The 57,671-nt window shown below is 69.2% G+C and carries 50 protein-coding genes and 1 pseudogene (1 of these 51 running past the window's edge); 32 read left to right on the forward strand and 19 right to left on the reverse strand.

Annotation, left to right across the window (positions count from 1 at the left end; genetic code table 11):
• Nucleotides 1–250: hypothetical protein (locus tag TR42_RS15280; RefSeq protein WP_236623356.1), on the reverse strand; the 250-nt coding region annotated here is incomplete at its 3' end.
• Nucleotides 251–285: 35 nt separating this feature from the next.
• Between TR42_RS15280 and TR42_RS04610 the strand changes: the two genes are divergently transcribed.
• On the forward strand, nucleotides 286–1,212 hold the full coding sequence (locus tag TR42_RS04610) for a hypothetical protein (RefSeq protein ID WP_143058949.1): 927 nt from the start codon (nucleotides 286–288) through the stop codon (nucleotides 1,210–1,212).
• 112 nt (nucleotides 1,213–1,324) lie between these two features.
• Nucleotides 1,325–2,509: a glycosyltransferase gene (locus tag TR42_RS04615; RefSeq protein ID WP_074789340.1), complete on the forward strand. Its 1,185-nt coding sequence runs from the start codon at nucleotides 1,325–1,327 to the stop codon at nucleotides 2,507–2,509.
• A gap of 13 nt (nucleotides 2,510–2,522) precedes the next feature.
• On the opposite strand, the gene TR42_RS14140 is transcribed toward TR42_RS04615, so the two are convergent.
• Entirely contained in the window at nucleotides 2,523–4,178 is a 1,656-nt protein-coding gene (locus TR42_RS14140; protein ID WP_052405595.1) for a DUF389 domain-containing protein, read from the reverse strand.
• Between the two features lie 150 nt (nucleotides 4,179–4,328).
• Here TR42_RS14140 and TR42_RS04625 point away from each other — a divergent pair, with 150 nt between their 5' ends.
• The 5 genes from TR42_RS04625 (at nucleotide 4,329) to TR42_RS04645 (ending at nucleotide 10,345) form a co-directional block, all read left to right on the forward strand.
• Nucleotides 4,329–5,360 (forward strand): glycoside hydrolase family 43 protein, encoded by a 1,032-nt coding sequence (locus TR42_RS04625; protein ID WP_042213522.1) that lies wholly within the window; start codon nucleotides 4,329–4,331, stop codon nucleotides 5,358–5,360.
• A 150-nt stretch (nucleotides 5,361–5,510) separates the two neighbouring features.
• Nucleotides 5,511–6,527: a glycoside hydrolase family 43 protein gene (locus TR42_RS04630; RefSeq protein WP_042213813.1), complete on the forward strand. Its 1,017-nt coding sequence runs from the start codon at nucleotides 5,511–5,513 to the stop codon at nucleotides 6,525–6,527.
• A 22-nt stretch (nucleotides 6,528–6,549) separates the two neighbouring features.
• Nucleotides 6,550–7,881 (forward strand): oligosaccharide MFS transporter, encoded by a 1,332-nt coding sequence (locus TR42_RS04635; RefSeq protein WP_236623357.1) that lies wholly within the window; start codon nucleotides 6,550–6,552, stop codon nucleotides 7,879–7,881.
• Between the two features lie 218 nt (nucleotides 7,882–8,099).
• Nucleotides 8,100–9,419 (forward strand): oligosaccharide MFS transporter, encoded by a 1,320-nt coding sequence (locus TR42_RS04640; RefSeq protein WP_052405596.1) that lies wholly within the window; start codon nucleotides 8,100–8,102, stop codon nucleotides 9,417–9,419.
• Nucleotides 9,420–9,538: 119 nt separating this feature from the next.
• Nucleotides 9,539–10,345 carry a L,D-transpeptidase gene (locus TR42_RS04645; RefSeq protein WP_042213525.1) on the forward strand — a complete coding sequence of 269 codons (807 nt, stop codon included), beginning with the start codon at nucleotides 9,539–9,541 and terminating at the stop codon, nucleotides 10,343–10,345.
• 91 nt (nucleotides 10,346–10,436) lie between these two features.
• On the opposite strand, the gene TR42_RS14145 is transcribed toward TR42_RS04645, so the two are convergent.
• Nucleotides 10,437–12,512 (reverse strand): hypothetical protein, encoded by a 2,076-nt coding sequence (locus TR42_RS14145; RefSeq protein ID WP_052405597.1) that lies wholly within the window; start codon nucleotides 12,510–12,512, stop codon nucleotides 10,437–10,439.
• Nucleotides 12,513–12,854: 342 nt separating this feature from the next.
• On the opposite strand from TR42_RS14145, the gene TR42_RS04655 reads away from it, so the two are divergent.
• From TR42_RS04655 to TR42_RS04715, 13 genes are all read left to right on the forward strand, one after another.
• Nucleotides 12,855–13,535, forward strand: a complete 681-nt coding sequence (locus tag TR42_RS04655; RefSeq protein WP_042213528.1) for an arsenate reductase/protein-tyrosine-phosphatase family protein — start codon at nucleotides 12,855–12,857, stop codon at nucleotides 13,533–13,535.
• Nucleotides 13,532–13,942, forward strand: a complete 411-nt coding sequence (locus TR42_RS04660; protein ID WP_042213530.1) for an arsenate reductase/protein-tyrosine-phosphatase family protein — start codon at nucleotides 13,532–13,534, stop codon at nucleotides 13,940–13,942. The genes TR42_RS04655 and TR42_RS04660 overlap by 4 nt, the downstream gene beginning before the upstream one ends.
• 70 nt (nucleotides 13,943–14,012) lie before the next feature.
• Nucleotides 14,013–16,880, forward strand: coding sequence for an FAD-binding and (Fe-S)-binding domain-containing protein (locus TR42_RS04665; RefSeq protein ID WP_042213533.1), 2,868 nt, complete (start codon nucleotides 14,013–14,015; stop codon nucleotides 16,878–16,880).
• 5 nt (nucleotides 16,881–16,885) lie between these two features.
• The gene (locus TR42_RS04670) at nucleotides 16,886–17,518 is read left to right on the forward strand and encodes an SGNH/GDSL hydrolase family protein (RefSeq protein ID WP_143058948.1); all 633 of its coding nucleotides are present in this window, start codon (nucleotides 16,886–16,888) and stop codon (nucleotides 17,516–17,518) included.
• Nucleotides 17,519–17,552: 34 nt separating this feature from the next.
• Nucleotides 17,553–18,089: a YdcF family protein gene (locus TR42_RS14980; RefSeq protein ID WP_042213537.1), complete on the forward strand. Its 537-nt coding sequence runs from the start codon at nucleotides 17,553–17,555 to the stop codon at nucleotides 18,087–18,089.
• On the forward strand, nucleotides 18,083–18,544 hold the full coding sequence (locus TR42_RS14985) for a CAP domain-containing protein (RefSeq protein ID WP_052405598.1): 462 nt from the start codon (nucleotides 18,083–18,085) through the stop codon (nucleotides 18,542–18,544). The genes TR42_RS14980 and TR42_RS14985 overlap by 7 nt, the downstream gene beginning before the upstream one ends.
• A 173-nt stretch (nucleotides 18,545–18,717) precedes the next feature.
• The gene (locus tag TR42_RS14150) at nucleotides 18,718–19,419 is read left to right on the forward strand and encodes a hypothetical protein (RefSeq protein ID WP_052405599.1); all 702 of its coding nucleotides are present in this window, start codon (nucleotides 18,718–18,720) and stop codon (nucleotides 19,417–19,419) included.
• 60 nt (nucleotides 19,420–19,479) lie between these two features.
• A complete protein-coding gene (locus TR42_RS04690) occupies nucleotides 19,480–20,943 on the forward strand; it encodes a sugar transferase (RefSeq protein ID WP_042213540.1) in 1,464 nt (487 codons plus the stop codon).
• A 121-nt stretch (nucleotides 20,944–21,064) separates the two neighbouring features.
• Nucleotides 21,065–22,033 (forward strand): UDP-glucuronic acid decarboxylase family protein, encoded by a 969-nt coding sequence (locus TR42_RS04695; RefSeq protein WP_174435457.1) that lies wholly within the window; start codon nucleotides 21,065–21,067, stop codon nucleotides 22,031–22,033.
• Entirely contained in the window at nucleotides 22,030–22,974 is a 945-nt protein-coding gene (locus TR42_RS04700) for a glycosyltransferase family 2 protein (RefSeq protein WP_236623359.1), read from the forward strand. Before TR42_RS04695 ends, TR42_RS04700 begins: the two co-directional genes overlap by 4 nt.
• Entirely contained in the window at nucleotides 22,971–24,131 is a 1,161-nt protein-coding gene (locus TR42_RS04705; protein WP_042213543.1) for a glycosyltransferase, read from the forward strand. The genes TR42_RS04700 and TR42_RS04705 overlap by 4 nt, the downstream gene beginning before the upstream one ends.
• Nucleotides 24,128–24,994: a hypothetical protein gene (locus tag TR42_RS04710; protein ID WP_042213545.1), complete on the forward strand. Its 867-nt coding sequence runs from the start codon at nucleotides 24,128–24,130 to the stop codon at nucleotides 24,992–24,994. Before TR42_RS04705 ends, TR42_RS04710 begins: the two co-directional genes overlap by 4 nt.
• 31 nt (nucleotides 24,995–25,025) lie before the next feature.
• A complete protein-coding gene (locus TR42_RS04715; protein ID WP_042213547.1) occupies nucleotides 25,026–25,949 on the forward strand; it encodes a glycosyltransferase family 2 protein in 924 nt (307 codons plus the stop codon).
• A gap of 67 nt (nucleotides 25,950–26,016) precedes the next feature.
• Here TR42_RS04715 and TR42_RS04720 read toward each other — a convergent pair whose 3' ends face one another.
• From TR42_RS04720 to TR42_RS04735, 4 genes are all read right to left on the reverse strand, one after another.
• Entirely contained in the window at nucleotides 26,017–27,342 is a 1,326-nt protein-coding gene (locus tag TR42_RS04720) for a lipopolysaccharide biosynthesis protein (RefSeq protein ID WP_042213550.1), read from the reverse strand.
• 39 nt (nucleotides 27,343–27,381) lie between these two features.
• Nucleotides 27,382–28,314: a hypothetical protein gene (locus TR42_RS04725; RefSeq protein WP_143058946.1), complete on the reverse strand. Its 933-nt coding sequence runs from the start codon at nucleotides 28,312–28,314 to the stop codon at nucleotides 27,382–27,384.
• A 130-nt stretch (nucleotides 28,315–28,444) separates the two neighbouring features.
• Entirely contained in the window at nucleotides 28,445–29,683 is a 1,239-nt protein-coding gene (locus TR42_RS04730) for a glycosyltransferase family 4 protein (protein WP_042213553.1), read from the reverse strand.
• The gene (locus TR42_RS04735; protein ID WP_143058945.1) at nucleotides 29,680–31,029 is read right to left on the reverse strand and encodes an O-antigen ligase family protein; all 1,350 of its coding nucleotides are present in this window, start codon (nucleotides 31,027–31,029) and stop codon (nucleotides 29,680–29,682) included. The genes TR42_RS04730 and TR42_RS04735 overlap by 4 nt, the downstream gene beginning before the upstream one ends.
• Nucleotides 31,030–31,332: 303 nt before the next feature.
• Between TR42_RS04735 and TR42_RS04740 the strand changes: the two genes are divergently transcribed.
• Nucleotides 31,333–33,015, forward strand: coding sequence for a tyrosine-protein kinase domain-containing protein (locus tag TR42_RS04740; RefSeq protein WP_074789334.1), 1,683 nt, complete (start codon nucleotides 31,333–31,335; stop codon nucleotides 33,013–33,015).
• Between the two features lie 10 nt (nucleotides 33,016–33,025).
• Here TR42_RS04740 and TR42_RS14555 read toward each other — a convergent pair whose 3' ends face one another.
• Nucleotides 33,026–33,571, reverse strand: a complete 546-nt coding sequence (locus TR42_RS14555; RefSeq protein WP_042213558.1) for an arsenate reductase/protein-tyrosine-phosphatase family protein — start codon at nucleotides 33,569–33,571, stop codon at nucleotides 33,026–33,028.
• A 184-nt stretch (nucleotides 33,572–33,755) separates the two neighbouring features.
• Between TR42_RS14555 and TR42_RS04750 the strand changes: the two genes are divergently transcribed.
• Together TR42_RS04750 and TR42_RS04755 are read left to right on the forward strand one after the other, a co-directional pair.
• Complete coding sequence (locus tag TR42_RS04750; RefSeq protein ID WP_081953181.1) at nucleotides 33,756–35,501, forward strand: DUF4012 domain-containing protein; 1,746 nt, start codon at nucleotides 33,756–33,758, stop codon at nucleotides 35,499–35,501.
• Nucleotides 35,502–35,635: 134 nt separating this feature from the next.
• A complete protein-coding gene (locus tag TR42_RS04755; RefSeq protein WP_074789331.1) occupies nucleotides 35,636–36,958 on the forward strand; it encodes a glycosyltransferase in 1,323 nt (440 codons plus the stop codon).
• A gap of 7 nt (nucleotides 36,959–36,965) precedes the next feature.
• On the opposite strand, the gene TR42_RS04760 is transcribed toward TR42_RS04755, so the two are convergent.
• The 9 genes and pseudogenes from TR42_RS04760 to TR42_RS04800 form a co-directional block, all read right to left on the reverse strand.
• Entirely contained in the window at nucleotides 36,966–37,241 is a 276-nt protein-coding gene (locus TR42_RS04760; RefSeq protein ID WP_074789328.1) for a hypothetical protein, read from the reverse strand.
• Between the two features lie 65 nt (nucleotides 37,242–37,306).
• A pseudogene (locus TR42_RS15420) lies at nucleotides 37,307–38,164 on the reverse strand (acyltransferase family protein); the annotation flags it as partial.
• Between the two features lie 32 nt (nucleotides 38,165–38,196).
• Complete coding sequence (locus TR42_RS04770; RefSeq protein WP_143058958.1) at nucleotides 38,197–39,183, reverse strand: GDP-L-fucose synthase family protein; 987 nt, start codon at nucleotides 39,181–39,183, stop codon at nucleotides 38,197–38,199.
• Between the two features lie 59 nt (nucleotides 39,184–39,242).
• Complete coding sequence (gene gmd, locus TR42_RS04775) at nucleotides 39,243–40,274, reverse strand: GDP-mannose 4,6-dehydratase (RefSeq protein WP_042213564.1); 1,032 nt, start codon at nucleotides 40,272–40,274, stop codon at nucleotides 39,243–39,245.
• Nucleotides 40,275–40,410: 136 nt separating this feature from the next.
• Complete coding sequence (cysC, locus tag TR42_RS04780; protein WP_052405603.1) at nucleotides 40,411–41,547, reverse strand: adenylyl-sulfate kinase; 1,137 nt, start codon at nucleotides 41,545–41,547, stop codon at nucleotides 40,411–40,413.
• Nucleotides 41,528–42,472, reverse strand: a complete 945-nt coding sequence (locus TR42_RS04785) for a sulfite exporter TauE/SafE family protein (protein WP_042213565.1) — start codon at nucleotides 42,470–42,472, stop codon at nucleotides 41,528–41,530. Before TR42_RS04785 ends, cysC begins: the two co-directional genes overlap by 20 nt.
• Nucleotides 42,472–43,719 carry a sulfate adenylyltransferase subunit 1 gene (locus tag TR42_RS04790; protein ID WP_042213567.1) on the reverse strand — a complete coding sequence of 416 codons (1,248 nt, stop codon included), beginning with the start codon at nucleotides 43,717–43,719 and terminating at the stop codon, nucleotides 42,472–42,474. The genes TR42_RS04785 and TR42_RS04790 overlap by 1 nt, the downstream gene beginning before the upstream one ends.
• Nucleotides 43,719–44,621, reverse strand: a complete 903-nt coding sequence (gene cysD, locus TR42_RS04795; RefSeq protein ID WP_042213570.1) for a sulfate adenylyltransferase subunit CysD — start codon at nucleotides 44,619–44,621, stop codon at nucleotides 43,719–43,721. The genes TR42_RS04790 and cysD overlap by 1 nt, the downstream gene beginning before the upstream one ends.
• Nucleotides 44,621–45,376: a 3'(2'),5'-bisphosphate nucleotidase CysQ gene (locus TR42_RS04800; protein WP_280513575.1), complete on the reverse strand. Its 756-nt coding sequence runs from the start codon at nucleotides 45,374–45,376 to the stop codon at nucleotides 44,621–44,623. Before TR42_RS04800 ends, cysD begins: the two co-directional genes overlap by 1 nt.
• A gap of 146 nt (nucleotides 45,377–45,522) precedes the next feature.
• Between TR42_RS04800 and TR42_RS04805 the strand changes: the two genes are divergently transcribed.
• The 4 genes from TR42_RS04805 (at nucleotide 45,523) to TR42_RS04820 (ending at nucleotide 50,215) form a co-directional block, all read left to right on the forward strand.
• Nucleotides 45,523–47,283 (forward strand): DUF4012 domain-containing protein, encoded by a 1,761-nt coding sequence (locus tag TR42_RS04805; RefSeq protein ID WP_042213574.1) that lies wholly within the window; start codon nucleotides 45,523–45,525, stop codon nucleotides 47,281–47,283.
• A 1-nt stretch (nucleotide 47,284) separates the two neighbouring features.
• Nucleotides 47,285–47,848, forward strand: a complete 564-nt coding sequence (locus TR42_RS04810; protein WP_143058944.1) for a hypothetical protein — start codon at nucleotides 47,285–47,287, stop codon at nucleotides 47,846–47,848.
• A 228-nt stretch (nucleotides 47,849–48,076) separates the two neighbouring features.
• Nucleotides 48,077–49,456, forward strand: coding sequence for a lipopolysaccharide biosynthesis protein (locus tag TR42_RS04815; protein ID WP_161786620.1), 1,380 nt, complete (start codon nucleotides 48,077–48,079; stop codon nucleotides 49,454–49,456).
• Between the two features lie 174 nt (nucleotides 49,457–49,630).
• Nucleotides 49,631–50,215 carry a hypothetical protein gene (locus tag TR42_RS04820; protein ID WP_042213577.1) on the forward strand — a complete coding sequence of 195 codons (585 nt, stop codon included), beginning with the start codon at nucleotides 49,631–49,633 and terminating at the stop codon, nucleotides 50,213–50,215.
• 9 nt (nucleotides 50,216–50,224) lie between these two features.
• Here TR42_RS04820 and TR42_RS04825 read toward each other — a convergent pair whose 3' ends face one another.
• Entirely contained in the window at nucleotides 50,225–51,052 is an 828-nt protein-coding gene (locus tag TR42_RS04825; RefSeq protein ID WP_052405604.1) for a sulfotransferase domain-containing protein, read from the reverse strand.
• Nucleotides 51,053–51,153: 101 nt separating this feature from the next.
• On the reverse strand, nucleotides 51,154–52,524 hold the full coding sequence (locus TR42_RS04830) for a tyrosine-protein kinase domain-containing protein (protein WP_042213578.1): 1,371 nt from the start codon (nucleotides 52,522–52,524) through the stop codon (nucleotides 51,154–51,156).
• Between the two features lie 127 nt (nucleotides 52,525–52,651).
• Between TR42_RS04830 and TR42_RS04835 the strand changes: the two genes are divergently transcribed.
• The 5 genes in view from TR42_RS04835 to TR42_RS04855 are tightly spaced (at most 50 nt apart) and all read left to right on the forward strand, a layout consistent with a single transcriptional unit that may run on beyond the window.
• Entirely contained in the window at nucleotides 52,652–54,127 is a 1,476-nt protein-coding gene (locus TR42_RS04835; RefSeq protein ID WP_161786621.1) for a sugar transferase, read from the forward strand.
• A gap of 10 nt (nucleotides 54,128–54,137) precedes the next feature.
• Nucleotides 54,138–55,241, forward strand: coding sequence for a glycosyltransferase (locus TR42_RS04840; protein ID WP_042213579.1), 1,104 nt, complete (start codon nucleotides 54,138–54,140; stop codon nucleotides 55,239–55,241).
• A 50-nt stretch (nucleotides 55,242–55,291) separates the two neighbouring features.
• The gene (locus TR42_RS04845; protein ID WP_042213581.1) at nucleotides 55,292–56,377 is read left to right on the forward strand and encodes a glycosyltransferase family 4 protein; all 1,086 of its coding nucleotides are present in this window, start codon (nucleotides 55,292–55,294) and stop codon (nucleotides 56,375–56,377) included.
• A gap of 8 nt (nucleotides 56,378–56,385) precedes the next feature.
• Nucleotides 56,386–57,444: a glycosyltransferase family 4 protein gene (locus tag TR42_RS04850; RefSeq protein WP_042213583.1), complete on the forward strand. Its 1,059-nt coding sequence runs from the start codon at nucleotides 56,386–56,388 to the stop codon at nucleotides 57,442–57,444.
• On the forward strand, nucleotides 57,441–57,671 hold the 5' end (the start) of the coding sequence (locus TR42_RS04855; protein ID WP_042213585.1) for a glycosyltransferase family 4 protein. Its footprint extends 834 nt past the window's final position; 231 of the gene's 1,065 nt are visible here — the first part of the coding sequence; its start codon is at nucleotides 57,441–57,443; its stop codon lies off the right edge, out of view. The genes TR42_RS04850 and TR42_RS04855 overlap by 4 nt, the downstream gene beginning before the upstream one ends.

The following is a 57,671-nucleotide window of genomic DNA, read 5'->3' on the forward strand; positions in this document are numbered from 1 at the left end:
GACCACATCGGGGGGTCTTTTGCATACCGCCAGGAAGATGTCCGACACCCGCCGCGGTGGTCGGCGAGCGGTCGCGCTCGCCAGGGGGCGCGTTCGTTGTGCTCACGCCGGAGGGATTGCCGTTCGTCGATCCGTCGAGCTCGGCTGTGCGCAGCGGTGCCGGATTCCTGCAGCCGGTCGACTTGTCTCGAAGGTCGGGCTTGACCCATATACGATCTGGCACGACGATGGTGACGGCGTCGGCGGCCATCGACTGAGGAGTCGTCGGCGGGCGGTGCGGTGTCCGTGCTGAGCGACAACGGGACGCCGGTTGATCGTTGTGTGGGGGGCGACGTGAGTCTGACGGTTTCGACCTTGCTTTGTCATCGTGATACGCGGATGGCGTTGGCGTGCCTTGGTTCGCTCGTGCGCCATAGTGATGTGCCGGTCCAGATCCAGATCCATGACGACGGCAGCCTGACCCAGGCGGATGTCGAGGCGCTGACGCAGGCGCTGCCCGTAGCGCGCGTGATCTCGCGCGCCGAGTCGGACGCGCGGATGGCTGAACTGCTCGCACCGTTCCCGCGCTGCCGCGAATTCCGGAAGGCCCAGGTCTACGGGCTGAAGTTGTTCGACGCTGCGCTCATGGCTCCGGGCGGTGTCCTGCGCTTCGTGGATTCGGACATCTACTTCCTTCGCGCGTTCACGGGCCTGTTCAGCGCGGACGCTGACGCGGCGTGCACGTTCATGGCGGATCGGCGGAATGCCTATGCCTTTCGTCCGTGGCACCTGATCGGGGGCAGGGTCGAGGTGCCCGTGCGCTTGAACTGCGGGCTCTTCGAGATCAGTTCTGAGCACTACAGTCTTGAGGCCATCGAGGGGCTCATGGACCGGTACGAGGCACTGTTCTCGTCGCGATATCACTGGGCCGAGCAGACGAGCTGGGCGGTGCTGGCGATGCGGGCTCGCGGCAACCTGTGGAGCGAGGATCAGGTGCGGGTGATCTCGGCCGACGATCGCAGCTTCGACGGTCTTGTGGCGGCTCATGTGGTGACTCCTGCGCGGGCACGGCTTGCCGATCTGTACGGCTACGACCAGGCGCAGACGGAGCCGGTCGTCGTCGAGGCACATCCGTTGGAGAGGCTCACCAGCGTCTCGCTCCTGCGCGAGCAGGGCATGCGGCGTGCGACCCGCATGCGCGAGCGGTGGCAGCTCGCAGGCGCCCCGGTTTGAGGGGCGCCATGCAGGTTCGACGCACTGACGCGGCGTGCTGTCCGGCGCTCGGGCGGGTCCGTCGAAGCTCGTCCGGGACGGGTTGCCTGGGCCGAGGGTGGTGAACCGTACGATGCATGTCGCCGTGGTGTTTCCCGACACGAAGGTCGAGTTCGATGGCATCGGCGACCATTCGAAGAGACTTGCGCGCGAACTCGTGGCACTCGGTCACGCGGTGACCTTCGTCGGGCGGGGGGCTTCCGAGTCCCCAGTTGCCGGCGCGCGCTACGTCGACGGTTGGCCGAGCGGCGCCGTCCGCGATCTGGCGGGCGTTGTGCGGGCCATCGAGGAGATTCGGCCCGACATCGTCCTGCTGCAGTACCAGCCGTTCGCTTACGGACGGCGGGGATTCAGCCCCGCTCTGCCCTGGCTCGGCCGTCGGATCGGACGCGTGTGTCCCGGTGCGAGCTTCGTCGTGTTCATGCACGAGACCTACGTAGGTCACACCAGCCCCGCCACGGCTGTCATGGCCGCGTACCAAGCAGTGCAGGTCAAGCTGCTGGCCCGTTCGGCGGATCTGGTCCTGGTCAACTGCGCGCTAGGAATGCGCCGACTGCGCCACCACAGCAGGAGAATTGAGTCCGTGCCCGTGCCGTCGAACATCGACCGCGTATCGGCGAGTCGCCGAACGGCACGGCTCGAGCTGGGTCTCGATGCGCGAGCGAGGATCATGGTGCTGTTCGGTCGTGTCGACGCGACGCGTGTGAGGCTGCTGCGTGCCACCCTCCTTCGGGCTTCGGGAATGGACGGCACCGAGCTCGTTTACATTGGCAAGGACCGCGCGAACGTGGCTGCGCTGGTGGATCCGCTGCCTCTGCCCGCGCACTTGTACATCGGTGCCGACGACCGCACCGTCTCCCTCGCGATGACGGCGGCAGATCTCGCGCTCGCGCCGTTCGCCGACGGCGCCACGGGGCGGCGCGGCAGTCTCGCGGCGCACCTCGAGCATGGGGTCACGACTCTGTCGACCGTCGCGGCTGGTACCGACGACTTCCTCAAGGACATCGCGCTCAGCGGTGGGCTATGCCTCGTCGCCCCCGATGCCGACGAAGTGGCCGATGCGGCGGAGACTCTTCTCGGCGATCCTCAGCGCCGTGCACGCGGCGAGGAGTCGCTGGCGGCGCTGGCCGGAGAGCTCCCGAGCTGGCGGCGTACCGCCGAGGCGGTGCTGCATGCAAGGCCCGGTGGGACGGAGGAGGGGGCGCGCCCCCGGGCGTCGCGACGAGTCGCCGGAGTGCGCTCCAGCGGCGAGGGCTAGGGGGAGATGCGACTTACTCCGTGCTCGGCGCGGGGAGCTCGGTGACCGTCACCGGGATCACGACGAGCTGCAGCGCGGGAGCGCCGGCGAGGGGGAACACGGACGCGAGGTCCGACTGCAGCACGCTCAGGTCCGGCGGATCGCCCGCGCCCTCGATGGTGACGCGGACCCCATCGGTGTTCACGACGATGTCCTGGATCACGAAGCCGGAGTCCTCGCCGAGCCAGTCCTGGACCGCGCGCTCCGTGCTCCGTTCCTGCGCGGAGCGGCTCAGCTGGCCCTCGGACGCGAACATGAGCGGCAGCAGGATGAGCCCCGCGAGGATGACGAACGGGGCGAGGGTGAGCAGCACCCGCCGCGGCTCCTTGGACAGCGCGGACGGCCGCGCGAAGCCGGTGAGCACGAAGACGGCGCAGGCCGCGAGCACGATCGCGACGAAGTTGGTGAGGAACAGCAGCAGGGCGCCGCCGGCGTCGCCGATGCGAGCCTCGCTCAGGCTGACGCCCGCGACCGCGAGCGGCGGCACCAGGGCCACCGCGATGGCGACGCCGGCGATGGACGAGGACACCCGGGTGTTGACGGTCGCGTACGCGCCGGCCGCGCCCGCGGCGAGCGCGATGAGCATGTCGACGGTGGTGGGCGTGACGCGCGACGTGATCTGCGAGTTCGTGCTGAACGTGATCGCGACCGGCGACCAGGCCGCGAGGCCGTACGCGAGGGCCACCGAGCCCACCACTCCCGCGCCGACGAGCCCCGCCGAGTGCAGCGCGCGACGCGCCCAACCGTTCACCAGGGCGCCGGCGAGCGCCACGATGGGGGTCATGAGCGGCGCGACCAGCATCGCGCCGATGACCACCGCGGTCGAGTCCGCGAGCACCGCGTACGTCGCGATGGCGACCGAGAGCGCGAGCATCACCCACCAGGTGCCGAGCTTCTGATGCCGGCCGGGGTTCTCGAAGTAGAGCGCCTCCACCTGGGTGCCCCGGGCGTCGTCGCCGATGTCGGAGCCGCGGACCCAGTCCCACAGCACCTGGGGGATGGACGCCTGCGCCGGGTCGAGCTCGCTGCCGCGATCGGCGCGGCGCAGGCCCCAGGCGATCAGGATGAACCCGGTGATCATCGCGACGACGGCCGTCGAGACGAGCACCGCGCTGGCGATGGTCTCAGGGAAGCCTGCCGCCAGCACGCCGCCCACGAGCGCGACCCCGCCGCCCGCGAGGCGCGGGAGCGAGCCGGGTTGGCCGCGGCGCAGGAGCGCGCCGATGATCGCGATGAGGCCGCGCGCCGCCACGTAGACGCCGAGGGCCGCGATGACGCCCGAGAGCGTCACCGGTCCGGCCTCGGGGAACAGCTGCTCGATCCCGATGAGCAGCGTCACGATGACGAGGCTGACGAGGCCGCGGATGAAGGCGAGGACGCGGTTGCTCCGCCGCCCCAGCCAACGGCGCCCGGTGAGCGCGTAGAAGACGTCCATGAGACCCGCGGCGCCGAGCGCGACCACGGAGACGAACTGCGCGACCGACGTGGTCGCGTCGGGGAGCATGAGGACGACGCCTCCGAGGAGCACGAGCGCGAGGCCCCGGAGCGAGGCGCCGTTCGAGACCGACGCGACGAACTCCCAGGCCTGCTCGCGGAAAGGCGGTATCGCCTCGCGTGATGCGCCGTCCATCCAACCCTCCCTCGGTCACAGCGTAGGGCGTGACGTGCCCCACACTCCGGCTGAACGGGACATTGGGGTTGCCGTGCGGCGCTCCGCGTGTCGTATCATTCTTTACAACGTTGGAAACCGTCCACGACTCAACGACGAGGAGACCCACCCGTGTCCCAGGACCCCATCCCCAACCCGATCGTCCTCCAGCGCGCCGACCCGTGCGTGCTGCGCCACGACGGCCAGTACTACTTCACCGGCTCGTACCCGCTGTACGACCGCATCGTGCTGCGTCGCGCCGAGCGTCTCGAGGACCTCCAGGCCGCCGACGAGGTCACCATCTGGACCAAGCACTTCGAGGGTCCCCAGTCGAACCTCATCTGGGCCCCGGAGATCCACCGCGTCAACGGCGCCTGGTACATCTACTACGCCGCCGCCGAGATCGGCCACCCGCACGCCGACGTGCCCGACACGGCCGAGACGTTCTGCCACCGGGTGTTCGTGCTCGAGTGCACCGACGAGGACCCGATGACGGGCGAGTGGGTCGAGCGCGGCAAGGTCGACACCGGCTGGGAGTCCTTCGCGCTCGACGCGACCTCCTTCGTCAAGGACGGCACCCAGTACCTCGTGTGGGCGCAGCAGGACTTCGCGATCCGCGGTAACTCGAACCTCTACATCGCGCGCATGGAGAACCCCTGGACGCTCGCGACCGAGGCGGTCATGCTGACCAAGCCGGAGCTGGACTGGGAGATCGAGCGCTTCTGGGTCAACGAGGGCCCCTCGGTGCTCCAGAAGAACGGCAAGCTCTACCTGTCCTACTCGGCGTCCGGCACCGGCCCCGAGTACGCGATGGGCGTGCTCATCGCCGACGCGGAGGCCGACCTGCTCGACCCCGCGAGCTGGACCAAGAGCCAGGAGCCGGTCTTCACCTCGGCGCCCGAGAACGGCATCTACGGCCCCGGCCACAACTCGTTCACCGAGGACGAGGACGGCGAGACCGTGCTGGTCTACCACGCCCGCACCTACACCGAGATCCTCGGCGACCCGCTGTACGAGCCCAACCGTCAGGCATGCGCCCAGGTGCTGCCCTTCGACGCGGAGGGCAACCCCGTCTGGGGCACGCCGCAGCCGATGTCGCGCCCCGTGCCGACGGCGCTCGACGTGCTTCCCCCCGAGGGCATGACCGAGGTCGCGCCCGCGTAGTTTTCCTCCTCGAGACGCACCGGCCCGGGTGCATCGTCCCTGCAAGGACGATGCACCCGGGCCGTTCTCGTCCCTCTCCAGTCGCGTCGCCCACGCCGCTCCCCTAGGGTGCGAGGAGGCGTGCTCACACGCGACGACCGAGGAGCGACCGTGCCCGAGACCATCCCTAATCCGATCGTCCTCCAGCGCGCGGATCCGTGCGTGCTGCGCCACGACGGCTGGTACTACTTCACGGGTTCCTACCCGCTGTACGACCGCATCGTGCTGCGTCGCGCGGCGCGTCTCGAGGACCTCCAGGCGGCGCCCGAGGTGACCATCTGGACCAAGCCGGACGAGGGCCCGCAGAGCAGCCTCATCTGGGCCCCCGAGATCCACCGGGTGAACGGCGCCTGGTACGTCTACTACGCGGCCGCGCCGAACATGGACGTGACCTTCGACGTCCCCGACGCGGACGACACGTTCAACCACCGCGTCTACTGCCTCGAGTGCCTCGACGAGGACCCGCTCACGGGGACCTGGACCGAGAAGGGCCAGGTGGACACCGGCTGGGAGTCCTTCGCGCTCGACGCGACGAGCTTCGTCAAGGACGGCGAGCAGTACCTGGTGTGGGCGCAGCAGGACTTCGCGGTCAAGGGCCACTCGAACCTCTACATCGCGCGCATGGAGAACCCCTGGACGCTTGCGACGCCCGCGGTGATGCTGTGCAAGCCCGAGTTCGACTGGGAGATCGTCACGTTCTGGGTCGCCGAGGGGCCGAGCGTGCTGCAGAGGGACGGACGGCTGTACCTCACCTACTCCGCCTCGGCGACCGGTATCGAGTACGCGATGGGCGTGCTCACCGCGGACGCCGACAGCGACCTGCTCGACCCCGCGAGCTGGACCAAGAGCCCCGACCCGGTGTTCACCAGCGCGCCCGAGAACGGCATCTACGGCCCGGGCCACAACTCGTTCACCGAGTCGCCGGAGGGGGAGACCGTGCTGGTCTACCACGCGCGCACGTACACCGAGCTCGAGGGCAACCCGCTGTGGGAGCCCAACCGTCAGGCCTGCGCACAGGTGCTGCCGTTCGATGAGGACGGCGACCCCGTCTGGGGCGCGCCCCTGCCGCTGTCGCGTCCCGTCCCCACCGGCGTAGAGGTGCTGCCGCCCGACGGGACGATGTCGTGAGCCGCCCCGCAAGGACGATGCGGTGAGCGCGCCGGGCGGCGAACAGGCCGCCGGCGGCGCGAGCATCCTCGACTCGGTGAGGCGCGTGGTCCTCTGGAACTACGGCGGCATCTACTTCTTCTACTTCGTCGTCTGGCAGTTCATCTTCACGTACATGGGCCTGTGGCTCGACGACGCGGGGATGAACGGCGGCAGCATCGGCCTGGTGAGCACCGTGATGGCGCTCGTCGCGATGTGCCTGCAGCCGCTCTACGGACTGCTCCAGGATCGGCTCGGCTACCGCAAGCCGCTCTTCGCCTTCGTGGTGCTGTCCGCGGCGATGGTGGGGCCGTTCTTCCAGTTCGTGTTCAAGCCGCTGATCGACGTGGCGCAGACGCTCGCGGCGGTGGTCGGCGGCGTCTTCCTCAGCCTCGTGACCTACGCGGGCGTGTCCGTGGTCGAGGCGTTCAACGAGCGCGCGAGCCGCGCCAACGGCTTCGAGTACGGTCACGCGCGGCTGTTCGGCTCCCTCGGCGGGTCCTTCGCCTCGGCGGTGGGCGGCGTCATCTGGGCCGCGAACCCCGACAACATCTGGTGGGCCGCGACGTTCTCCGCGATCGTGCTGGGCGTGCTGCTGTTCGTGGCGCGCGTGCCGCATCAGGCGCAGGAGGAGCACCATGCCGTGGGCGAGGCGCACGCCCCGAAGGTGAGCAAGGACGCGATCGTCGGGCTCATCATGGACCGCAACTTCCTGGGCTTCGTGGTGCTCATGATGGGCACGGCCGCGCTGTACGACGTCTTCGATCAGCAGTTCTCCATCTACTTCACCGATCACGTCCAGCACGGCGACCCGGAGGGCCTCTTCGGCACGGTGGTGTCGATCCAGATCCTGCTCGAGGCGGTCGTGATGATCTTCACGCCGGCGATCGTCAACCGGATCGGCGCGAAGCGCGGGCTGCAGATCTTCGCCGCGATCCTCGTGGTCCGCGTGCTCGGCTCGGCGCTCGTCACCACCACGGAGGCGCTCATCGCCTGGCGCCTGCTCGCCGCGATCGAGATGCCGTTCATGCTGGTCTCGGTGATGAAGTACATCACTCGTATGTTCGACGTGAAGATCTCCGCGACGGCGTACATGCTCGGCTTCGGGGTCGCGAAGTCCCTCGGCGTCGCGCTGTTCTCGGCGGCCTTCGGTCGCTCGTACGACAACGTCGGCTTCGCGCAGTCCTACCTGGTGATGTCGGTGGTGATCGCGGTCGTGACCGTGCTCGCGAGCCTGCTCATGGGCGACGACCGCGGGCGCGAGGCGCCCACCGGAGAGCTCGCGGACGGCGCCGACGACGGCGTCGACGACGCGGAGCCGACCCCCGCGCGCTGACAGGCCGCTCGGCTGAGCAGCCCGGTAGAACCGGGTTATGGGCGGAACGTCCCAATATTGTTGTATGCAGCCAACTAATATGGTTCGGACACAGGGTGACAACAGGGTCTCCTGCGGGTCGGTCACGGTGTGATCGCGCGGGCCAAGGCGGCCCGCGAGCACCGTTCCGGCCGGGCCATGGCGGCCCACCTCTCCGAGAATCCCCGAAGGGACGTGCGATGAGCGCACCCACCACCACCACGCCCGCCACCGGCGGCGGGTCCATCCTCGCGTCCCTCAAGCGCGGCGTGCTGTGGAACTACGGCGGCCTCTACTTCTTCTACTTCGCCGTGTGGCAGATCTTCTTCTCCTTCCACGGCCTGTGGTTCGACGAGAAGGGGATGGACGGCGGGGACATCGGCCTCATCAACACGGTGATGGCCATCACGGCGCTCTGCCTGCAGCCGCTGTACGGCTATCTCCAGGACCGGCTCGGCCTCAAGAAGCACCTCTTCGCCTTCGTGGTGCTGTGCGGGGCGATGGTCGGACCGTTCTTCGCCTTCGCCTTCCCGCCGCTGATGGCCTGGAGCATGACCGGCGCCGCGGTCGTGGGCGGCATGTTCATGGCGCTCGTGCTGCTCGCCGGCGTCAGCGTCGTCGAGGCGTACAACGAGCGAGCGTCCCGCGCCAACGACTTCGAGTACGGCCACGCGCGCCTGTTCGGCTCGATCGCCGGTGGAACCATCACCCTGGTCGCCGGCTGGATGTGGGCCAACCTCAACCCCGACAGCATCTGGTGGGCGGCCTCGTTCTGCGCGCTGGTGCTGGGCGTCCTGCTGTTCGTCGCGAAGGTTCCGGACGGCGCCAAGGATGCGCAGACGGCCGCCGGCGGCTCCTCCGGGACCGCGATCACCAAGGCCACCCTGCTCCGCCTCGTCACCGACCGCAGCTTCATCGGCTTCGTGATCCTGATGTTCGGCACCGCGGCGCTGTACGACGTGTTCGACCAGCAGTTCTCGATCTACTTCGCGCAGCACGTCGCCCACGGCAACCCCGAGCAGTTCTTCTCGTACGTCGTGACCGTCCAGATCTTCGCCGAGGCCGCCGTCATGGTCGTCGCGCCGTGGTTCGTCAACAAGATCGGTGCCAAGCGAGGCCTCCAGCTCTTCGCCGCGATCCTCGTGTTCCGCGTGCTCGGCTCCGCGCTGGTCACCACCACCGAGGCGCTCGTCGCCTGGAGGCTGCTCGCGGCGATCGAGATGCCGCTCATGCTCGTCTCGGTGATGAAGTACATCACCCGGTCCTTCGACGTGAAGATCTCCGCCACCGCGTACATGCTCGGCTTCGGCGTCGCGAAGTCGCTCGGCGTCGCAGTGTTCTCGCTGCCCTTCGGCGCGGCCTACGACACGATCGGCTTCGCCAACGCGTACCTCGTGATGACCGTCGTCATCATCGCGGTCACGATCCTGGCCAGCTTCCTCATGCGCGATGACCGGGCTCTTGATGCGGCGGACGCACCCGAGCCGGAGGAGCGCGAACGCGTGCTCGTCGAGGCCTGATCCGACGAATGACCCGAGGGGCCGTCCCGCGCCGCGCGGGGCGGCCCCTCGGCGTCTCCCTACCCAGGGAGGACGCCGGGCCGTAGGGTGGGGGCGCTGAGGGATCTGAGGGAGGTTCGATGCGCCGCATCGCCGTGCTGTCCGCTGTCACGGGTGCCGTGACGCTCGCGCTGGCGGGGTGCACCCCCGCGGACGACGGCGGGTCGCCTCCCGACGCATCGTCCAGCGTCAAGCCGCTGCCGGCCGTCACGGCCGGCGCCGCCGGCGCCGAGGTGCCCGACCCGGGGACCTCCGTGGTCGCGGCCGAGCCCGCCACCTCCTACATCGCGCGCGCGAAGTCGACCACGGTCGACGTGCTCACCGAGCCGGGCGGGGAGAGCCAGGTCACCGTCAGCGCCGACGACGTGCTCACGGTCCCCGACCTGACCCCGCTCGTGTTCCTGGTCGACCGCATCGAGGGCTCCTGGGTCGAGGTCTACCTGCCCGTGCGCCCGAACGGGTCCACAGGCTGGGTCGCCGCGGACGACGTGGTGCTGAGCGCCACCGACTTCAGCGTCGACATCTCGCTCAGCGACTTCACCCTCACCGTCTGGGACGGCGACACCGCGGTCCTGGAGGCGGAGATCGGGCTCGGCACCGAGGAGCTCCCCACGCCCGGGGGCACCTATTACGTGCGCGAGCTGCTCCAGCCGCCGGATCCCGGCGGCGCCTACGGCCCCTACGCCTACGGGCTCTCGGGCTACTCGCCCGTGCTCGACGAGTTCGCGGGCGGCGAGGCGATCATCGGCATCCACGGCACGAACGACCCGACGTCCTTCGGGCGGGCCGTCTCCCACGGCTGCATCCGGCTGCCCAACGACGTCATCACGGAGCTGGTCGAGGAGATCGGGATCCCTCTCGGGACGCCCGTGCGCATCGAGGAGTAGCGGCGGCCGCATCGTTCACCCGGACATGACGGTGCCCGGGGGACGCGGCCCGCTGAGGAAGGTCGCGTCCGCCCGGGCGGCACACCAGGGATCAGCCGGTGTACGTCGCCACTCCCGTGACCGCGATCGCGGGCGGGGCGTCCAGGACGATCACGATGTCCGTCGGCGGCTCCGAGTTGCACTCGGGCGTCGCCGGCGGGTAGCTCACCGTGAACGATGCCGTCGGGTTGGTCCCGATGATCACCTCGGTGTCGGGCTCCCGGGTCCAGCCGTAGTTGCCGTCTCCGATGGGGTCCCACTCCTCGGTCGAGGGGTTGTACTCCCAGCCGGGCCAGCCGTCCGCGACCCCGTCCGCGTCGACCGAGGCGCCGGGCCACAGGATCCGGCCCTCGCCGATGTCGACGGTGCGGGTCACGTTCTGGCTCGGGTCGGTCGGGTGGACGAACGTGATGGTGGCGGTGCCGTCATCGTCCGACTGGCCGTCCGGGTCATCCACGACGATCGAGTAGCCGAGGTACGGGGCGTCCGCGGTGCAGACCGCGCCGACGATGGTGCCGTCGAGCGTGGGCTCCTGCGGCTCGTCGACCTCGCAGCCCTCGGTGAGCTGCGCCTCGACGGTGTACTCGAGCGTGAGGGTGACCGCGCCGCCGGCGAAGGCGTGGCCCTCGTTCGCGGTGAACGTCACCGAGTGCTCGCCCGGCTCGGTCGCCGGGGCCTCGTCGACGGTGGCGTGCTCCATGGTGACCTCGTCGATCGCGCCGGGAGCGGCGCACGAGGCGGGCGTCACGGTGATCGCGGCGCTCGCGTCCTCGCATCGGAGGACCTCGTCGAGGTTGACCCGCTTGTGGATCTCGCGCGGGGTCACCTTGTCGACCACCCACGAGTAGCCGGCCTCGCTCTGCTCGAGCGTGTAGGTCGTGGCGGTCTCGATCGCGGAGAGCAGGTAGTAGTTGATGCCGCAGACGGGCTCGCCGCTCCACTCGCCGACCTTGACGGTGGCCTCCTTGTAGCAGGTGCCGTCGTCGAGCATGAGGCCCTCGGGCACCTCGGTCTGGACGCCGTCGATGTTGAGGCAGACGTCGACCGGAGGCTCGACGCAGTCGCCCGCATCGTCCTTGACCATGCCCTCGGGGACGGTCGCCTGGTCGCCCTTGAGGTTCGGGCAGACGTCCACCACCGGGGGCTCGCAGGGCTCGCAGGTGCCGTCGGGGTTGACCTTCCAGCCGGCGGGCGCCTCGTCCTGTTTCCCCGGGACGTTCGAGCACACGTCGACCACCGGCGGCTCGTCGCACATCTCCGCCTTCTCGTCGGCGGTCATCGCACGCGAGCTGTTCTCGACGACCGTCTTCGGCGCGTCGCTCAGCACCCATGCGCCCTTCGAGGAGTCCCACACCCACTTCGTGGTGGTGACCTCGCGCATGATGTCGACGGTCTCCGACTCGCAGCTGTAGTCCGAGACCTCCCATGCGGTGGTCTCGACCTTGTCCTGGGGCTGCTCGGGCTTCTCGGGCTCGCCACAGGTGAGGCCCGTCTTCCAGTGGAAGTTGGTGCCGTTCACCTGGACCCAGTCGACCGAGTAGTAGCCGGTGGCCGCGAGCGTGACGGTGACCACCTGACCGACGGTCGCGCCGGTGTTCGGGTGGTAGTTCTGCGTCTTCTGCGAGCCGCCGGGCAGCGGGGTCCACTTGATGTTGACGTCGATCGAGTCGATGCCCTTGGGGTAGGTCACGGTGACGGCGTCGCAGCTGACCTCGTAGTCGACGGGCATGGAGCCCATGCAGACGATGTAGTGCGACACGTCCGCGGGCTGGCCACCGTGATTCTTCGGTGCGGCGTACGCGACGCCCGCCTTCGGGAAGAGCGTGACCTTGTTGCCCGCGCCGTCGGGTCCCTCGTTGCCGCCCTTGACGATGAGCGCGACGTAGCCGGTGCCCATCCAGTCCGGATCGTGGTCGGGGAGCGTCACGGACTTGCCGTCGTTGGTGACGGCGCCGTACGCGTCCTTGTAGCAGGTCACCGAGCCGCCGCCGATCTCGTTCGAGATCTCGGTCTCCCAGTAGTCGGTGCCGTTGGTCTTGTCGACGACGCCGGCCTGCGCGGCCGGCACGACGCCGATGATCGCCAGGGCCGCCACCGTGACGGCGACGACCGCATCCCTCAGTCTCATGTTGTCCTCCCGCCTGGGAGGTCGATCCGGCACCCTCAGCGATACCGGTACTCCCCCCAGGACGCACCCATGCTGGAGTCGCGTGATGGCACCGTCAAAGGTGTGGCGAACTCCACATGCACGCCTGAGGCTCGGATATACGAGCGTGAAGGATGTGACAGAAGTGAGAGTGTTATCGGCTTAAGTCTTGCCGCCTTCGGCCCGAGCGGCGCGCACGTCGGCCCGGCGTGTCGAGCGCATCGCCCCAGGTGGGAGGGGGTCGAGGCGTCGATCGGCGCGGCGCCGGGCCCTCGCGGGGTGAGGGCGATGTCTCTCAAGCGAGGTTGAGATACATTGGCTCCCATGTCCGACCGCATCGCCGTCCTGGGGGCGCTCGCCGACCCCCATCGGCTCGCGCTGGTCGACGCGCTCGCGGACAGCGACCTGGCGCCCGGCGAGCTCGCCGAGCGCAGCGGGCTCGCCTCGAGCCTCCTCGCGCATCACGTCCGGGTGCTCGAGCGTGCCGGCGTGGTGGTGCGGCGCCGGTCCGACGCCGACCGCAGGCGCTCGTACCTCGCGCTCGTGTGGTCGCCGCTCGTCGCGGCGGCCGTCGGGGCGCGCGACGGGACCCCCGAGACGCCCGCCGCGCGCGTCGTGTTCTCGTGCACCGGCAACTCGGCGCGGTCGCAGATGGCGGCCGCGCTGCTCGCCGCCGAGCGCATCGTGCCCGTCGCGTCCGGCGGCACCGATCCCGCCGTCCGCATCCACCCGCTCGCCCTGGACGAGCTCGCGCGCCGCGGGCTCGCGCCCGTGTCCTTCGCCCCGGCGCGGCTCGACGAGGTGCGCCGCGACGGCGACCTCGTGGTGGCCGTGTGCGACCTCGCGTACGAGGAGTGCGGCGGCGACGTCCATTGGTCCGTCCCGGACCCCGCGGTCGAGGGCACCAGCCGTGCCTTCGCCGCCGCCTTCGACGCGCTCGCGCCCCGCGTGCGCCGTCTCGCCGCCGACCTGGCGGCCCCCGCCCGATCAAGGAGTACCGAATGACCGACAAGCCCGCCGTCCTGTTCCTGTGCGTGAAGAACGGGGGCAAGTCCCAGATGGCCCTCGGCCTGTTCGCCCACTACGCGGGCGAGCGCGCGACCTCGTGGTCCGGCGGGTCCCAGCCGGGCGAGGCGCTGAGCGCGGGCGCGGTCGCCGCGATGGCGGCGGTCGGCATCGACATCACCCACGAGCACCCCAAGCGGTGGACGGACTCGCAGCTCCAGGAGGCCGACGTCATCGTCACCATGGGCTGCGGCGACGCCTGCCCGTACATCCCCGGCAAGCGCTACGAGGACTGGGCGATCGAGCCGGGGCCGTCGGAGGACCAGCGCGACCAGATCGACGCGCGCGTCCGGGCGCTCATGGACAGCCTGGGCCTCGAGCCGGGCCCCTCGGTGGTCCCCGCCTGACCCGGTCCGTGCCGCGGGGCGTGATCCGGGACCGACGCCCCTGGCACGACCCCGACCCGCGGGTGGAAGAATGGCGCGCGTGACGACCACCGCGCACCCGATCGCTCAGCCCGGCTCGACCGATCTGGTCGCCGCGCTCGCGCGGGCGATCGACGGCGAGGTCGACGCCGCCCCGCGTCGCCTCGCGGAGTACAGCACCGACGCCTCGAACTACCGGATCCCGCCGCAGGCCGTCGCCTTCCCGCGGGACGCCGACGACGTGCTCGCCGCGCTCGCGGTCGCGCGCGAGGCGCGCGTCCCGGTGACGATGCGCGGCGGCGGCACCTCGGTCGCGGGCAACGCGATCGGTCCCGGGCTCGTCCTCGACGTCAGCCGGCACATGAACCGCATCCTCGACGTCGACCTCGAGGCCAGGACCGCGCGAGTCCAGCCCGGCGTGATCCTGTCCGACCTCCAGCAGCGGGTCGCGGGCGCCGGGCTGCGCTTCGGGCCCGACCCGTCGACGTCCACGCGCGCGACCCTCGGCGGCATGATCGGCAACAACGCGTGCGGCCCGCACGCGGTCGCGTTCGGACGGACGGTCGACAACGTCCTCGCGCTCGACGCCGTCGACGGGCTGGGACGGCGCTTCGCCGCCGGGCCCCGCGCGGCGGGGGAGGTGCCGGGGCTCGAGGAGCTGGTGCAGGCCAACCTCGCGCTCATCCGCACCGAGTTCGGACGCTTCTCACGTCAGGTGAGCGGCTACTCGCTCGAGCATCTGCTGCCCGAGCTGGGCGCGGACCTCGCGAAGCTCCTCGTGGGAAGCGAGGGCACGCTCGCCACGGTCCTCGAGGCGACGGTGAGGCTCGTCGACGTGCCGGCCGTACGGCTCACCGCGGCCTTCGGGTACGCGGACATGCCCGCGGCGGCCGATGCGGTGGTGCCGATGCTCGCGCACGCGCCGCAGGCCGTCGAGGGGCTCGACGCCCGCCTGGTGGCGCGGGTCGCCGGCGCGACGGGACCCGTGCCCGACCTTCCGCACGGCGCCGGCTGGCTCTTCGTCGAGGTCGGCGGCGACACCGAGGAGGAGGCGCGGGCGACGCTCGCGGCGCTCGCCGCGGACTCGGGCACGGATGCCTGGCGCGCCATCGAGGATCCGAAGGAGGCCGCCCGGCTGTGGGCGATCCGCGCCGACGGGGCCGGGCTGTCGGGGCGCACCCCGGACAACCAGGAGGCCTGGCCCGGCTGGGAGGACGCCGCCGTCCCTCCCGAGCGGCTGGGCGCCTACCTGCGCGACTTCGACGCGCTCATGGACCGCCACGGCGTGGTCGGCCAGCCCTTCGGGCACTTCGGCGACGGCTGCATCCACGTGCGCCTCGGGATCCCGATGCAGGAGGACGGGCGCCCGCTGCGTGCGTTCATGGAGGACGCCGCCGCGCTCGTCGCCTCGCACGGGGGTTCGCTCTCGGGGGAGCACGGCGACGGCCGCGCGCGCTCCGAGCTGCTGTCCGCGATGTACTCCGACGAGGCGGTCGCGCTGTTCCGCGGCGTCAAGCACCTCTTCGACCCGGAGAACCTGCTCAACCCCGGCGTCATCGTCGACCCCGACCCGCTCGACGCCCACCTGCGCCGCCCGGCCGCGCCCCGCACGCCTGCCCTCGGCCTCGCGCTCGAGCACGACCACGGCGACCTGGCGGAGGCCGTCCACCGCTGCACGGGCGTGGGCAAGTGCCGCGCCGACGCGATCGGCTCCGGCTCCGGCTTCATGTGCCCCAGCTACCAGGCGACCGGGGACGAGAAGGACGTGACCCGCGGACGCGCGCGCGTGCTCCAGGACGCGATCAACGGCACGCTCATCGGCGGGCTCACCGCGCCCGAGGTGCGCGAGAGCCTCGACCTGTGCCTCAGCTGCAAGGCGTGCTCCGCCGACTGCCCGAGCGGCGTCGACATGGCCGCGTACAAGTCCGAGGTGCTGCACCGCACCTACAAGGGCCGGCTCCGCCCGATGACGCACTACTCGATCGGATGGCTGCCGCGCTGGCTCAAGGTGGTCGGCCTCGCGCCGCGGCTCATCTCCGCGGTGCTGCGCCCCGACTGGATCCAGCGGCTCGTCGTCCCGATCGCGGGGATGGACAAGCGTCGCCGCCTGCCCGAGTTCGCGGTGCCGTTCCGCAGGTCCCAGACGGCCCGGACCCGGCGCGCCGACCCCGCCAAGGCCACCCGCCTCGACAACCTCGTGGTGCTGTGGGCGGACTCGTTCACCGACGGGCTCGACCCCCAGATCCCGACCGCGGTGGTCGAGGTGCTCGAGGACGCGGGGCTCGACGTGGTCGTGGTGGCCGGCGACGCCTGCTGCGGCGTCACGTGGATCTCGACCGGGCAGCTCGACGGCGCCAAGACGCACCTGTCGCACCTGCTCGGCGTGCTCGGCCCGTGGGCCGTCAACGGCGTGCCGATCGTGGGCGTCGAGCCCTCGTGCATGGCCGTCCTCCGCGGCGACCTCACGGACCTGCTGCCGGACGACCCGCGCGCCCACGCCGTCGCATCGTCCACCTACACGCTGGCCGAGGTGCTCACCGGGAGGGCGCCCGCGAAGCCCCGCGAAGGCTGGCGCCTCCCGGACCTGGGCGACGTCACCGCCGTGGTGCAGCCGCACTGCCACCAGTACTCGGTGATGGGCTACGCCGCGGACCGCGAGCTGCTCGCGCGTGCCGGCGCGACCGTCACCGAGACGGCGGGCTGCTGCGGGCTGGCCGGCAACTGGGGCACCGAGAAGGGCCACTACGACACGAGCGTCAAGGTCGCGGAGAACTCGCTGCTGCCCGCGCTGCGCGAGGCGCCCGCCGGGTCGATCTACCTCGCCGACGGGGTCTCGTGCCGGACGCAGGCCGACGACCTCGCGGGGGTCGAGGGGCGCCACCTCGCCGAGCTGCTCGTCGAGCGCCTCCCGGCGCGGTGAGCGGCGTGCGCGCCGCGCTCCTCGCGCTCGCGATGACGATGGCCGCGTGCTCCCCGGGCGGCGGCGGAGGGTCCCCGACCGCGGGAGCCGAGGTGCTCGAGGTGGTCGCGGTCGGCGACTCCCTGATGTTCGGCGACTCGACGTCGTTCACGGCGGAGGGCCTGGGGCAGGGCTCGTTCCTGTGGTGGGCGCTCGGGGACGAGGCGCGTCTCGCGGGCGGCACCGCGGTCCCCGGCGCGACCTCCGTCGAGCAGCGCGACCGGGTGCGTGCCGCAGAGCCGGTCCCGGATGCGGACGTGCTGGTGCTCGCGCTCGGCACCAACGACCTCGCGGTGGGCCTGCCGTTCGCGCGGACCTCGGAGGCGCTGATCGAGATCGCCGCGCTGGTGGACGCGCCGCGCACGCTCCTGCTCACGGTGCCGCCCATCGATCTCGGCGGTCCGGTCGCGACGGCGCCGCTCAACGCGAGGCTCGCCGCGCTCGCGGAGGCGCAGGGCTGGGAGCTGGTCGATGCTCCGGCCGCGGTGCGCGACGGCGACGGGTGGGCGGACGGGATGACCCCGGACGGCGTGCACTACACGTCGGACGGCGCCCGCGTGGTGGGCGAGGCGCTGGGCGCTGCGCTCTCTGCTGCCTGAGCCGACCCGCTAGGGTCTGCGTGTGGGCCGGGGGATGAGGATCGTGATCGCGCTGCTGGCGTTCGGCCTCGTCTTCGCGGTGGTCGGATGGCCGTTCTTCGTCGCGCCCGCGCACGACGAGCCGCGCGCCGTCGACGCGGTGTACGTGATCGGTCCGCCGACCGACGCGCGGATGGCGCTCGCGGAGACGATGGTGGCCGACGGGCTCGCCGACACGGTGGTGGTGTCGCTCTCGGACAGCGCCGAGGAGCGCGAGGTGCTGCCCGAGGCCTCCCGTGTATGCGACGAGCCGCAGGACTACGCGGTCCTGTGCTCGCAGCCCGAGCCGTTCACCACCCGCGGCGAGGCCCGATGGATGCGCGACCTCGTCGCCGCCGAGGGGTGGGAGTCGGTGGCCGTCATCACGGTCACCCCGCACCTCACGCGTACGCGCGTCATCATGGAGAGGTGCTGGAACGGGGACATCGTGTACATCGACTCGCAGGAGACGCTCATGCCATGGGAGTGGGCGCACCACTACCTCTATCAGTCCGCGGCCTTCGTCAAGGTCGCGTTGGAGGACGGATGCTGAGGCGGCTCGCCGGCCTGGTGGCGACGGCGGCCTTGCTCGCCGGGTGCTCGAGCACGCCCCCGCCTCCCGACGAGCTCGCGCAGGAGATGTTCGACCTCGCGAACGAGGAGCGCGTCGCCCAGGGCGTGGAGCCCGTCGAGTGGAGCGACTGCCTCGAGGAGAAGGCGGCTGATCGCGCCGAGCCCTTCATCGACGATCCGGACCTCGAGCACGAGACGCTTATGTCGTCGTGCCACGAGGGCGCGAAGGCCGGCGAGAACCTCGCCCGCTCGAACCTCTCCGCAGCCGAGGTGGTCGAGGCGTGGATGAACTCCGCCGGGCATCGCGCGAACCTGCTCGACGCGGACTTCACGATCGGCGCGGTCACGTGCGTGCTCGCGGACCCCGGGCCTGAGGGCGAGGACTCCGGCATGCGCGCCTGCTCGTTCCTTTACGAGGGCGAGTCCCCCGAGTAATCTCGCCCGCCTCCGAGGCGTCGCGCTGCGCGCGGGCACGCTTCCACGCGGCTTTCCTGCATACCAGAATGGCGCGAACAAGAAAATAGCGACATTCCGCCCTCGCGGTGCTAGCGTCGAAGGAGCAGCCGTGGGGTCAGGGGGGCCATGCGGGTGGAGGGGGTTGAGGGACCATGTTCGGTCGTGCTTTCGTGGGTGCAGTCATCACGGGTGGCGTCCTGCTCGCACCTGCCGCAGCGTTCGCCGGCACCGACGGTCAGTCGGAGTATCCGGAGGGCGAGTACCCGTCGGCCACTCCGCGCATGCTCTGCACCCCGTTGTTCACCCCGCCGGGGCTGCCGTTCAACGTGCTGATCTCCGGGCCCGAGGGCGGCATCGCGACCGTGCAGGCCACCAATGCGGACGGCGATCCGACGTTCGTGGACGACGCGCCCGCGGTCGCCGGGACGGTGACATCGGCACCCAAGGAGCTCACCGAGTTCCTTGAGACGGACGTGTTCGGTGCGCGGTTCCAGATCATCGTGCCCGAGAACACGGTCGGGTCGACCGTCGCGGTCGGCTTCGTCGACGGTGTCGAGGTGGGGACGTGTGAGATCGGTCTCATCGAGGTGTTTTCGACGCCTACGCCGACGCCGTCCGAGTCGGAGACCAGCACTCCCGAGCCGTCGGAGTCGGAGACCAGCACTCCCGAGCCGTCCGAGATCGTGGTGGTCGAGGACGCGCCGCCCGGCGAGGTCACGACCACCGGGGCCGTGCTGTCCGGCACGGGCTTCGACGGGCTCCCGATGGCGGCTGGTGCCGCGGCCGTGCTGCTCGGCGGAGCGGCCGCGGTGGTCATCGCGGGTCGTCGCACAGCCTCGGGGGCGGACGAGTAGCAGTGGGCCCGGCGTGCGCCGCCGGCACAAGGTCTCGATGACGCTGATGGGGGGTCGGTGATGTCGATCGCAGTCGTAGCGCCGGCACGCGTGAACGTCCGCAGGGCGGGCGCATCGCTGCAGCGGCGCATCGCGCTCACCGACGTGCTCGTGGTCGCCCTCGTCATGGTGATCTCCCACGGGCTGAGGTTCGGTTGGGATCCCTTCGTGGGGTGGCTCGGGCCCGCGGGTCCTGCGCCGTGGTGGGTGACCGTCGCGATCGCCGCGATGTGGATCCTCCAGCTCTCCTGGACGCGGTCGCGTGACATCCGCTTCCTCGGCCAAGGGCCGGAGGAGTACGCCCGCGTTGCGAGCGCGGGATGGCACACGTTCGCTGCGGTCGCGATCGTCGGGTTCTTCACTCAATGGACCATCAGCCGCGGCTATCTGCTCTTCGCGCTCCCGCTCGGCACGCTGGTGCTGTTCGGCTACCGGGCGGCCTGGCGCGCGTGGCTGCAGGAGCAGCGCTCCGTCGGGCGCATGCGCCAGCGGGTGGTGCTGGCGGGTCCGCAGCGCACGGTCGAGCAGATGATCCGCCGCTTGCGCCGGGACCAGAAGGACCACCCGTACGAGATCGCCGGTGTGTGCCTCTCGGGCGGGTCGAGCGGGCCGCTCGCGCCCGACATCGGTGCGGTGGCGGTGCTCGGTGCGATCGGCGACGCGCCGGATGCGGCCGGTGAAGTCGACGCCGAGTTCATCCTGCTCGCGGGGACCGAGGAGGTGTCGCTGCCCGAGGCCCGACGGCTCGAGTTCGCGCTCGAGGACACGGGGGTCGGGCTCATCGTGGCGTCCTCGGTCGCGGACGTCGCGATCCCGCGCGTCGCGGTGAGCCAGGTCGCGGGGCTGCCGCTCATGCACGTCGACCCGCCGCGCTTCACCGGGCCGACGCTCATGCTCAAGTACGCGGCGGACAAGGTCGGGGCCCTCGTGGTGCTCGCGGTCGCGGGCATTCCGATGATCGCGATCGCGATCGCGGTGAAGGCCACCAGCCCCGGTCCGGTGCTGTTCCGGCAGCGTCGCGTGGGCATGGGCCACGAGCCGTTCGAGATGCTGAAGTTCCGGAGCATGTACGTCGACGCCGAGGCGCGCAAGGACGAGGTCATGGGCGCGGGCGACGACGGCAACGGCGTCCTGACCAAGCGGCATGACGACCCGCGGGTCACCAGGATCGGTCGCGTGCTCCGCCGCTACTCGCTCGACGAGCTGCCGCAGCTGTTCAACGTGCTCCTCGGCGATATGTCGCTCGTGGGTCCGCGGCCGCCGCTGCCCGCCGAGACCGAGATGTGGGATGAGGACGTGTCGCGCCGCCAGCTGGTCCGGCCGGGCATGACGGGGCTGTGGCAGGTGAGCGGACGCTCCAACCTGTCGTGGGAGGAGAGCGTGCGGCTCGACCTTCACTACACGCAGAACTGGACGCTCGCGCTCGATGCGGTGATCGTGCTCCGCACGGTGCGCGCCGTGCTCGCGGGACGGGGTGCGTACTGATGGCGACGGGGCGTAGGGCGGTTGACGCTGCTGTCTGGTTTGAGTCGATTGAGCAGTCGGGGCGGTTTGTGCTTTGATAACGACGTCATGTCAATGACGTCCGACGGTAGGGGGGCCACGGATGGACATCGAACGCGTACTCGTGACGGGAGGGGCGGGCTTTCTCGGCTCGCACCTGGTGGATCGGCTGATCGCCGAGGGCCACGAGGTCCTGTGCGTCGACAACTTCTTCACCGGCTCGCGCCGCAACGTCGAGCATCTGCTCGGCCACCCGCGCTTCGAGCTGCTGCGGCACGACGTGACCTTCCCGCTCTACGTCGAGGTCGACCGGATCTACAACCTGGCCTGCCCTGCGTCGCCCATCCACTACCAGCGCGACCCCGTGCAGACCACCAAGACAAGCGTGCTCGGGGCCATCAACATGCTCGGTCTGGCCAAGCGGCTGCACGTGCCGATCCTCCAGGCGTCCACCTCGGAGGTCTACGGCGACCCCGAGGTGCATCCGCAGGACGAGTCCTACTGGGGCCGGGTGAACCCGGTCGGCACGCGAGCCTGCTACGACGAGGGCAAGCGGGCCGCCGAGACCCTGTTCTTCGACTATCGGCGTCAGCACGGTCTGGACATCAAGGTGATCCGCATCTTCAACACCTACGGCCCGCGCATGGCGGAGAGCGACGGTCGTGTGGTGTCGAACTTCATCGTCCAGGCGCTGAAGGGCGAGCCGATCACCATCTACGGTGACGGCTCTCAGACCCGGTCCTTCTGCTACGTCGACGACCTCATCGACGGCATGGTGCGTCTCATGGGGACCAAGTCGGGCTTCACGGGTCCGGTCAACGTCGGCAACCCGGTCGAGTTCACGATCGCCGAGCTCGCCGAGGCGGCCGTCCGGCTCACGGGAAGCACATCCACGATCGAGTATCGGCCGCTGCCGGCCGACGACCCGCGCCAGCGGCGTCCCGACATCGGCATCGCCCGCGACGGGCTCGGCTGGACCCCGCGGGTGCCGCTCGAGGAGGGCCTCGCGAGCACCGTGGAGTACTTCAAGGGCGTCCTCGACGCGCAGCGGTCCCTCGAGGAGGCCGCGTGAACGCGTCCGGCTCCGGAGCATCCACCTCGACGACCACCACCGCAGCTGAAGGGACGGACGACATGTCGCTCTCGCCGGCGGCCGACACCCAGGCCGCCATGACCGCTCTGCCGATCTCGATCATCCTCTTCGCGAAGAACGAGGCCGAGACGATCGGGAACACCCTGTCCCACCTCGGCGCGTTCGAGGACGTCGTCGTGATCGACTCGTTGAGCGAGGACGGGACGGCCGACATCGCCCGCGCGGCAGGGGCGCGCGTGGTCGACTTCGACTGGAACGGCGAGTACCCGAAGAAGAAGCAGTGGAGCATGATGCACGCGGGCTCGAAGCACCGCTGGGCGCTGCTGCTCGATGCGGACGAGTACCCGAGTGCCGAGATGGTCGATGAGCTCCGCGATCTGCTCCCCGAGCTCGAGAGCGGCCGGTACGGCGCCTACGAGATGCACCTGCGCTACCGCTGGGAGGGCGAGTTCCTCAAGCACGGCCACCGCGTGACCAAGCGGTCGCTGGTGGACCTGGAGCGCAGCTTCTTCCCCGAGGTCGACGACCTCTACGCTCCCGGCATCCGCGAGATCGAGCTGCACTTCCAGCCGCAGACGGAGGCGCCCATCGGGATGATGAGGACCCGCCTCGTGCACGACGACCGCGATCCCGTCACCTCGTGGTTCGCACGTCACAACCATTACTCCGACTGGGAGGCGCACCTCCACATGCATCCGGAGGCACGCCGCGACCTCGCCACCAAGCGCACGTCGAAGGGCGAGTTCTGGGATCGCGTGCCCATGAAGCCCCTCGTGTTCTTCGTGTACTCGTACATCGCGCGGCTGGGCTTTCTCGACGGCCGCCGCGGCTTCGACTACGCCTTCGGGCTCGCCGCGTACTACTGGCAGATCGGGGTGAAGGTGCGCGAGCTCGAGCGCCGCGAGACCGCCGCCGCATGACCCCGACCGAGCCCGCGAGCCTCCGGGTGCTGCAGGTGGTGAACACGCTCGCGGTCTCGGACGGTGGTCCCGCGCTCCATTCCCTCGACGTCAACGCGGCGCTCAACGCGCGGAGCGATACGAGCGCCCATCTCGCGTGGGTGACGGGGCGCCCAGACGAGTCGCACCTCGCGGACGGCGTCCCCGCAGGCGTGTCGACGTCGCTTGGGCGCAGCGGGTTGCGCGAGTTGTGGCGGCAGGTGCGCGGCGCCGATGCGGTCATCGTGCACGGCTTCTACCTGCCCTGGGTGCCGTGGGTCGCGCTCGCGTGCCGAGCCCACGGCGTGCCGTTCGTGGTCATGCCGCATGGGGTGTTCACCCGCTATCAGCGGCAGCGCTCGCGCGTAAGGAAGGCGGCGTTCGACGCGCTCGGCGGGCGCGCGACGCGGCGCGCGGCGGCGTCCTTCGTCGTCGCGACCGTGGGCGAGCAGGAGGAGCTCGCGGAGGCGTACCCGGGCATCGTGAGCACAGCCGTCGGGGTGGGTACCGCGATGCCGTCCGCGCCGGCCACGGGCGAACGCCATGAGCCCATCCGGCTCGTCACCCTGTCGCGGATCGCGCCGAAGAAGCGGATCGACGTCGCGATCGACGCCGTCGCGCTGCTGCGCGACCGGGGTGTCGACGCGCGGTTGACGATCGCGGGGACGGGACAGGACGAGCTGCTGGACGGGCTGCGCGCCCAGGTGAGGAGGCTGCGCCTCGAGGACCGCGTCGTGTTCGCGGGAGAGGTGCGCGGAGGAGCGAAGACCGCTCACCTCGTGCGCGGGGACGTGCTCGTCGCGCCGAGCGAGGACGAGAACTTCGGGATCTCGATAGCGGAGGGGCTCGCGCACGGCCTGCCGGTGGTCGCCACGCGCTTCGTGGGTGCGGCGCTCCCGGCCGATCGCGTCGCGGGACGCGTGATCGACGAGGTCTCGGCGGCGAGCCTCGCCGATGCGGTCGAGGCCCTGCGCGCCGTCGCGGACTTCCCGCAGCTGCGCGAGCGCGCGCGGGGCGTCGCAGTCGAGCGCTACGGCTGGGCCTCGGTCGCCGGCCGGTGGCGCGACGCGCTGGCGCGCGCGACGGAGGAGCGGGACGGCGAGCTGTCGCCCGCCGCGGGTGGTGGAGGGCGCGCATGAGCGCGTTCGCGCTCGCGGCACGGCTCGTACGGGCCGTGCGGGTGCGGCTCGAGGACCTGGCCGCGACGCTCGCGGTCGACGCCCACGCGCTCGTCGCGCGGCGGCCGCTCGTCGCCGAGGACGGCTACGGCATCGTCACCTACACGTCGCACGGCGAGCGCGCCTCGAAGGCCTGGCGCGCGGCGGTGTCCATCGGCCGCGGCGCGCAGCGGCCCTCCCGGCTGATCCTCTGGCTCGAGCCTCGGGACCTCGCGGCGGCGACCGGCCGGCGCTGGGACCGGCTGCGCGGGCTCGGGCTCGAGGTGCGCGAGGCGCGTCCGGGGCTGGGGCCGCACACCAAGTACTTCGGCGCGCTTGAGCTGTCGGTCGCGAGCGGCGAGCCGATCGTCACCGCCGATGACGACGTCATCTACCCGCGCCGCTGGCTCGCGGCCCTGCGTGGGGCCCAGGAGGCGGAGCCGGGGCGTCTCGTCGTCTCCTGCTTCCGGGCGCGCGTGATGCCCGCGGACGGCGGCCGTGCGGCGCGATACGACGCGTGGCCGCTCGCGACGCGCGCCACGCTCGCCGAGGACCTGTTCCTCACCGGCGTCTCCGGCGCGGTCTACCCGAGCGCCTTCGCGGCGCTCGCGCTCTCGCGCGGCACCGAGTTCCTCGACCTCTGTGCCCGTGCCGACGATGTCTGGCTCAACCGGCTCGCGCGCGACGGCGGCTTCGCCATCCGGCTCGTCGACGGCGTCAGCGTCGACTTCGCCGCCGTCATCGGCACCCGCAACACAGGTCTGAGCCGCCGCAACGTGGTGGGTGACGAGAACACCGCGCAGATCGAGCGGACGTTCAGTGGGATGGCAGGGTGGCCGCGCTAGCGGATCGTTCAGGTGTGAGGAGGTGGCCGGCATGGCCGTTGACCTTGTTGATGTGATCGTCCCGACCTACAAGCGGCCCGATCTGCTCGAGGAGGCGCTGGCGAGCATCGCCGACGCGTCGCCTGCCGGGTGCATCCGCGCCATCCTCGTGGGTGATGACACGCCTGACGACCGTGTGGCCGCCAAGAACCGTGAGGTGATCGCCGCCAGCACGTTCGCAACCCGCACGCAGTATTTCCGGAACCGGCCGTCGCTGGGCAACTATCCGAATCAATGGGCGCTCGCGTCGCAGGTCGAGGCTCCATATATGTTGATCCTCCACGACGACGATCATCTCGCTCCCGGGTCGATCGACACTCTCGTGGAGATGGCGGGCGCGGACAGTGACGACTCGGTGGTCTTGTGGTTCGGGCGACACGATCTCATGGGCCCTGACGGTGACGTCGAGGCGGAGGCATCCATCGCGAACAACGCCCACTTCAAGCGCGGCGGCGATCCGTTCACACTGCCTCTGTGGCGGCTCGCACTTGACCAGACGGTCCCGCCGAACAGCTTCCTCATCCGTTCGGGGGCCTATCGCGAGTTCATGGGTGGCGCCCGCGAAGGCAACGTGGGTGACATCACGCTGATCATCAGGCTCGCGAACGCCGGGTTCTCAGGCAGCTACGCGCCCTTCCACAACTTCACGTACCGTCGCCACCCGGACTCGAACACCGGCAGAGGCGGTGAGGACGTGCACTACAAGTTTGAGGCATTCGAGTCGCTGGTGGTGCCGCACGACTTCGAGGCCCAGAAAGCCACGGTGCTGCGCTACTACGCGCCGGTCGCCGCACGCTGCTACGCACGCCGCGGCGAACGCGGTCGCGCTTGGGCGGTGCTCAACTCGAAGGTGTTCCCAGGCAGGCTGACCAAGGAGGGTGCCAAGACAATCGTGACGATGGTCCTGCCCGTCTAGCCTCGGCGCTCGGGCGAGAGGCACGTCGGCGCGACCGGTGGACCGCGCCGGCGGCGCGGCGTTCGCCCTAGTCCGCGGGCGTGTCGTGGACGGGTTCCCGCTCGATGGGCTCGACCCCTTCTTTGCGGCGGATGCCGGACCCCGCTTGGAAGGCTGCGGTGATCAGCCCGGGGAGCGCGCCTGTCGCCATGAAGATCGCCGCTCCGGTCTCGGTCGAGAGATCGAGCAGCAGATATCCGGCCGTGAACCACACGATCGTGGCCGGAGCCATGATCCACGAGCCGCCCGTCCAACCGCGGGACAAGTTCATCGTGCCGGCGCCGGCGGCAAGCGCTCCCAGGACGGAGCCGGCGTTGACGATGAGGAACTCCGCGGTCAGGTGCGAGTACTGAGGGCCCAGCAAGGAAAGGAGGGGTACGCGCGCGAGCGCCGCGACAAGATAGATCGCGCTCGCTCCGGCGAAGACTCCGAGCAGCACCATCGCGTAGCGGCGTCCGATCTCTGCGGTGGAGCCCTTGGAGCGCGCGAATGCTGGGCTTAGCACCTGTCCGACGATCGTCGATAGCAGTCCGAATATCAGGCCGTAGCGTGAGACTGCGGTGACGCCTGCGAGCGCGGTGGTCGCGCCGAGGGCGCCGAGCAGAAAGCTCGCGCCTTGCGACTGGGCCACCACCACGAGGTTCAGCGGAAGCAGTCGCCTCACCGCGCGCTTCATCTCGGCGGTGTCGCCGGGGCTGATCGTCCTGTCGCCCAGGTCGAGCATGCGGCGCGTCCGGAATCTCAACCAGATGGTCTGCACGCCCGTGGCGACGCCGTTCCCGACGGTGGGTGCGAACACGCTGAGCGCGGCGAAAGGGATGAGCGCGACCACGCCGATGAGTCTGATGACGGCTGACGCGAGGCCGGACCGTTGCATCACTCCGAACTCGTACATCAACTGCAGCAGCGCGCGATACAGCGATCCGTTGAGTGTGATGAACACGGTGCCGATGGTGATCGTGGTCAGGGCCAGCGACGTCGCAATCCCCGCGCCGTTCTGCAGCAGCAGCCAAGCGAGCAGGGGGCCTACGGCGACGGAGAGGGCACCCGCGATCACATTGCGATAGAGACGGGCGGTGTGCAGCAGACCGCCCAGCCTCGATGCGTCGGGCATGTGCCTGCCTCCGATGGCCACCACTTGGCTGCCGATGCCCGAGTCGCCGACCACGGTGATCGCGGTCGCGGTAGCGACCAGGAGCGCGTACTGCGCGTACCCCTCGACGGAGAGGAGCCGCGCTGCCAGAAGTCCCGCGACCATCCCGATGGCTTGGATCCCGCCTTGAGCGAGGCCGAACGCAGCCAGCCGGCCGCCCCACCTTCGGAGCCGCGCGCGATCCAGTGCAAAACGCGTCATGAGGTGGCGTCCGATCCGGCGAGGCAGGTCATCGGCTGGTCACGCGCGACGGTAGAAGCGTCCGATGAGCGACGCTGTCTGCTGCGAGGCCTTCATGCGGGAGAGCTCGCGCCGGCTATGGCTGCGTACGGGGCCGTCCGCGTAGTGCAGGTAGAACTTCGCTGCCTTCGAGGGCGGGGTGCCTCCAAGGGCGTTGCGGATGAAGCGCCCGCGCCATGGCTTGCGTGCGCCGATTGCGTGCGATAGATACTCGCCGCCGGCGGCGAAGTCCATCGAGGCGGGGTCCGCGAGGCCGACGGTCACGTCGGTCACCATCAACGCCATGTTCAACGCGTCCTGGTCTGGAGTGGAGAACAGGCTGGTGCCATGGCCTACATGGAGGCCTGCATCCTCTCCCATGATCTCTCGTGCGTCCGCGCACAGGCGCTGCCACGTAGTCAGGAACAGGGATGCGTCGCGCGAGGCGCTGACGAAGCCGCCGTTGACGTACGAGTCGATCGCGCGGACTTCGATGAGAGCCTTGGCCGCGAAATGCTGGCGCCACAGGGTACGCAGCGGAGCGGTGTTCGGAAGGCGTCCGTTGACGTCCTCGATCGCGCACACATCGGCGCTGATGAGCCAGGGGGCGAGGTTGTGCCACGGGCATTTCACGACGATGTCGGGATCGATGTAGGCGACGACATCGGCGTCGCGTGCGTGCTCGTTCAGCACCTCCAGCATGAAGGTCGGCTTGAAGAGGGTGAGGTGCATCGTCGTGTCGAGCGGTACGAACCGGAGCGTGAGGGCGGGCGTAGCGGAGAGTGTGACCGGCCCGCTGTCACCGGCCGCACCGGCGCCGGCCCACGCTGGTGGCCGACCCCGGACGCCCACGACGAGCTCGCCCGCGAAGCCGCTTGACGCGAGCGAGTTCGCCAACGCGGCTACGCCATGGTGATAGTCACCCTCGTACAAGGTGCACAGAACTATGCTCACGCGCGATCCCCCCTCAACTGGTGCGAAGCGCGATCGAGCCTCGCGGAGCGCGACCGTGTCTTGATCATGCCGTGTCCGAGACGCGGTGTGAAGGGTGTTCTGCGCGATATGTCCTACGTTCCGTGGGTGTTCATGCGGCGCTGAACACCTCGGTGACCGTAGCGCCCAGGGCGGCACGATGTGCGTGCCACGGCAGCTGGGCCGCGCGCGAGAGCGCCGCTTCGCGAGATGCCTCGCGGGCGTCCGCATCATCCGCGAGCAGGGCCAGGCGGGCGGCGATGGCGTGGGAGTCGCGGATCGGGACGATCCACCCCGGAGCCGCCTCGCCGGTGAGGCCGCCGATCAGCTCGGGCCCGGCCGTGTGGTCGGTCGCGATGAACGGCGTCCCCTGCGACATCGCCTCCGCCAGCACGAGGCCGAACCCCTCGAACAGGGACGGCAGTACCAGCACGTCGTGGTCGCGCATGAGCGCGAGCACCTGGGTCAGCGGCAGCGAGTCGATGTGCTTGACTTGCATGAGAGCCCGGCGCAGCACATCGTTCTCCGGGTCGCTCGGGCGTCCGACGACGGTGACGTCGACAGCGCCCTCGAGCGCGCGCACGGCCTCGAAGAAGTACGAGAGCCCCTTGCGCTGCGAAAGGCCCCCGACGTAGAGGACGCGCAGCCGCCCCGTCGACGGGGCGCGTGGAGCGCGGTTCGGCTCCGGCACGCCGTACGGCACCACCGTGATGTCGAGCGATTCCCCGCCGGGTGCGCTCGCGAGCGTGCGGCGGGTGAAGCTGCTCGCGCAGATGATCCGTGAGGCGAGCGCGATCTCACGATCCTTGCGCTCCAGCTTCTCCGGCGCTTCCCTCAGCGCGGAGATGGTCGACGCCCACGCGGGCGCGAGCTCTGCCTCCTCGCTGAGGATGCGCCTCGACTCTCGCCAGTAGCCGATCGGGAGGTCATAGATACGCGCCAGACCAAGCGCGTGCGCCGCGGCGAACGATGTCGCGGCGCCGTCCTCGTACAGGTAGACGCCCGCGAAGCCACCGGTGCGGAGTCGGCGCTCCACCGCCGCATCGACGGCCTCGGCGCGCCGCCGGATCGAGAAGTAGCCGTTGCGCATGTCCGTGCGGATGACGCGCTGCCGCTCGAGCGCCAGCCGCATCGCCTCGGGGATCGGGTGCGTGCGGATCGCTCGCGCGAGACGTGGATCGAAGGCGCGGCGTTCGAGCTCGCTGCGCAGGCTCCGCGGTACGCGCCGCGCGAGCGCGGTGGTGTCGAGACCCACGTGGAACTCGGCGAGCAGCCCCGCCTCCTCGAGCGCGAGCGCGGCCTCGCGCACGTTCGTGTTGGCGTTGGGGTGCCCGAGGATCAGTCCGTTCATGTGATCGCCTCATGGGCCCGGGCGAACGCGTGCCGCGTCGTGACGGGGCGCTTCGACGCCTTCGCGGCGGGCGTGCCTCCATGGTCGGGTGGGGAGAGCGTGCCGCTGGTCAGCGCGATGATGGCAATCGTGACCGCGAATCCGCCTTGGATGCTGGGCTGCTGGGTCACGCCGCCGAGTGACAGAGCCGCGGCCAGCACCGCGAGGGCCATGAGTCGCGTTGGCGGGGCCGAGCCGGCACGGATGACGATGTGCACTAGCGCCCAGAGAGCGCCCACCAGCGACAGGATCGCAAGCCCGTAGCCGACGACCCCGAGCTCGGCCATGTACTTGAGCTTGTCGTTCTCCGCCCAAGCGGTTCCGAGCCTCTGCACGCCCACCGAGGAGTGCGCGCCGGCACCTGACCCGAGCAGTTGTACCGGCTCGGTGATGAACCCGACGATGCCGGAGAAGATGCGTGCACCGGTGTCCTCGGACCTCGACGCCGTATCGACGCGCGTGGAGAAGGCCTCGAGCACGTCCGCGAACACGCGGTTCGCGATGACGAGCCCGAGCGTGATGGCGCCGAGCATCCCCAGCACCGACACTAGGGAGCGGATCGTGAACCGTCGGGCGGCGATGTACAGCAGCACCACTACCAGCATCACCCCGACGATCGCGATGGCGCGCGAACCGCTGACCGCAGACATCAACGTCAGGGCACCGAGCGCGCAGCCGTGCAGCAGACGGCGGTGCGTGCCGAACGTGACGCGCGCGACAGACATTGCCAACCCGAGCCCGATGAATGGTGCGAAGCCGGCGGGCGCCGTGAACGTCGCGGACGGCCGCACGGCCGTCCCCGCGTTCACGAAGCTCGCGTCCTCGCCTGCCGTCTGCCGGTTGATCCATGCGGACGGTTCGGAGAGGACCTGAAGGATCACGATGGGCAGCAGGATGAGCGCAAGGACGGCGATGGTGTCGGTGACGGCGTCGAGCGCGGTCGCGTCGGCGTACGTCATGGTGAACACCAGCAGCAGCAGCCCGGAGACATACCCGCGCAGGCCCAGGACGAGCACCTGGGTGTCGACGGTGCCCATGAGCATCGCGACGGTCCCGTGGATCGCGAGGAAGAAGGTCGCGGCCCAGAGAACGGGCCACCAGAGGTGGCGCCGACGCGGCAGGCCCTGAATGTAGAAGGCGGCCATCGCGCCCACGAGGGCCGCGTCGCGCGCAACGTAGAAGGGCTGATCGAGCGCTCCGGGTCCCCATTTGCGGATGGCTCCTTCGAGCACCCACAGCGCCACGTACCCGGCGAGCACGCGGCGCGCCGCCATGCGCGTGGCGATCTCCTGTGTCTCGCGTGACACCGCCCGCGTGATCAGCCTCGCGCGGGGCATCGCGACGGGCACCTGCCTCTGCGGCGTCGCTACGGGTACGCGCATCCGGCGACCCCCCTCGTCAATGCACGGGGCCCGAACGCCGGCCATCCTCAACGGCCGACGGGCCCTCGCACCGATCGTAACGGTGTGATGCGGCGCATGCCTAGGGCGGAACCGGCGTCCCCCGAGAGCGCGCTCGCCCGTGATTCGAAACCGGGCGACCAGGATCTCTGGGAGGAATGGGTCCATACCCCTATGCTGGAACGTAAGTGGGCGGGAGGGGGACCCGGCATGGAGTTTCGCGACTACCTCGACGTGCTGAGATCGCGGTGGCTCTCGATAGCGGTGTGCACACTTGTGGTGGGCGCCGTAGCGTACCTGTGGTCGGATATGCAGCCGCGCGTCTACAGCACCTCGGCAGAGGCCCTGGTCACGCCTGCGGGGAGCCTGGACGAGGTGGGTGATGCCGCGACGGTCGAGTCGCGTATGGCGGTCTACACCCGGCTGGCGACGTCGGACCAGGTAGCGGCGGTGGTCGCCGAGTCGATCGGAGGCGACGCCGACGCGTTGCGCTCGCGGATCTCCGTATCGGGCTCGACGGAGACCGCGATCATGCTCTTCACCGGCACGGGTTCTGCGCCCGAGTCCGCGCAGGAGCTCGTGAACGCCTGGATGGACGCGACCTTCCTCGTGGTGAGCGATGTCGAGCGCACCTCGCGGGGTATCAGCAATCCGGAGCGGACCGTCATCAACGTGATGGTGCTGCAGCAGGCTCGGCTGCCGTCGGTTCCCGCATCGCCCGCGATCAAGCAGAACACCGCGGTCGGGTTGATGCTGGGGCTGGCGCTCGGCGTCGCCTACGCGTTCGTGCGTGCCACGCTCGATCGCCGGCTGCGGTCCCGCAACGATGTGGAGATCCAGTTCGGTGTGCCGGTGGTCGGCACGGTCCCGTGGGATGGCGCGATCGCGAAGAAGGGGCCGCTGGGCGCCGTACCCGGCTTCGCCTTCACCGAGGCCATGAGGCAGCTTCGTACGAACCTCCAGTTCATGAATGTCGACCATCCGCCGCGCGTCCTCGTCGTGACCTCGCCGGTGCCCGGCGACGGCAAGTCGACCATGGCGGTCATGCTGGCGGCGGCGATCGCGGAGTCCGGACGCGACGTCGTGCTGGTGGACGCCGACCTCAGGCGACCGACGCTCGCCAAGGCGCTCGGAGTCTCGCCCGAGGCGGGGCTGACGTCGGTGCTCGCGAGCCAGGCTTCCATCGAGGAGGTCACCCAGCAGGTCGGGGACTCAGGTCGCTTCTCGGTCGTCACGGCAGGCGTGATCCCGCCCAACCCGTCGGAGCTGGTCGGGTCGGACACGATGCGCTCCCTGCTGTACTCCTTCCCTGAGGACACCATGGTCATCGTCGACAGCCCGCCGCTCGTTCCCGTCTCCGACGCGGCGGTGCTTGCGGCGCGCACCGACGGCGCGCTCGTGGTCGCGCGTGCGGGCGCCACATCGGCCGACATGCTCGAGGAGGCGCTGCGGATCCTCGACAGGGTCCAGGGGCGTGCGCTGGGCGTGATCCTCGACGGAGTCGCTCCTGTCGGTCCCCGCGTCAAGCACTACGGCTATGGCAACACGTCGCCGGGCCTGTCGAGCCTTGGCGGTGCGCCGGCCCAGCATGACGAGGACGACTCGTGGGAGCACGACGAAGCGCTGCGCAAGGTCTTCCCTGAGGACGTGCTGCACCGGGCGGACGACGTGCCGGTCCTGGCCGAACGCGACGACGAGCTCGTCTTCGGCCAGGCGCCCGAGGGTGCCGAGAAAGGTCCGGGTGGGCACGAGTCCATCGACGAGACGCATTCCGAGGAGCGCCCGCCTGGCGAGATCTCGTTCGGGCACTCCGTCGACGCGGTCGAGGTCGCGGTGAGCGGTCGCAGCGCGGTGCGCGACACGATGCACCTGAGGCGCCTGTTCCGCACCTGAAGAGCCAGGTTCAGTCGGTACCGAGCACCCAGTCGGAGATCTCTGCGACGGCGCCGCGGATGAGCCCGTAGGACTCGCGGTAGGCGGTCGCGTCCTTGCGGTACGGGTCCGGGACGTCGTCGAGCTCGCAACCCGCGAGCACCGCGCGGTGAGCCGCGACCGCGCGCGGGAGGTCGCGTAGGCGCTCTTCCGAGGTCTCTCCTTCGAGGACGGCGCCGGTTCCGGCAGCCGCAGCGAGCTCCGACAACGTGAAGGTGCGCTTGAGGGCGAACGGGCCCGTGGACACCGCGAGGCGCCGGTGCTCGGCCGTCATCGCGATCACCAGATCCGCCTCGTGCATGACCCGCTCGGTGAGCAGGCGTGCGCGGTGAGCGGCGCCGTCGATCCCATCCTGCGCGAGCTCTGCGAGCATGTGCTCGGGGATGCCGTGGTCGACGAGCGCATGGGTGCCGGCGCTCGCCACGGTGGCGTGCCCCTCGAGGGCGCGAGCCAGCAGGAGCTCGGCGGCCGGCGAGCGGCAGATGTTGCCGGTGCACACCGTGAGAATCGTCGTCATGTCGCTCCTGGTGTCTCGGGGGACGGGGCTCGACCCCCGACGGCAGACACTACCGGAAGGGGTGCGCGCGAAGCAGACAGGAGTCTGGTGGTGACCGACTCGCCCCTGCTGCGTATTCTCGGAGAAGAGGGTCGGTGCCGAGGCTGGGGGTCGCGGGGCCGGGCCCCACTGGGGGAGGCGCGGCATGGAGTCTGGTCGGCGGCGGGTGCCGTGGAGATGGGTCGCCACGGGCATGGTCGTCTCGGTGCTCGTATGCGGTGGCCTCATGGTGTGGGACGCGTGGCATGCCTACCGCGCCTCGGAGGACCTCTCGGCGCACGCGGTGCAGGCGCGCGATGCGCTCCTGGCGCGTGACGCGGACGGTCTCCGCGCTGAGGTCGGTGCGCTCCAGGATGCCGCGCATCGGCTCGACGGTGCGACAGACGGACCCCTGTGGGGTGCCTCGGCGGTGCTGCCGTGGATCGGGGACCAGGTCCAGCCGGTCCAGGCGATCGCGCGGGCGTCCGTGGCGGTCGCCGACGATGCGTTGGGCCCGCTCGCAGAGCTGGCGGACCTCGATGCGCTCGCCGGCCCGAGCATCGTCGACGGGCGGTTCGACCCTTACCTGCTCGAGCCTGCGCGTGAGCCGCTCGGGCGGGCCGCCGCAACCCTGCTCGAGCAGTCCGAGGTGCTCGGCGCGGTGCCCCTCGCGGGGGCCGTGGAGATCCTCGCGGAGGAGTACCGGGAGGCCGCTGACCAGGTGACCGAGATGGCGGCGCTGGTCGATGGTGCGCATCGCGCCGCGACGCTGATGCCGACCATGCTCGGCGGCCAGGAGAAGCGCACCTACCTGGTCATGGTGCAGAACAATGCGGAACCGCGCGCGACGGGCGGGATCACCGGCGTCGTTCTGGAGCTCACCGTGGATGACGGGCGGTTGGCGAGCGGTCGCTTCGTGCCCGCACGCGCCCTCGTCGCCGCGCGCGACGCGTCCGCGGTGGACAGCATCACCGATGAGGAGGAGCAGGCGTTCACCGCGAGGATGGCGGTCTTCCCGCAGGACGCCAACTTCACCCCCGAGTTCCCTCGTGCGGCGCAGCTGATCTCCACATTCTGGACCCGTGTGCATCCCGGCGACGTCGACGGAGTTCTTGCCGTCGACCCGGTCGCGCTCGGCTACCTGCTGTCGGGTGTCGCTCCGATCGAGGTCGATGGTGTCATGCTCGACTCGCAGAGCCTTGCGGCCACGATGCTCAACTCGGCGTACTCGCTGTTCGAGGACGCCGAAGAGCAGGACGAGTTCTTCGCGGAGGCCGCCTCGGCGATATTCGACGCGATCATCGCCGGCGCGCCAGGCATCTCCACAGGAATCGAGCGCGGGATCGACGAGCGGCGGGTCCTCCTCTGGTCCGCGCACGACGCTGAGCAGAAGGTGCTCGCGGGCTCTGCGATCGCGGGCACCTTCTTCGAGGATGACGCGTTCGGCGTCTTCCTCAACGACGGCTCGGGCTCGAAGATCGGCTACTACGTCGACACGGCCGTGGACGTCGCCGACCGCGTATGCAAGGACGGTGCCGTCGTGAGCCAGGAGGTCACAGTCACGCTGACACACGCATTCGACGGTGATGTTGCGGAGCTTCCGGATTACGTGGCCGGCGGCACCTTCGTCGATGCGGGGGAGTTTCACGCGAACCTCATGGTGGTGCCGTCGCCCGGCATGCGGGTGCTGTCGGCGCGTGAGGGGGGCGAGGCTGCCTGGGTGGCGACCTCGTCGCTCGAGGGGCGCAGCGTAGTGTCGACCCGCGTCGTGCTGCTCCCGGGGGAGGAGGCGACGTACACCTTCGAGACCGACGCGATCGAGGGGGCTGTCCCGGCAGGCGATGTCGTGGTCACGCCTGGCGCCCGCACCGCGGTTGTGGAGCGCACCGAGCGCGAAGCGGTGGGGTGCTGACCGCCGCCGCACGATTCGTGCCCGCATCGGGCAGCCGGGTCGCAAAAGTCCCATTTCCCCTTTTCACGCCGATCTATCCGTTCTAGTCTCGGGGGAGGTGGAGCCGTGGGGGGCGGCTCGCCGAAGGGGGAGACGTGACAGTCGAGGCTGGGGGACGTGGCATCGCCATCGTCGGGATCAACTACCCGCCGGAGCGCACCGGGATCGCACCTTACACGGGGGCGCTCGCGCGCGGTCTCGCGGCGCGGGGCTGCGATGTCACGGTGGCGACCGCGCAGCCGCACTACCCGGAGTGGCACATCCACGAGGGCTACCACCGCTGGCGCGGTGACGAGGTCGACAGCGGCGTCGAGGTGCACCGTCGCCTCCACCTGGTGCCCGAGCACCCGCAGGGAGTGGCGCGGCTGGTGTCGGAGCTGTCGTTCGGCGGGCGGGTCTCGCTCGACGGCGGGCTGGGCCACCCGGACGTGATGCTGCTCGTCTCGCCGGCGCTCTTCGCGACCGCGCTGCTCGAGATGCGGACGCGGCTGATGAGCCGCCGCACCAAGGTGGTCGTGTGGGTCCAGGACCTCTACGGCAAGGGCGTCGCCGAGACCGCCGGCGGCGGCGTCGTCGAGCGGACGATGCGCGCCGTCGAGGGCCGCGTCCTGCGCGCCGCGGACCGGGTGGTGGTGATACACGATCAGTTCCGCGAGACCATCTGCGACGAGTACGGCGTCGACCCCGCGAAGGTGGCCGTGGTGCGCAACTGGACGCACCTGAGCGCGCACGCGCCGATCGACCGCGCGGTCGCGCGCGCCGCGCTCGGCTGGGGCGACGAGACCGTGCTGCTCCACGCGGGCAACATGGGCGTGAAGCAGGGGCTCGACCACGTGGTGAAGGCAGCGAAGGTCGCTTCCGAGCGCGGCGAGAGGCTGCGCTTCGTCATGGTCGGCGACGGTGGGGAGCGTGCGAGGCTCGAGGCGCTCGCGGCCGGCGTGGCATCCATCGAGTTCATCGACCCGCTCGACGACGAGCCCTTCCGTCAGGCGCTCGCGGCCGCCGACGCGCTGCTGGTGCACGAGGCGCCCGGCGTGTCCGAGATGGCGGTGCCGAGCAAGCTCACGTCGTACTTCGACGCCGGACGCCCGGTGGTCGCGGCGACCGACCCGTTCGGGATCACGGCGCAGGAGGTCCGCGCGGCCGACGCCGGGATCGTGGTCCAGTCGGGCGACTTGGACGCACTCATCGGGGCGGCCCTGCGCCTCGGTGCGGACGCGGTCCGGGCCGATGCGCTCGGCCTGAACGGGCGCGCCTACCGCGAGCGGGTGCTGTCCGAAGCTGCAGCGATCGATGCCTTCGCTGCGTTGCTGGGGATCCGCGACCGGCGTCGGGCCTCGGTCGACGCGTCGACCTTGCCGTTCCCCGATCGCCGTGCGCCGCGCACGGCTCCGGTGCAGGCGCCCAATGTGGCGTAGGGGATCTCTACCGCTGGAGGTCGAGGTCAGCGTCGGGCTCGGGGTCCTGCGCGCACTGCGTCTCCCGGGCCGCCTGGTCCTCCTGCGCGGCGGCGGCATCGGCCCCTGCGTCGAGCTGCACCCGCGTGAGGCGGCTCTTGAGGCGCAGGAACGGCCGCTCCGCCAGGTGGTGGCTCGCGACGGCGCTGCCCGCGATCGCGGGCAGCGCGACCCACCACGAGTCCGTGAGGGTGCTCTCGCCCACGAAGAGCTGCTGCCACAGATAGATGCTGTACGACAGCACACCGACGGTGACGTTCGGCCGCGTGAGAGCACGCTGCCAGGCGCCGTGACGAGGAATGCGATGAGCACCGCCGCGCACGCCTGCTCGAGCGTCCACCTGATCGAGTGCTGGTAGCGCGCCGCGAAGTGCTCGGTGAGGAACGGCGAGGTCCCGAAGAGCAGCACCAGCGCCGGCGCCACGAGCCGCGCGGACCAGCGCGCCACCTGCTCGCGGTGGCGGAGCAGCAGGATCGCGACGAGCGCGCCCCACAGCAGGGCGTCGTAGCGGCTGTGGAACATGATGCCGATGTAGCCGCGCTCCGAGGGCACGAGCAGGCTCTCGACCACGCGGATCACGGGCGCGGCGGCGATCGCAGCGACCAGCACGCGGGTCCGATGCCGGGACCGCCACAGCATCAGCGCGAGGATCGCGGGCCACACCACGTAGAACTGCTCCTCGACCGCGAGGCTCCAGGTGTGGCGCAGGTACCAGGCGCCCGCGACATCGTGCGCGTAGTTCCACACGAACAGCCCCGAGACCGCGAACTGCTCCCAGCCGATGTGCTCGATGACGCCAGAGAACGACAGCGCGGCCGTGGCGCCGAGGAAGACCGCGAAGGCCGGCAGGATCCGCAGCGCGCGGCGGGCGTAGAACGCGACCAGGTCGAGCCGCCCGGTGGTGCGCAGCTCCTTCGCGATGAGCGCGGTGATGAGGTATCCGCTCAGCGCGAAGAACAGCGTGACGCTGCGCCCGCCCTGGGCGAGCACCGTCAGCGGCGCGGGCGCGTCGCCGTGGAGCAGGTGCCCGGTGATGACCAGGGTGACCGCGACGGCGCGGAGGCCGTGGAGGGGCCGGATGCGAGTCGAGACCGCAGAGCCACCATGTCCCACCCCCGCAGCCGGCGTGCTGCGGTCGTCGCGCGGCTCCCGTTTCGCATCGTCCATCCCCGGGTCCCCCCTCCCGTCGGGCGCCTCGCCTATCCGCGCAGGCTGGCCGCGTTCTCGAGGTACCACTCGTAGGTGCGTCGCAGGCCCTCCTCGAGCGGGATCTGCGCGGTCCACCCCAGCGAGGCGAGGTACGAGACGTCCAGCAGCTTCTGCGGGGTGCCGTCGGGCTTGCTCGTGTCCCACTCGGTGGCGCCCTGGTAGCCCACCACGGAGCCGATGGTCGCCGCGATCTCCCGGATGGTGACGTCGGTGCCGGTGCCCACATTGACCTGCGACGGACCGTCGTAGTGCTCGAGCAGGTGCAGGCATGCATCGGCCATGTCGTCGCTGTGGAGGAACTCACGCCTCGGTGTACCGGTGCCCCAGTTGGTCACGGACGACGCGCCGGAACGCGCAGCCTCGTCGTACCGGCGGATGAGCGCCGGGAGGACGTGCGAGCCCTGCGGCGAGAAGTTGTCGCGCGGCCCGTAGAGGTTGGTCGGCATCGCCGAGATCCATGCCTTGCCGTGCTGGCGGCGGGCGGCCTGGATGTGGAGGATGCCGGCGATCTTCGCGATTGCATACGCATCGTTCGTCGGCTCCAGGTGACCGGTGAGGAGGCTGTCCTCGCGGATCGGTTGCGGAGCGAACTTGGGGTAGATGCAGCTCGAGCCCAGGAACAGCAGCCGCTCGACGTCGTGGGCGAGCGCCGCATCGATGACGTTGGTCTGGATGCGGATGTTGTCGCTGAGAAAGTCCACCGGGTAGGTGCTGTTCGCGAGGATGCCGCCCACCTTCGCGGCCGCGAGCACCACGAAGCGCGGCTTGGTCCCGGCGAAGTACGCGAAGGTCGCGTCGCGGTCCTTCAGGTCGAGCTCGGCGGACGTCCGGCCCACCACGTTCTCGAAGCCCGCGGCCTCGAGGCGTCGCACGATCGCGCTGCCGACCAGGCCGCGGTGTCCCGCGACGTAGAAGGTCGCGGTGCGATCGAGCGGTGCGGGAGTGTACTCGACTCCGTCGATCGCGGTGGTCGGCACGGCGTCAGCCGGGGGAGAGGGCTCCACGACGGCGCCGGCCGAGGCGTCGGGCACCGGGCTCAGGCCGCTCGCCACGACTGGAGGTTCACGACGTCGTGCCACGGCTTGGCCTCGTAGCCGATCGCGTCGAGGTCGGCGTCCACCATGAGCCGGGCGAGCGCGCGGCCGTCCACGGTGGCCTTCCAGCCGAGCTTCTCCTCCGCCTTCGAGGCGTCGCCGATGAGCGCGTCCACCTCGGTGGGTCGCAGGTAGCGTTCGTCGAACTTCACGTAGTCGTGCCAGTCGAGGCCGGCGTGCGCGAAGGACTCCTCGAGGAAGTCGCGGACCGTGATGCCCGTCCCCGTCGCGAGCACGTAGTCATCGGGCTCGTCGGCCTGGAGCATGCGCCACATGCCCTCGACGTACTCGGCGGCGTAGCCCCAGTCGCGGACGGCGTCGAGGTTGCCCAGCCAGAGGTCGTCCTGGAGACCGGCCTTGATGTGGGCGACCGCCCGGGTGATCTTGCGCGTCACGAAGGTCTCGCCGCGCCGGGGCGACTCGTGATTGAACAGGATTCCGTTGACCGCGAACATGCCGTAGGCCTCGCGGTAGTTCTTGGTGACCCAGTACGAGTACACCTTCGCGGCGCCGTAGGGGCTGCGCGGGTAGAACGGGGTCGCCTCGCTCTGCGGCGGCGGCGAGGCGCCGAACATCTCTGAGGACGATGCCTGGTAAAAGCGGGTGTCGATGCCTGCCATTCGCACGGCCTCGAGCAGTCGGACCGAGCCGACGCCGGTGACGTCTCCGGTGTGCTCGGGTTCGTCGAAGCTCACGCGCACATGCGACTGCGCGGCGAGGTTGTAGACCTCGTCGGGGTTGATCGAGGCGAGCAGCGAGACCAGGCGGGCGCCGTCCGAGAGGTCGCCGTAGTGCAGGAACAGCCTCGCGTCCGGATCGTGCGGATCGACGTACAGGTGATCGATGCGCCCGGTGTTGAAGGTCGACGCCCTGCGGATGAGCCCGTGGACCTCGTAGCCCTTGTTCAGCAGGAGCTCCGCGAGGTACGAGCCGTCCTGGCCGGTGATGCCTGAGATGAAGGCCTTCTTCGTCATGGTTCCCCCCAGTGACCAGGGAGCGAAGAAGTGCCCCCTTGCGGGGACTATAGTCCTTTTATCCCATTTACGAAATGGGGGGTGGTCGGTTCGAGAAGGCACGGCCCCTCAGAGCACAAGGACGGCCGCCGACCGCCTAGATGACGTAGTGGTCAGCGGTGCCGAGCAGCATCGTGGCGACGCGCTCGGCGGCCACGTCCGGCGTCTCGCCGGCGAGGCCGACCACGATGTCCGCATCCTTGGGGGTCTCGTACGGGTCGGAGATGCCGGTGAACTCCTTGATCTCGCCGGCGCGCGCCTTGGCGTAGAGCCCCTTGCGGTCGCGTGCCTCGCAGACCTCGAGCGGAGTGGCGACGTGCACCAGCACGAACCGGCCCACGCGCTCGGCCATCTGGCGCACTTCCGCCCGCATCGAGGCATAGGGGGCGATGGGAGCGGCCACCGCGATGCCGCCATAGCTCGAGACGAGGGTGCCTGCCCATCCGATGCGGCGCACGTTGAGCTCGCGGTCGGCGCGCGAGAAGCCGAGCCCGGACGAGAGCATGGCGCGCACCTCGTCCCCGTCCAGAAGGGTGACCTTCTGGGTGCCGTGCGTGCGCAGGTAGCGCGTCACCAACCGCGCGATGGTCGACTTGCCGGACCCCGAGAGTCCGGTGAACAGGACGACGGTGCCCACGCCCGGCTGATCGGTGCCGTGCAGCACGGCCGGCCCATACCCGAGCAGGTCTGTGGCGAGGGCGTGCAGGAGCGTCTCCCGCGCCTCCTCGTCGAGGTGGTCGGCCGCGGGCCCGGGCAGGACGCTGACGTCCGCACCGATCGCTCGGGCCTTCTTGACCGACGCGGACAGCAGCTCAGGGTCGCCCTCGTCGACCAGCAGCAGCGGGCGATCATGGGGAGCGTCCGCTCGCACGCGGCCGATGATGAGGGTCGCCGGGACCGCGCTGGTCGCGCTACCGGACCGGAGCCGGAGGTCCGCGTGCGGCGCGGCGGCCGGTTCGCGCACCACGGTCACCGCTCCCGCGATCCACGTCGCGTCGCCTGCGACCTCGCGCCCGGTGATCCGGACCTCCGCGATCGGCGTGGCCTCGGTGTCGAGCAGCTCGATGCGCTCGGCGTCGATGAGGCCCTGGACGCGGAGCGTGGCGACGCGGGCGTCCTCACGCGGCAGGGCGTAGGCCAGGTCGCTGCCGTAGACGCCGTGCCTCATGAGCTCGAGCTCGTTCAGCTGGAGGCGCGTCAGGCGGACCTGCGTGTCAGTGAGTTGGCTCTGCATGACCTGCGTGGGCCCTTCTTTCCTGCCAGGTGAAGAAGCTGAATCCGAGCGAGCGGCGGAGGACCGCCCAGGTGAGCGTGCCGCCGACGATCGCGCCGGCGAGCGCGACCAGGGTCCACGTGTTGGAGACTCCGAGCAGCTTGAGGCCGGCGATCATGAGCACGATCGCGAGCGAGCGGCGCACGAGCCCCCCGCCGATGCGTGAGGACAGCTGCGCACCCAGGTAGGTGCCCGGGATGGAGCCGACGATGATCGGCAGGGTCACCGACCAGTCGACCTCCCCGAAGAGCAGATGGGCGAGCGCAGCCGCGAACACCAGGGGCACGGCCTGCGCGAGATCGGTGCCCACCAGCTGCGAGGCCTTCAGCGTCGGGTACAGCGCCATCAGCGCGATGATGATGAGCGAACCGGAACCGACCGACGTGAGCCCCACCATGAAGCCGCCGATCACGCCGACCACGATGGTGGGAACCACGCGCGGGGTCACATCGGGCCGTTCGAGCGGGAGGGGCGCCGCCGAGCCGTCGCGGTTGCGGGCACGCTCGCGCAGGCGCAGGTACGCCCGCGTGAACAGCCCGAGCGACGCGATGACGAGCACGACGCCGAGCGCCTTCTTGGTGAAGGCTTCGACCTCGGGCCCGGGACCGATCCAGTGCTGGAGGAGCACGCCGCCGAAGGCGGCCGGCACGGAGCCGTAGACCAGCAGCCTCACGAGCTTCCAGTTGACGGTCCCGTTGCGCATGTGGACCCATGAGCCGAACGGCTTCATCGCGGCGGACGCGACGACGTCCGAGGACACCGCCGTCACCGGGGGGATGTTGAAGAACAGCACGAGCGCGGGCGTCATGAGGGCGCCCCCGCCCATGCCGGTCAGGCCCACGACCACGCCGATGGCGGCGGCGATCGCGAGCAGGCCGAGGTCCATCAGTGCTCGCGCACCACTCCTGCGCCCACCGTGCGGTTGGTCGCCTCGTCGATCAGGATGAACGCACCGGTGGACCGGTTGTCCGCGTAGTCGTCGATCAGGAGCGGGGTGGTGACCCGGAGCTTCACGCGACCGATCGAGTTCAGCCCGAGCTCGGTGGCCTCCGGGTTCCGGTGCAGCGTGTTGACGTCGAGCTCGTACGCGATGTCCTTGACGAGCGCGCGCGCCATGCGCGTGGTGTGCAGGAGCCCGAGCTTGCGCCCCGGGGTCAGCGCGTCGGAGTCCATCCAGCAGAGGGTGGCGTCGAGGTCCTGGGTCGGCTCGGGGTGGTTCCCCGCCCGGCACAGGATGTCGCCGCGGGAGATGTCGATCTCGTCCTCGAGGCGGATGGTCACCGACATCGGCGGCAGCGCGCTCTCGAGCGGTCCGCTGGGGCCGTCGATCGCCGCGATGGTCGACGTCATGCCGCTCGGAAGCGCCATCACCTCGTCGCCGACCTTGAGGATGCCCGAGGACACCTGCCCGGCGAAGCCGCGGTAGTCGCGCGCCTCGGAGTGCTGGGGCCGGATCACGTACTGGACCGGGAAGCGCACGTCCTGCAGATTGCGGTCGGAGGCGATGTGGACGTGCTCGAGATGATGCATGAGCGACGTGCCGCCGTACCAGGGCGTGTTGATCGAACGATCGACCACGTTGTCGCCCAGGAGCGCGGACATCGGGATCGCGGTGAGGTCCGGGATGTCGAGCTTCGCGGCGAACTCGGTGAACTCCTTGTAGATCGCGTTGTACACGTCCTCGGACCATCCGACCAGGTCCATCTTGTTGACGGCGAGCACCACGTGCGGCACCCGCAGCAGCGAGGCGATGGTCGCGTGGCGGCGCGACTGCTCGGACAGGCCCTTGCGGGCGTCCACCAGGATGATCGCAAGGTCCGCGGTCGAGGCGCCGGTCACCATGTTGCGCGTGTACTGCTGATGGCCCGGCGTGTCCGCGATGATGAACTTGCGCTTGGGCGTCGCGAAGTAGCGGTAGGCCACGTCGATCGTGATGCCCTGCTCACGCTCGGCGCGCAGACCGTCGGTCAGCAGCGCGAGGTCGGTGTACTCGGTGCCGCGGGCCTGCGAAGCGGCCTCGACGGACTCGAGCTGGTCCTCGAAGATCGACTTGCTGTCGTAGAGCAGGCGCCCGATGAGGGTGGACTTGCCGTCGTCGACCGATCCTGCGGTCGCGAAACGGAGAAGATCCATCAGAAGTACCCTTCCTTCTTGCGGTCCTCCATCGCGGCCTCGGACACTCGGTCGTCGCCGCGGGTGGCACCGCGCTCGGTCAGCCGCGTCGACGCGGTCTCGTCGATGATCTTCTCCACGGTGTCCGCCTCGGACAGCACTGCGGCTGTGAGGGTCGCGTCGCCGACCGTGCGGTACCGGACCGTGCGGCGCTCGATCATCTCGTCCTCGCGCGGGGTGCAGAACTCGTTCGCGGCCATCCACATGCCGTTGCGGTGGAAGACGTCGCGCTCGTGGGCCATGTAGATGGACGGCACGGCGATCTCGCGGGAACGGATGTAGTCCCAGATGTCCAGCTCGGTCCAGTTGGACAGCGGGAACACGCGGATCGACTCGCCCTGGTGGACCCGGCCGTTGTAGAGCGACCACAGCTCGGGACGCTGGTTGCGCGGGTCCCACTGGCCGAACTCGTCGCGGAAGGAGAACACGCGCTCCTTCGCGCGGGCCTTCTCCTCGTCGCGGCGGGCGCCGCCCATGCACGCGTCGAAACGGTTCTTCTCGATCGTGTCGAGCAGCACCGGCGTCTGGATGCGGTTACGCGAACCGTTGGGCTCCTCCCGCACGAAGCCGCGCTCGATCGCCTCCTGGACCGACCCCACCACCAGGTTGAGGCCGTGCTCCTCGACGACGCGGTCGCGGTACTCGATGACCTCGGGGAAGTTGTGGCCCGTGTCGACGTGGACCAGCGGCATCGGCACCTTCGCGGGCGCGAAGGCCTTGAGCGCGATGTGCAGCAGCACGATCGAGTCCTTGCCGCCCGAGAACAGCAGCGCGGGGCGCTCCATCTGCGCGACCACCTCGCGCACGATGTGGATCGCCTCAGCCTCCAGCGCGTCGAGCTGGCTGAACGAGGGTGCGGTCATCACGAGTCTCCGTCGGTGTTCTCAGCGATCGCCGCAAGGATCCGCGGCGCCAGGTCCGGACGGCACACCACCAGGTCGGGCAGGTACGGGTCCGCGTCATTGTAGAGGAGCGGCGAACCATCGATGCGGGAGGTGTGCAGCCCTGCTGCGCGTGCCACGGCGATGGGCGCCGCGGAGTCCCATTCGTACTGGCCGCCCGCGTGGACGTAGGCGTCGACCTGGCCGCGCGCGACGGCGGAGATCTTCACGCCTGCGGATCCCATGGGCACCAGCTCGGCATCGAGTGCGGCGCGCACCGGCTCGGTGATGGCGGGCGGGCGCGAGCGCGACACGGCAAGGCGCAACGGCGCACCGTCGGTGCGCTCGGGAGCGGGAGCCACCTCGGCGGAGTTGAGGACCAGTTCCTCGTCCGGGATCGCGACCGCGCCGAGCGTCAGATCGCCGGACTCCCACAGCGCGACGTGCACCGCCCAATCCGCGCGCCCCTCGGAGAACTCCCGCGTGCCATCGAGCGGGTCGATGATCCACACGCGCGAGGCGATGAGCCGCGCGGGGGAGTCCTTCGCCTCCTCGCTCAGCACCGCATCGTCCGGACGATGCTCGGCCAGGAGCGCGGCGAGGACGGACTGCGCCGCGGCGTCGCCCGCCTTGCCCAGCTCCTTGCCCTCGAGCCCCGACTCCCACCGCACCCGCAGCAGTTCCTCGCCGGCGGCCCGAGCCAGCATGGTGCCCAGCTCTGCATCGCTCAATGTCACTCGTACGTCCCTTCGGAGTTGTCGCGCACCCTACCAAGGCGATGTGACAGGAAAACAACGGGGAGTCGATTGTGCCGCGAAGGCGCAGTTTGTCACCGCCGCTATTGTCATGAGCCATGCTCATCGTCATCTCCGAGGCTCGATAAATGGCACGTCACAGCGGTTCCCGGCCCGAGCGGCGACACATCCTGCGCTGGGTCGCTGTTGCTCTGGCCGCCGCCTTTGTCTGCGTCGGCGTGCTCCTGGCTGTCGACGCGCTGACGCTGCTCTCTGCGAAGAACTCACTGACCGAGCACGCAGCGGGCGCACGTGAGGCCCTGGACGAACGCGATGTCAGCGCGCTTGCGGTCGAGGTCGCGGCGCTCGACGAGTCGGCGCAGAAGTTCGCCGCTGCCACGGACGGCCCCGTGTGGTGGATCGCCGCACACACTCCGTGGCTGAGCAACCAGGCGCGTCCCCTGATGGCTGCCGGGTCCGCCGTCGAGACGATCGCGTCGGATGCACTCGCCCCCCTGGTCCAGATGGGCGAGCTCGACGCGCTCGCCGTGCCCGGCTTCGAGGACGGCCGGATCGATCCGTACGTCCTCGAGCCCTATCGCGAGCCGGTGTCCCAGGCGGCCGCGACGCTCGCGACCCAGACGGCCGCGATTGCGGCGATCGATCTCGCGGGGACAGTCGATTGGATCAGCGAACCGATCATGGACCTGGAGCAGCAGCTCGGTGAGGTGCGCGACCTCGCTCAGGGGGGCTACGTGGCGACGGAGCTGCTGCCCGCGATGCTCGGCGGCGAAGGTCAGCGCACCTACCTGGTGATGGTGCAGAACAACGCGGAGCCGCGCGCGACGGGGGGCATCCCCGGTGCCGTGATCAAGATGACCGTCGACGAGGGCCGCATCGCGATGGTCACCTACGTGCCAGGCGGAAGCATGACCGACCGCGACGGGGTGGGAGGACTCACCGAGGAGGAGGAGCGAATCTTCACCCGGCGCATGGAGGTCTTTCCGCAGGACGTGAACTTCACGCCCGAGTACCCGAGAGCCGCGGAGATGATGACGCGCTTCTGGGCGAACGAGTTCGGCGAGGACGTCGACGGCGTGATCTCTGTCGATCCCGTTGCCCTGGGCTGGATGCTCCAAGGGGCGCCGGCGGTCGAGATCGGTCCGTTCACCATCACGAGCAAGAACCTTGCGAGGGTGATGCTGAAGGAATCGTACCTGGAGTTCCCGGAGCCGAAGGATCAGGACGCGTTCTTCGCCGAGGCCGCTGCCGAGCTCTTTGGCCGCATCGCCAGTGGTGAGGGCACCGCACTCGAGGGGGTGGAGCGTGCGATCAAGAAGGGACGCTTCATGGTGTGGTCGCGCGATGACGCCGAGCAGGACCTGCTCGCCACCACCCAGATCGCCGGGGCGTTCCTTGAGCGCGAGGATGCGCTGGGCATCTTCATCAACGACGGCTCCGGTTCCAAGATCGGCTGGTACATCGACAGCGAGACCACCGTCACCAACCGCCTGTGCACCGACGGAACGCTCGACGGCCAGACGGTCGAGATCACGTACACGCATGCCTTCGACGGTGATGTGGCGGATCTCCCGTGGTACGTCAGCGGTGGCGACGTCTATGTTCCGGCCGGCGAGTTCCACGCGAATGTCATGGTTTTCCCTCCCGTGGGCGCCGGTGTGGCGCAATTCTCACGTGACGGTGAGCCCGGCGAGATTGGCGCCGAAATGTACGAGCGACGCGGGGTGGCGACGGCGCGCATATCGCTTACGCCGGGGCAGAGCACCACTCTACGATTCGAGATTGCGGCGAGCGAGGAGGGCTTGACCCCGCCGTCGGTGATCGAGACCCCTGGCCCGAAACCTGATGTTTACATCAAGGGGGCGGACGAATTCTCCGACGACTGTTAGCATGATCGAGATTGTTCACCGGCGCCGCGTCTGGGGGGCCGAACCTGGGAGGATAGAAATGATCGCTCGATCCATCGCGACCGTGGCGCTCGCTGGCGCTGCTGTGCTCGCACCGACTGCTGCGTTCGCAGAGACCTACCCGGCGCCTGAGGGCGCCCTCACCTGCTCGGTGACCGAGGTTCCCGTCTCGACCGCCTTCACCTGCACCGGCACCTCCACCGATGGCGAGGAGGCCGTGCTTCAGGCCACCACGTCCGGCGAGGATGCTGTGATCGCCGGCACCGTCTCGTCCGCGGTCGAGGACATCACCAGCGGCTCGGTGACCTGGGATGTGACCGCTCCGTCGGAGGTCGGCACCATCGGCTTCACCTTGGTGATCGACGGTACCGCCGTTGACACCGCGACCGTGAACGTGGTCGCGACCTCCACGTCGGGTGGCTCTGGCAGCCTCTCGACGACCGGTTTTGAGAATGCGGGCCTCGCCATCGGTGCGGGCGCGCTGCTTGTCGCAGGCGCCGCGACCGTCTACATTGCGGCTCGTCGTCGCTCGGCACAGAGCGTCTGACCTCACTGCTCGTATTGATCGGAGGGGATGCGGCATTGCCGCATCCCCTCCGATCGCGTTCGGGGGTCGTTCGAGCGCCACCTATGTTCGGGGCCAACGCGGTCCAGGTGGGCACGGCGTTCCGCCCACAAAGTAAGACCGTCGACTACGGTCAGTACACCGATGACGGGTCGGCTCATGTGCTCCCGGCGAGCCTGCGGCCAAGCCTCCGCCGCGGGATATCACTCGATGCGTTTGACCGGTTGCTCTTATCCCGCAAGACATGAGGAGTGCGCTACGTTCCACAACCTACTGCTGAAGGCGCGCCAGCTTCGCAATTCGCCTCACCTCAAGCACACCGGTGTCACCGCCGCCGTGACATACGTAGGAGTGGCGACAAGCCTGCTTTCGGCGCCGTTGGTCGCGCGCACGCTCGGCGCCGACGGCCGGGGAATGGTGGCGTCCGCCACGGCCGTGATCACCACGCTCGCCGTGGCTGCGTTCCTTGGGCTTCCGCGGGGCATGGGACTTCGCTTCGCACAGCAGGACGAGCGGTCGAACAGTGGCCTTGTTGTCATCGGCGGACTTGGGGTCATTGCAGCTGTCGCGGCGGTGCTCGCTGCGCCGCACCTGAGCAACGACAACCCGCAGACGACCGCGCTTATCCGCATCGCCTCGCTCGTACTGGTGTTTGCAGGCTACGGTCGACTGGGTGACGAGATCGCCATGATCCAGGGGCGATATGTCCTGCACAACGTCATCCGATCGGCCACCTTGGTACTTCCGTCAACCGTACAGATCTTGTTGTTCGCGACGGGGCACCTCACGGTGGCATCGGCCTTCGCCGCCATGCTTGCCGGTCAGGTGCTCGCGATCGGTATGGGGGCTGTCACGGCGGTGATGGACTTGCGTAGCGCGTCGACAGCGCCGACGCCTTGGGCGTTCAGCATCCGCCATTGGTCTAATACGGTGATTGAAGCGCTCACCGGGAACCTCGATGTTGTCCTGCTGGCTGCGTGGAGCCACCCTGCCGAGGTCGGTGTCTACGCAGTCTCCGTCACTGTCGCAAATGCCACGGGTGGACTGACTCAGGCGCTCAACCAGACGCACTATGCGCGCTTTGCGGCGGCGGTGCGACGTGGTGAGCGAGTCTCGCTCAAGCGGGCGAGCAGGACGGGATTGGCGTTGTCGGTGACAGTGGGGACTGTCGCTGCCATTGGCCTCTGGTTCGCGGCTGAACCCGTGTTTGGGCCCGACTTCGCGGCCCTCCCCGCAATCGGCGCGCTGATGATCGTGGCGCGAGCGATACAGGATCAGTGGCGCCTACGTGTCTTTCACGCCTCCGCGACACAGAAGAACGGTATGGTTGCGCCTGCGTCGGTGGCGGGTCTCGTCGTGCTTGTGAGTGCCTCAGCGCTCTTGCACGCGGAAGGAATGCTCGATGCTCGCATGATGGCGGCCACGATGATTGCGATGGGCGCTTTCCGTGTTGGCCTCTATGGACTTCTCTCGAGGCGCAAGAGCGCGAAGATCCGTGCTCGCGTGGGAAGGGCTCAACGCGATCCGGCGGTTGAGAATGAACATCCCGCTACCGCCGCGAAGAGCCAGACTGAGCCTGGGGCACGTTGACACGTGTCGACCTCAAGCGCAGGGTAGTGGAGCGCTGCCGCCTTGTGTCGCTATGCTCCGCATATGTTGAGGGGTTATACGCGCGTCCGACAGGCTGCGTGCAGGGTGCGCCACGCGCTCTCCGCCAAGCCTGCAGTCCACTTTCTTCATCTGCCGAAGACAGGTGGTACAGCGGTGCGCGAAGCACTCAAGGGACAGGAGTTCGCCGGCGACTACAGGCTCCGCCTTCACGGGCACCGAACGACGCTCATGGACATCCCGGTGGGCGAGCGCGTCATCTTCGCGATGCGGGATCCGGTTTCGCGATTCGAGTCTGCGTTCCGCAGCCGGCAGCGCCAGGGACGCCCACGCTACAACGTCCCGTGGACCACTGTCGAAGCTGAGGTGTTTGGCACGTTTGCCGATGCGAACGCGTTGGCGGTTGCTCTCGGTGAACCGGGAACCGTAGCGGGTGAGTTGGCGCGCCGCGCTATGTCGGAAGTCGGCCACTTCAGGCCCGTCACGAACTGGCTGGGCAGCGAGCACGATCTTGCGCGACGTGGCGACGATATCTTCTTTGTGTTGAAGCAGTGGACGTTGGATGCCGACTTCGCCGAGCTCACGGCGTCTCTCGGGTTGGACACGAAGCTTCCGCAAGGCGACACGGATGCGCATCGCTCCCCCGAGAGTGGTGGGACGACGATTGGCCCAATCGGGCTCGCCCACCTCCGAGAGTGGTACAGCGAGGACTACCGGATTCTCCATGCACTCACGGAGTAGCAGTGCGTGCTAGTCCGCCCAGGGCAATGGACGGCCGAGCATAGTCCGCAACTCCACCGAGTCTTCGGCATACAGTGCCCGCAGTTCCGCGGCCACAGTCTCGTCGATGCCGTCGTACACCCGCGTGTTGCGCGGCGCGAAGTCAACGGATTCAGTCGCGCGCATTGGCCGGCCAATATGGGAAGCGGCGGCACTGACGAAACTGCGGGGGTCAGCGAACAGGTCCGAGGAGAAGCCGACAAGGATCTGTTCGGCGGGAAACTCGGCGTACCACCGCTTCAGTTGGCGGGCGTAGAAGCCGCGCTCCGCGTAGCTGAAATGCTCGGCTGCGGGAGCACGCAAGGCTCCGTTGCGAAGTGACCGCCATGCACCCGCGGTGCGTTCTTGCTCGAGTCTGAGGGCGGTTGCGAAGTCCTCCAACGGCTCGGTTCCGCGCGCACGTGAATGCTGGAAGTGCGAATACGCACGTTCGACTGGATCGCGAAGCACCGCGATGATGCGTGCCCGCGGAATCAGCGACGCGGCGCGATGAGGCACCTCAGGGTGTGCGAGGTAGAAGGGTGTGGCATCTCCGACGGCCCAGGAGTCGGAGCCCGGGCGGTCGTCCCGCGGGAAGTGGGCGCGATACCACGAGGCGCTGCGTTCATGGTTGTGGTCGAAGTAGTGAACTTCCTTGCGGAACGCTGGGCGGTAGTCTGAAAGTTGGTCGAGATACGCGCTCAGCGAGGTCGTTCCCGATTTCTGCGCGCCGATGATCAGGTAGTCAGGCAACGCCCGCCGACGCGCATCGGCCCTGCGTAGCGAGAACTTGAAACGGTTGCGTTGGCGCTCCATCATGTGGTGAGTCTATTGGTCCGCGAGACGTATTCGATCAGCGGTTCGAGGTGATCGTGATGGTGGTCCTCGGGCCGAGGGATATCAGGGAGCGCCCTGTGAGACTACTTTGTTGCGCTCTCTGCGTAGCTGTAGCCGTAGCGTCCATATCCGTACGCATCGGGTCCCTTGGTCGGGAGCATCGTGAGCACCACCCCGGAAAGCGGGGCGCCGACCGTCTCCAGGCTCGCGATGGCGTTTTCGACCTGAGGGGCGTGAGCTTTTCCGGCCGCGACCACCAGGACGGTGCCGCCGACCAGGCGAGCGAGGACTGCAGCATCGGTCACCGGCAAGAGGGGCGGCGCGTCGTAGAGCACCACGTCGAATTCGCCGTCGAGCTTGTGGATCAGCGACTCCATCAACGAGCTTCCCAGAAGCTCGGAAGGATTCGGGGGAATGGATCCGGCAGGGAGCAGGTGAAGGTCGCTGCGGCCCCATCGCTGGATTGCATCTGCGAGCTCAAGTCTGCCGATCAGAACGTCGGTGAGACCCACGCCAGCTTCGACACTCATGTACTGCGCCATCTTGGGCTTGCGGAGGTCAGCTCCGACGAGCAGTACGCGGGCTCCGGCATCCGCGAGCGTGATCGCGAGGTTGGCAGCGGTGGTCGACTTGCCCTCGGACGGCACAGATGAGGTGATGACGAAGCTCCGTTCGCTTCGATCTGCGTCGAGGAACTGCAGGTTGGTACGCAGGGTTCGGAAGGACTCCGCACGGGGACTCATGGCGTCTTCGTGAACAATCAAAGGCCGAGTCTTGGCTTTCGGGTCAAAGACAATGCCACCGAGGACAGGTGCGTCGGTGATCCTCTCCAGGTCTCGCTCGTTCCGAACACGGGTGTCGAGCGTGGTACGCAGCACTGCGAGGCCGACGCCCAGCGCGAGGCCCAGGAGAAACCCGAGTGCAACGTTGAGCGTCTTCTTCGGAGCAGTTGGCACGGAGGGCACCTCTGCCTCCTGGACAACCGTAAGGCGCACGGGTGAGCCCGCCGCGGAGTCGGTCGTCTCGATCGACTCGACTGTGTCAATTAGTTGTTGCGCGACAGCGGTTGCCAGTGAAGCTGAGAAGACGGGATCGGAGTCTGTGACCGTCACATCGATGACGGTCGTGCTTTGCGGTGCGGTTGCGGAGACCTTCCCTCGCACTGAGGCGACAGATCTGTTGAGCCCCAGGTCGTCGATCACCGGCTGAAGCACCGCAGAAGTCTTGACGAGGTCGGCATACGTCTTGACGCGCTGCTGCGTGAAGGAGTTGCCCTGTGCCAGCTCGGAGACATCGCTGGAGTTCGACGTGGAAACGAAGACCTTCGCCGACGCTGTGTAGGTCGGCTCGGCGACGACGGAGTACGCAAGACCCGCGCCGCCACCGAGGACGGTGAGGACGACGATTGCAATCCAGTTCTTGCGAAGAATGCGAAGGTAGTCCTGAAGTTCCACGGTATTCCTCACTGCGGGGCCTCGGGTAGGCCGCGCGCTCGCAATTGTTCCATGCGCGCGGGCCAGTTAAGTGAACTTCGTTGCGGCACTGCAAGTGCGCTCGGTCACACCCGGTACCCTGATGCGCGTGACCGAGGGGGAAGAAATCGCGCACGTGGGCTCGTCGCACGCAATGTACGGACGTGGCGGCTGGGCACGTCGTATCGAACGGCGGCTGGCATGGAGCGACTCCTTCGTGATCGTCGTGGTGATGGTCGGCGCGCATGCGGCGCGCTTCGGGTGGGACCCCCTTGCAGCCGTTGCGGGCCCATCGGCCACGCCCTACTGGCAGGTATCTGTTTCGGTGGCGGTGCTCTGGGCGCTGCAACTTGGGTGGGCGCGGTCTCGCGAGCCTCGTGTGCTGGGGCACGGGCCCAAGGAATTCCAGCGTGTGCTGATCGCCAGCTGGCGGACATTTGCCATCGTCGCGATCGTTGGGTTTCTTACCCAGTGGCAGATCAGCCGCGGCTATCTCCTATTCGCGCTACCGCTCGGCGCCGTTGTGCTGGTCGTGTATCGCGCGGCATGGCGAAAGCTCATACACGCGCAACGGGACAGGGGCGACCTGCTGGCCCAAGTCTTGGTCGCGGGTCCGGCGCGCACGAGCGAGCAGATGATCCGGCGGCTGCAGCGCAATCGGCGGGCCGGGTACAACGTAATCGGCGCGTGCGTGCCCGGCGGATCTCGTGCGCGGAAGACTCCGCTGTTGGAAGGCGTGCGCGTAGCGGGATCGCTCGAAGACACGGCTGAGGTCGCGATGAGCCTGGGCGCGGAATACGTCCTGTTGTCGGGCAGCGACGCGATGTCGTTGCGCGAGGCACGGCAACTGGGATGGGAGCTCGAAGGCACGGGCATCGGGCTGATCGTCGCCCCAGCCCTGGTTGACGTGGCCGGGCCAAGAGTGTCGATGACCCCTGTCGAAGGCCTCCCGCTGATCCACGTCGAGGCCCCACAGTTCACGGGATCTCAGCGTGTCGCGAAGGAGATATTCGACCGCGCGAGCGCGCTGGCGTTCCTGTTCGTGGGGGGAATACCCATGCTGGTCATTGCAGCCGCCATTCGGCTCTCCAGTCCGGGCCCTGCGCTGTTCCGTCAGGTGAGGGTGGGAAGAGATCACCAGTTGTTCACCATGTACAAGTTCCGGTCCATGTACGTCGATGCAGAAGAGCGACTGGCTCTGCTCGCAGGTCAGAGCGATGGGAATGGCGTGCTCTTCAAGATGCATGACGACCCCCGAGTCACAAGGATTGGCCGCGTCCTGAGGCGGTTTTCGCTCGACGAGCTCCCTCAGCTGTTGAACGTCCTCAAAGGCGACATGTCCATGGTTGGCCCGCGTCCGCCGCTGCCACGAGAGGTGGAGCAGTGGGATGAACGTGTGTCTCGGCGCCAACTAGTCAAGCCTGGCGTGACAGGCCTGTGGCAAGTTAGCGGAAGGTCGGACCTGAGCTGGGACGAGGCTGTGCGGCTCGATCTGTATTACACCGAGAATTGGAGCCTAGCGTCGGACGCCGTGATCGTGCTCCGCACCCTCGGCGCGATCTTCTTCGGCCGCGGCGCTTACTAGGAGACTGAGGATGGCTGGACTCATCGTTCAGGAGTGGATCGAGAACCGCGGTGGCGCCGAGAAGGTCGTAGCCCAGATGGTCGAGGCCCTTCCTGGCGCTGCGGTGGTCGCGCTCTGGGATGACACGGACGGTGCGGCGCTCGATGTACCCGTAGCCGAGACGGTCCTCGCGCGTACACCCTTGCGCAGATCGAAGGCTGCAGCGCTTCCCCTGATGCCTATCGTCTGGCGGAGGCTCGATCTCAACCCGACCCCGGACTGGCTACTGTCGAGCTCCCACGCTTTCGCGCATCACGCTCGACTTCGCGGGGCCCCGGAGGTGCCGCGGTATGCGTATGTTCACTCGCCCGCTCGGTACCTCTGGAGCCCCGAGCACGATGGTCGGGGTGCGCACCCCGCGATCCAAGCGCTGGGCGCGCCGTTGCGCGCTATTGACCGCGTGCGCGCGCAGGAACCGGGGCAAGTCTTCGCGGCGAATAGCGCGTTCGTGCGGGAGAGGATCGAAGCCGCCTGGGGTGTGCCGGCCGAGGTGATCTACCCGCCCGTCGACATAGATCGGTTTGCGCGGGCCGAGCCCGTGTTGGAGCACGGCGAGGAGTTGATCCTCGAACGTCTCCCTGGTGAGTTCATCCTGGGTGCGTCTCGTTGGGTCCCGTACAAGGGGATGGACAAGATCATTCGGATGGGACACGCGTTGGGCATCCCGACGGTCATTGCCGGCGGCGGCCCGGAGGATGAACGGCTAGTCGCGCTTGCCGCGGATCTCGGTGCGCCTACGGTATTTGTCCGCCACCCATCCGACGGGCTCCTGGAGGAGTTCTATAGGCGGGCCATCGCGTTCGTGTTCCCTCCGGTGGAGGACTTCGGAATCATGCCGGTTGAAGCCATGGCGGCAGGTTGCCGTGTCATCGTGAACGCAGCTGGCGGGACAGCGGAGTCGGTTGTCGACGGGACGACCGGTGTCCACGTGGAGGATTTCGACGATGTCTCGGCCCTGCGAGCTGCCGTCGACCGACTTGAGAGGATTGACCGGGCGGCTCTGCCCGGATACGCGACGCGTTTCAGCCCCGAACGTTTCCGCGAGGGACTCCGTCGTTGGATGGGCTTGGCGTGACGCGCGATCGGGGCGCGGGCGGTGGAGATTCTCCCGCGACCATTCCGCGCGTGCTCTTCGTCGACCACACCGCGGTGCCGGGCGGGGCGGAGCTTGCCCTCGCGCGGCTCATGGGGCTCACGACCCTCGACTGTAGCGTCGCCTTCCTTGCTGACGGCCCGATCGCACAGGCGATCGAACGATCGCGTCCTGGTTCGACTCAGGTGTTTGCGGGCGGCTCGAGGTTCGCGCAGGTGCGTTGGCTCCGCAGCGTCTCGCGCGACCGCATCATCGTCTCGAACTCCCTGAGAGCCACGCTCCTGTGCGCTATCGCGGGTGTGCCGCGCCGTAGGCATGTGATGTTGCTCCGAGACGGGGTTGATGCGGTCTCGCTCGCCCCGGAGAAGCGTGCGATGACGATGTTGGCTCTCACCCGCGTCGGGGGCATCCTTGCGAACAGCGGATGGAGTCGGTCGACTTTGCCCGCATTCGCGCGCAAGCGTGCCGCCGTGGTCTTCACGCAATCAGGAGTCACTAGCGCCTCGGTTGCTGTGAGTACCGAGCGCTCGCGGGAACCGGATCCGACGATACGGATCGTCTTCCTTGGCCGGCTTGCGCCGTGGAAGGGCGCGCACGTGCTGCTTGACGCCGTCGAGATACTTGGTCGGCGCGGTGTAACCGGCTTCGATGTGGTGATTGTCGGCGGTTCCCTCTTCGCGGACGAAAGCTACGCCGCGTCGCTTCGTACCCGAGTGGCGCAAGCCGATCTTCCTATCGTGTTTGCCGGCCATGTGGAGGACGTCGGCAGTTTCTTGGAGACGGCACACATCCTGGTCCATGCTTCGACTCGGCCCGAGCCGTTCGGCCAGGTGCTGGTTCAGGGGCTCGGCCACGGATGCGCGGTAATCGCGACTGCCGGAGGCGGCCCTTCCGAGTTGCTTGAGGAGCTCGCGACGGATGGCTTGGTGCCGATGGGTGACCCCGATGCACTCGCAGACGCGCTCGCCCGGCTTGTCCGAGAGCCGGGACTCCGGGCCGCGCTTGCGCGCACCGGGCTTGTGATCGCCGAGCGATACACGGACGAGGCGACCGTCGAGCTCTTTGACGCAGAATTGCGCAGGTATGTTGCAGGTGGCGGACGGATGGGGTCGGAGTGAGAGTCAGCATGATCGGGTCGGAGTGGTTCGAGGCCCGGCCCGGAGGCCTAAACCGGTATTTCGACGGGCTCGCGCGGGCGATGGCGGACGAAGCTGATGTGGACCTTAGCGCGTGGGCGTTCGGCGCCGCACCGTCGTATGGGCGGTCGGTGGGCCCGCTCGGGATGTCGTTGGTCGAACGGGTGCGACGCACAGCGAAGCTCGCTGGCGCATCTGACGCCGACATCATCGATTGCCATTTCGCCCTGTATGGTCAGTCGACGATAGTGCGCCAGCCTCCCCGAGTCGTGCATTTTCACGGCCCGTGGGCCGAGGAGAGCGCGGTGTCCAGCGAGCGTCGACAGGTCGTCGCGCTCAAGCGGCTCGTCGAGCGTCGCGCCTACCGCGGCGCCGATGCATTCGTCACGCTGTCCGAGGCATTCAAGGCTGTTGTCATTGAGAAGTTCCAGGTGGATCCAGCACGCGTCTCCGTGATCCCACCCGGCGTGGACATCGACCGATTCCAGCCTTCCTTTGCGGCGCCGACGGCTCCACGCGCGCTCTGTGTGCGCCGCCTCGAGCGACGCATGGGCATCGACGTGCTGCTAAGGGCGTGGAGAGAAGTCGTCACGAACGTGCCTGATGCGCAGCTGCATGTGGTGGGCAGTGGGACCTTTGAGCAGGCGTTGCGATCGCTCGCGTCGGAGCTCGGCCTGGATCACTCCGTGTTCTTCCTCGGACGGATCTCCGACGAGGAGCTCGCCTCGGCGTATGCGTGCGCGACGTTCTCTGTGGTGCCGACGGTCGCACTTGAGGGCTTCGGATTGATCTCACTCGAGTCGATGGCGAGCGGCTGTCCGGCGATCGTCACCGATTGCGGGGGCCTGCCCGACGCGGTGCGCCCGCTCGACGAGTCGCTCGTCGTCGAGGCGGGAAGCGAAGAGGCGCTCGCTGTGCGCATGCTGCAGGCCTTCGCCGGACAGCTTCCAAGCCGACGTGCATGTCGGGCGCACGCGGAGTCCTACTCGTGGCGGAGCGTCGCAACACGCCATGTGGACCTCTACAGGGAGCTGGAGGCCATGCGATGACGAGCCGTTTCAAGGTTCTGATGGTGAGCCCCGAGTGGCCCAGCGCCAGTGGTGAGCATTTGGGCGGCGTCGGCCGGTACGCGTTCCGTCTTGCGGAAAGCCTGAGCGCTTTCGTTGATCTTGACGTGGCGACGCTTGACAATCCGATGCCGCTCGACGGCGTGCGATTCATCGAGCTCGGCGCGCCACGCACGCGCCTTCAGCGGTACTACGGCCTGCCATGGCGT

This window comes from Demequina mangrovi, assembly GCF_000759715.1.
Lineage (GTDB): Bacteria > Actinomycetota > Actinomycetes > Actinomycetales > Demequinaceae > Demequina > Demequina mangrovi.

Bases quoted from the DNA above. Each gene is read 5' to 3' on its own strand.
- TR42_RS04740 (WP_074789334.1), top strand. From the start codon at position 31,333: ATGGAGTTTCGCGACTACCTCGACGTGCTGAGATCGCGGTGGCTCTCG.
- TR42_RS04790 (WP_042213567.1), bottom strand. From the start codon at position 43,719: ATGGATCTTCTCCGTTTCGCGACCGCAGGATCGGTCGACGACGGCAAG.
- TR42_RS04645 (WP_042213525.1), top strand. From the start codon at position 9,539: ATGCGCCGCATCGCCGTGCTGTCCGCTGTCACGGGTGCCGTGACGCTC.
- TR42_RS04695 (WP_174435457.1), top strand. From the start codon at position 21,065: ATGGACATCGAACGCGTACTCGTGACGGGAGGGGCGGGCTTTCTCGGC.
- TR42_RS04690 (WP_042213540.1), top strand. From the start codon at position 19,480: ATGTCGATCGCAGTCGTAGCGCCGGCACGCGTGAACGTCCGCAGGGCG.
- TR42_RS04660 (WP_042213530.1), top strand. From the start codon at position 13,532: ATGACCGACAAGCCCGCCGTCCTGTTCCTGTGCGTGAAGAACGGGGGC.
- TR42_RS04825 (WP_052405604.1), bottom strand. From the start codon at position 51,052: ATGATGGAGCGCCAACGCAACCGTTTCAAGTTCTCGCTACGCAGGGCC.
- TR42_RS14555 (WP_042213558.1), bottom strand. From the start codon at position 33,571: ATGACGACGATTCTCACGGTGTGCACCGGCAACATCTGCCGCTCGCCG.
- cysD (WP_042213570.1), bottom strand. From the start codon at position 44,621: ATGACCGCACCCTCGTTCAGCCAGCTCGACGCGCTGGAGGCTGAGGCG.
- TR42_RS04730 (WP_042213553.1), bottom strand. From the start codon at position 29,683: ATGAACGGACTGATCCTCGGGCACCCCAACGCCAACACGAACGTGCGC.
- gmd (WP_042213564.1), bottom strand. From the start codon at position 40,274: ATGACGAAGAAGGCCTTCATCTCAGGCATCACCGGCCAGGACGGCTCG.
- TR42_RS04615 (WP_074789340.1), top strand. From the start codon at position 1,325: ATGCATGTCGCCGTGGTGTTTCCCGACACGAAGGTCGAGTTCGATGGC.
- TR42_RS14150 (WP_052405599.1), top strand. From the start codon at position 18,718: ATGTTCGGTCGTGCTTTCGTGGGTGCAGTCATCACGGGTGGCGTCCTG.
- TR42_RS04715 (WP_042213547.1), top strand. From the start codon at position 25,026: ATGGCCGTTGACCTTGTTGATGTGATCGTCCCGACCTACAAGCGGCCC.
- TR42_RS04720 (WP_042213550.1), bottom strand. From the start codon at position 27,342: ATGACGCGTTTTGCACTGGATCGCGCGCGGCTCCGAAGGTGGGGCGGC.
- cysC (WP_052405603.1), bottom strand. From the start codon at position 41,547: ATGCAGAGCCAACTCACTGACACGCAGGTCCGCCTGACGCGCCTCCAG.
- TR42_RS04665 (WP_042213533.1), top strand. From the start codon at position 14,013: ATGGCGCGCGTGACGACCACCGCGCACCCGATCGCTCAGCCCGGCTCG.
- TR42_RS04655 (WP_042213528.1), top strand. From the start codon at position 12,855: ATGTCCGACCGCATCGCCGTCCTGGGGGCGCTCGCCGACCCCCATCGG.
- TR42_RS04705 (WP_042213543.1), top strand. From the start codon at position 22,971: ATGACCCCGACCGAGCCCGCGAGCCTCCGGGTGCTGCAGGTGGTGAAC.
- TR42_RS04710 (WP_042213545.1), top strand. From the start codon at position 24,128: ATGAGCGCGTTCGCGCTCGCGGCACGGCTCGTACGGGCCGTGCGGGTG.
- TR42_RS14140 (WP_052405595.1), bottom strand. From the start codon at position 4,178: ATGGACGGCGCATCACGCGAGGCGATACCGCCTTTCCGCGAGCAGGCC.
- TR42_RS04805 (WP_042213574.1), top strand. From the start codon at position 45,523: ATGGCACGTCACAGCGGTTCCCGGCCCGAGCGGCGACACATCCTGCGC.
- TR42_RS04840 (WP_042213579.1), top strand. From the start codon at position 54,138: ATGGCTGGACTCATCGTTCAGGAGTGGATCGAGAACCGCGGTGGCGCC.
- TR42_RS04810 (WP_143058944.1), top strand. From the start codon at position 47,285: ATGATCGAGATTGTTCACCGGCGCCGCGTCTGGGGGGCCGAACCTGGG.
- TR42_RS14985 (WP_052405598.1), top strand. From the start codon at position 18,083: ATGCTGAGGCGGCTCGCCGGCCTGGTGGCGACGGCGGCCTTGCTCGCC.
- TR42_RS04785 (WP_042213565.1), bottom strand. From the start codon at position 42,472: ATGGACCTCGGCCTGCTCGCGATCGCCGCCGCCATCGGCGTGGTCGTG.
- TR42_RS04640 (WP_052405596.1), top strand. From the start codon at position 8,100: ATGAGCGCACCCACCACCACCACGCCCGCCACCGGCGGCGGGTCCATC.
- TR42_RS14145 (WP_052405597.1), bottom strand. From the start codon at position 12,512: ATGAGACTGAGGGATGCGGTCGTCGCCGTCACGGTGGCGGCCCTGGCG.
- TR42_RS14980 (WP_042213537.1), top strand. From the start codon at position 17,553: ATGAGGATCGTGATCGCGCTGCTGGCGTTCGGCCTCGTCTTCGCGGTG.
- TR42_RS04750 (WP_081953181.1), top strand. From the start codon at position 33,756: ATGGAGTCTGGTCGGCGGCGGGTGCCGTGGAGATGGGTCGCCACGGGC.
- TR42_RS04850 (WP_042213583.1), top strand. From the start codon at position 56,386: ATGATCGGGTCGGAGTGGTTCGAGGCCCGGCCCGGAGGCCTAAACCGG.
- TR42_RS04815 (WP_161786620.1), top strand. From the start codon at position 48,077: ATGCGTTTGACCGGTTGCTCTTATCCCGCAAGACATGAGGAGTGCGCT.